Annotated in this window: 47 protein-coding genes and 1 pseudogene; 23 read left to right on the top strand and 25 right to left on the bottom strand. The window is 58.4% G+C overall.

Annotation, left to right across the window (positions count from 1 at the left end; translation table 11 throughout):
- The first annotated feature begins 607 nt into the window (after positions 1-607).
- Positions 608-1048, top strand: coding sequence for a Ros/MucR family transcriptional regulator (locus AC07FD_RS27305; protein ID WP_478352368.1), 441 nt, complete (start codon positions 608-610; stop codon positions 1046-1048).
- A 69-nt stretch (positions 1049-1117) separates the two neighbouring features.
- Here the strand turns inward: AC07FD_RS27305 and AC07FD_RS27300 are convergent, their stop codons facing one another.
- Together AC07FD_RS27300 and AC07FD_RS27295 are read right to left on the bottom strand one after the other, a co-directional pair.
- Positions 1118-1474, bottom strand: a complete 357-nt coding sequence (locus AC07FD_RS27300; protein WP_478352367.1) for a DUF2958 domain-containing protein — start codon at positions 1472-1474, stop codon at positions 1118-1120.
- A 9-nt stretch (positions 1475-1483) separates the two neighbouring features.
- Positions 1484-1693 (bottom strand): hypothetical protein, encoded by a 210-nt coding sequence (locus tag AC07FD_RS27295; protein WP_478352366.1) that lies wholly within the window; start codon positions 1691-1693, stop codon positions 1484-1486.
- Between the two features lie 396 nt (positions 1694-2089).
- Between AC07FD_RS27295 and AC07FD_RS27290 the strand changes: the two genes are divergently transcribed.
- The gene (locus AC07FD_RS27290; protein ID WP_143748914.1) at positions 2090-2287 is read left to right on the top strand and encodes a hypothetical protein; all 198 of its coding nucleotides are present in this window, start codon (positions 2090-2092) and stop codon (positions 2285-2287) included.
- Positions 2288-2358: 71 nt separating this feature from the next.
- On the opposite strand, the gene AC07FD_RS27285 is transcribed toward AC07FD_RS27290, so the two are convergent.
- Entirely contained in the window at positions 2359-2907 is a 549-nt protein-coding gene (locus AC07FD_RS27285) for a hypothetical protein (RefSeq protein ID WP_478352365.1), read from the bottom strand.
- 93 nt (positions 2908-3000) lie between these two features.
- Positions 3001-3129: a hypothetical protein gene (locus AC07FD_RS27280; RefSeq protein WP_478352364.1), complete on the bottom strand. Its 129-nt coding sequence runs from the start codon at positions 3127-3129 to the stop codon at positions 3001-3003.
- Positions 3130-3672: 543 nt separating this feature from the next.
- Here AC07FD_RS27280 and AC07FD_RS27275 point away from each other — a divergent pair.
- Entirely contained in the window at positions 3673-5670 is a 1998-nt protein-coding gene (locus tag AC07FD_RS27275; RefSeq protein WP_478352363.1) for a phospholipase D-like domain-containing protein, read from the top strand.
- A gap of 293 nt (positions 5671-5963) precedes the next feature.
- On the opposite strand, the gene AC07FD_RS27270 is transcribed toward AC07FD_RS27275, so the two are convergent.
- From AC07FD_RS27270 to tnpB (AC07FD_RS27260), 3 genes are all read right to left on the bottom strand, one after another.
- Positions 5964-6188 carry a hypothetical protein gene (locus tag AC07FD_RS27270; RefSeq protein WP_095204419.1) on the bottom strand — a complete coding sequence of 75 codons (225 nt, stop codon included), beginning with the start codon at positions 6186-6188 and terminating at the stop codon, positions 5964-5966.
- Between the two features lie 2 nt (positions 6189-6190).
- Entirely contained in the window at positions 6191-7816 is a 1626-nt protein-coding gene (gene tnpC, locus AC07FD_RS27265) for an IS66 family transposase (protein WP_478352362.1), read from the bottom strand.
- Positions 7817-7887: 71 nt separating this feature from the next.
- Entirely contained in the window at positions 7888-8061 is a 174-nt protein-coding gene (tnpB, locus tag AC07FD_RS27260) for an IS66 family insertion sequence element accessory protein TnpB (protein WP_478352361.1), read from the bottom strand.
- A gap of 17 nt (positions 8062-8078) precedes the next feature.
- On the opposite strand from tnpB (AC07FD_RS27260), the gene AC07FD_RS27255 reads away from it, so the two are divergent.
- From AC07FD_RS27255 to AC07FD_RS27245, 3 genes are all read left to right on the top strand, one after another.
- Entirely contained in the window at positions 8079-8414 is a 336-nt protein-coding gene (locus AC07FD_RS27255) for a DUF5372 family protein (protein ID WP_378976694.1), read from the top strand.
- A 117-nt stretch (positions 8415-8531) separates the two neighbouring features.
- Positions 8532-8996, top strand: coding sequence for a helix-turn-helix domain-containing protein (locus AC07FD_RS27250; protein WP_379020971.1), 465 nt, complete (start codon positions 8532-8534; stop codon positions 8994-8996).
- Between the two features lie 304 nt (positions 8997-9300).
- On the top strand, positions 9301-11418 hold the full coding sequence (locus AC07FD_RS27245) for a recombinase family protein (RefSeq protein ID WP_478352360.1): 2118 nt from the start codon (positions 9301-9303) through the stop codon (positions 11416-11418).
- A gap of 6 nt (positions 11419-11424) precedes the next feature.
- On the opposite strand, the gene tnpB (AC07FD_RS27240) is transcribed toward AC07FD_RS27245, so the two are convergent.
- The 11 genes from tnpB (AC07FD_RS27240) to AC07FD_RS27190 form a co-directional block, all read right to left on the bottom strand.
- Positions 11425-11628: an IS66 family insertion sequence element accessory protein TnpB gene (gene tnpB / locus AC07FD_RS27240; protein ID WP_352694668.1), complete on the bottom strand. Its 204-nt coding sequence runs from the start codon at positions 11626-11628 to the stop codon at positions 11425-11427.
- The gene (gene tnpA, locus AC07FD_RS27235; protein ID WP_195180462.1) at positions 11625-11969 is read right to left on the bottom strand and encodes an IS66-like element accessory protein TnpA; all 345 of its coding nucleotides are present in this window, start codon (positions 11967-11969) and stop codon (positions 11625-11627) included. The genes tnpB (AC07FD_RS27240) and tnpA overlap by 4 nt, the downstream gene beginning before the upstream one ends.
- A 232-nt stretch (positions 11970-12201) precedes the next feature.
- Complete coding sequence (locus AC07FD_RS27230; RefSeq protein ID WP_478352359.1) at positions 12202-13788, bottom strand: GMC oxidoreductase; 1587 nt, start codon at positions 13786-13788, stop codon at positions 12202-12204.
- A gap of 25 nt (positions 13789-13813) precedes the next feature.
- Positions 13814-15055 (bottom strand): MFS transporter, encoded by a 1242-nt coding sequence (locus AC07FD_RS27225; RefSeq protein ID WP_478352358.1) that lies wholly within the window; start codon positions 15053-15055, stop codon positions 13814-13816.
- Between the two features lie 69 nt (positions 15056-15124).
- A complete protein-coding gene (locus AC07FD_RS27220; protein ID WP_478352357.1) occupies positions 15125-16135 on the bottom strand; it encodes a phosphotransferase family protein in 1011 nt (336 codons plus the stop codon).
- 79 nt (positions 16136-16214) lie between these two features.
- Positions 16215-17093, bottom strand: a complete 879-nt coding sequence (locus AC07FD_RS27215) for a TIGR01459 family HAD-type hydrolase (protein WP_478352356.1) — start codon at positions 17091-17093, stop codon at positions 16215-16217.
- Between the two features lie 149 nt (positions 17094-17242).
- Positions 17243-18298 (bottom strand): hypothetical protein, encoded by a 1056-nt coding sequence (locus tag AC07FD_RS27210; protein WP_478352355.1) that lies wholly within the window; start codon positions 18296-18298, stop codon positions 17243-17245.
- A gap of 80 nt (positions 18299-18378) precedes the next feature.
- Positions 18379-19338: an NAD-dependent epimerase/dehydratase family protein gene (locus AC07FD_RS27205; RefSeq protein ID WP_478352354.1), complete on the bottom strand. Its 960-nt coding sequence runs from the start codon at positions 19336-19338 to the stop codon at positions 18379-18381.
- Positions 19338-20198 (bottom strand): 2OG-Fe(II) oxygenase family protein, encoded by an 861-nt coding sequence (locus AC07FD_RS27200; RefSeq protein ID WP_478352353.1) that lies wholly within the window; start codon positions 20196-20198, stop codon positions 19338-19340. Before AC07FD_RS27200 ends, AC07FD_RS27205 begins: the two co-directional genes overlap by 1 nt.
- Before the next feature lie 600 nt (positions 20199-20798).
- A complete protein-coding gene (locus AC07FD_RS27195; protein WP_478352352.1) occupies positions 20799-20909 on the bottom strand; it encodes a DUF2958 domain-containing protein in 111 nt (36 codons plus the stop codon).
- 21 nt (positions 20910-20930) lie between these two features.
- Positions 20931-21512: a recombinase family protein gene (locus tag AC07FD_RS27190; protein ID WP_478352351.1), complete on the bottom strand. Its 582-nt coding sequence runs from the start codon at positions 21510-21512 to the stop codon at positions 20931-20933.
- Between the two features lie 214 nt (positions 21513-21726).
- Between AC07FD_RS27190 and AC07FD_RS27185 the strand changes: the two genes are divergently transcribed.
- The 7 genes from AC07FD_RS27185 (at position 21727) to AC07FD_RS27155 (ending at position 25371) form a co-directional block, all read left to right on the top strand.
- On the top strand, positions 21727-22485 hold the full coding sequence (locus AC07FD_RS27185) for a hypothetical protein (protein ID WP_478352350.1): 759 nt from the start codon (positions 21727-21729) through the stop codon (positions 22483-22485).
- A 31-nt stretch (positions 22486-22516) separates the two neighbouring features.
- Positions 22517-22921, top strand: coding sequence for a hypothetical protein (locus AC07FD_RS27180; RefSeq protein WP_478352349.1), 405 nt, complete (start codon positions 22517-22519; stop codon positions 22919-22921).
- A 160-nt stretch (positions 22922-23081) separates the two neighbouring features.
- The gene (locus AC07FD_RS27175) at positions 23082-23303 is read left to right on the top strand and encodes a hypothetical protein (protein WP_478352348.1); all 222 of its coding nucleotides are present in this window, start codon (positions 23082-23084) and stop codon (positions 23301-23303) included.
- A 123-nt stretch (positions 23304-23426) separates the two neighbouring features.
- Complete coding sequence (locus tag AC07FD_RS27170; protein WP_478352347.1) at positions 23427-24020, top strand: hypothetical protein; 594 nt, start codon at positions 23427-23429, stop codon at positions 24018-24020.
- Between the two features lie 216 nt (positions 24021-24236).
- Positions 24237-24500, top strand: a complete 264-nt coding sequence (locus AC07FD_RS27165; protein WP_478352346.1) for a type II toxin-antitoxin system ParD family antitoxin — start codon at positions 24237-24239, stop codon at positions 24498-24500.
- Positions 24497-24796: a type II toxin-antitoxin system RelE/ParE family toxin gene (locus AC07FD_RS27160; RefSeq protein WP_095090635.1), complete on the top strand. Its 300-nt coding sequence runs from the start codon at positions 24497-24499 to the stop codon at positions 24794-24796. The genes AC07FD_RS27165 and AC07FD_RS27160 overlap by 4 nt, the downstream gene beginning before the upstream one ends.
- Positions 24797-25092: 296 nt before the next feature.
- Positions 25093-25371 (top strand): DUF2285 domain-containing protein, encoded by a 279-nt coding sequence (locus AC07FD_RS27155; RefSeq protein WP_478352345.1) that lies wholly within the window; start codon positions 25093-25095, stop codon positions 25369-25371.
- Positions 25372-25526: 155 nt separating this feature from the next.
- Here AC07FD_RS27155 and AC07FD_RS27150 read toward each other — a convergent pair whose 3' ends face one another.
- The gene (locus AC07FD_RS27150; RefSeq protein WP_478352344.1) at positions 25527-27467 is read right to left on the bottom strand and encodes a ParB/RepB/Spo0J family partition protein; all 1941 of its coding nucleotides are present in this window, start codon (positions 27465-27467) and stop codon (positions 25527-25529) included.
- 668 nt (positions 27468-28135) lie between these two features.
- Positions 28136-28870, bottom strand: a complete 735-nt coding sequence (locus AC07FD_RS27145) for a hypothetical protein (RefSeq protein WP_478352343.1) — start codon at positions 28868-28870, stop codon at positions 28136-28138.
- A 231-nt stretch (positions 28871-29101) separates the two neighbouring features.
- On the opposite strand from AC07FD_RS27145, the gene AC07FD_RS27140 reads away from it, so the two are divergent.
- A complete protein-coding gene (locus AC07FD_RS27140; RefSeq protein WP_478352342.1) occupies positions 29102-29713 on the top strand; it encodes a hypothetical protein in 612 nt (203 codons plus the stop codon).
- Positions 29714-29890: 177 nt separating this feature from the next.
- Here AC07FD_RS27140 and AC07FD_RS27135 read toward each other — a convergent pair.
- Positions 29891-30107, bottom strand: a pseudogene (locus AC07FD_RS27135) (hypothetical protein); the annotation flags it as partial.
- Between the two features lie 599 nt (positions 30108-30706).
- Here AC07FD_RS27135 and AC07FD_RS27130 point away from each other — a divergent pair.
- Both AC07FD_RS27130 and AC07FD_RS27125 read left to right on the top strand, forming a co-directional pair.
- Positions 30707-31285, top strand: coding sequence for a hypothetical protein (locus AC07FD_RS27130; protein WP_478352341.1), 579 nt, complete (start codon positions 30707-30709; stop codon positions 31283-31285).
- 96 nt (positions 31286-31381) lie between these two features.
- On the top strand, positions 31382-31891 hold the full coding sequence (locus AC07FD_RS27125; protein ID WP_478352340.1) for a hypothetical protein: 510 nt from the start codon (positions 31382-31384) through the stop codon (positions 31889-31891).
- A gap of 83 nt (positions 31892-31974) precedes the next feature.
- Here the strand turns inward: AC07FD_RS27125 and AC07FD_RS27120 are convergent, their stop codons facing one another.
- Positions 31975-37215 (bottom strand): hypothetical protein, encoded by a 5241-nt coding sequence (locus AC07FD_RS27120; RefSeq protein WP_478352339.1) that lies wholly within the window; start codon positions 37213-37215, stop codon positions 31975-31977.
- 420 nt (positions 37216-37635) lie between these two features.
- On the opposite strand from AC07FD_RS27120, the gene AC07FD_RS27115 reads away from it, so the two are divergent.
- From AC07FD_RS27115 to AC07FD_RS27105, 3 genes are all read left to right on the top strand, one after another.
- Positions 37636-37920 (top strand): hypothetical protein, encoded by a 285-nt coding sequence (locus AC07FD_RS27115; protein ID WP_478352338.1) that lies wholly within the window; start codon positions 37636-37638, stop codon positions 37918-37920.
- Positions 37920-38819: a TIR domain-containing protein gene (locus AC07FD_RS27110; RefSeq protein WP_478352337.1), complete on the top strand. Its 900-nt coding sequence runs from the start codon at positions 37920-37922 to the stop codon at positions 38817-38819. Before AC07FD_RS27115 ends, AC07FD_RS27110 begins: the two co-directional genes overlap by 1 nt.
- Positions 38820-38914: 95 nt before the next feature.
- Positions 38915-40651, top strand: a complete 1737-nt coding sequence (locus AC07FD_RS27105; RefSeq protein WP_478352336.1) for a hypothetical protein — start codon at positions 38915-38917, stop codon at positions 40649-40651.
- Positions 40652-40734: 83 nt separating this feature from the next.
- Here AC07FD_RS27105 and AC07FD_RS27100 read toward each other — a convergent pair whose 3' ends face one another.
- The gene (locus tag AC07FD_RS27100) at positions 40735-41091 is read right to left on the bottom strand and encodes a DUF2958 domain-containing protein (RefSeq protein ID WP_478352335.1); all 357 of its coding nucleotides are present in this window, start codon (positions 41089-41091) and stop codon (positions 40735-40737) included.
- Positions 41092-41100: 9 nt separating this feature from the next.
- Positions 41101-41322, bottom strand: a complete 222-nt coding sequence (locus tag AC07FD_RS27095) for a hypothetical protein (RefSeq protein WP_478352334.1) — start codon at positions 41320-41322, stop codon at positions 41101-41103.
- Positions 41323-42249: 927 nt separating this feature from the next.
- Between AC07FD_RS27095 and AC07FD_RS27090 the strand changes: the two genes are divergently transcribed.
- Both AC07FD_RS27090 and AC07FD_RS27085 read left to right on the top strand, forming a co-directional pair.
- Complete coding sequence (locus AC07FD_RS27090) at positions 42250-43122, top strand: phage integrase N-terminal domain-containing protein (RefSeq protein WP_478352333.1); 873 nt, start codon at positions 42250-42252, stop codon at positions 43120-43122.
- Entirely contained in the window at positions 43122-43424 is a 303-nt protein-coding gene (locus AC07FD_RS27085) for a hypothetical protein (RefSeq protein WP_478352332.1), read from the top strand. Before AC07FD_RS27090 ends, AC07FD_RS27085 begins: the two co-directional genes overlap by 1 nt.
- Positions 43425-43919: 495 nt before the next feature.
- Here AC07FD_RS27085 and AC07FD_RS27080 read toward each other — a convergent pair whose 3' ends face one another.
- Complete coding sequence (locus AC07FD_RS27080) at positions 43920-44180, bottom strand: hypothetical protein (RefSeq protein WP_478352331.1); 261 nt, start codon at positions 44178-44180, stop codon at positions 43920-43922.
- An 817-nt stretch (positions 44181-44997) separates the two neighbouring features.
- Here AC07FD_RS27080 and AC07FD_RS27075 point away from each other — a divergent pair.
- Complete coding sequence (locus AC07FD_RS27075) at positions 44998-46716, top strand: type IV secretory system conjugative DNA transfer family protein (RefSeq protein ID WP_478352330.1); 1719 nt, start codon at positions 44998-45000, stop codon at positions 46714-46716.
- Positions 46713-49298, top strand: coding sequence for a M48 family metalloprotease (locus AC07FD_RS27070; protein WP_478352329.1), 2586 nt, complete (start codon positions 46713-46715; stop codon positions 49296-49298). Before AC07FD_RS27075 ends, AC07FD_RS27070 begins: the two co-directional genes overlap by 4 nt.
- Positions 49299-49326: the final 28 nt, after the last annotated feature.

The raw sequence follows: 49326 nt of genomic DNA, 5'->3' as shown, positions 1-49326 counted from the left end.
CCTGGAGAAGCTCGAGGAATGCATGGGCGAACTATCGGAGAGCTCTGGACGATAGCGGAAGCTTCACCGCTCTTGAGTCGCCGGCCTCGCATTTGGTCGATCAACTGGCAAAGAATTCGTACCGATTCTATAGGCACTTTTGCGGCAAGGATTTGAAAAGCTCCTTGGATCCCGTAGTCGACAGCCACACCACTCGATTGGCTTCGTCGAACCACGCTTCCAGGAGCTTCAAATAGATGGGCTGATGCTCTCTATCATAAGCAGTTAGGTGGTCCGCCCTAGGGACTAGGTAGCAACAGCAGAAGCTCTATTGGGAATTTTCGATCGATACTCCCGTGATATCTCGCGTTGTATAACCAAGACCCCGCCTTTGATCCCTATAGACTATCGTCAATTGAGGCAACTGCAACATTCTTTGGTCCCGCACTAACCGGGAGGTGGGTTTGGCGTGGCTACGCTTTGCCACCAAACGAAAGTTCGCTTTTCCCCTGCGTCATACAGAAATGCCAAATATCCGACTTGATTGGAGAAAGTCCAAATGGCATAGGTTGGGCGCATATCGTCTCTTTGACGGATATGAGAATATGGTGATTGAAGGAGCACGTCGATGCCCGGGGAACCAATCAATAATATGATTGAACTTACTGCCGATATCGTTGCCGCCTATGTCCAAAGGAACGCTGTTCCAGTGTCCGGATTACCGGATTTGATCGCGAGCGTGAATTCGGCATTGTCGAATATTAGCCCACCATCTCCCATAGTAGAACCCCCGCCCAAGCCGGCAGTTAACCCCAAAAGGTCGGTGTTTCCGGACTACATCATCAGCCTCGAGGACGGTAAGAAATACAAGTCGCTTAAGCGCCATCTTGCGACCAGTCATGGGCTGACGCCTGATGAATACCGGGCGAAATGGGGGTTGGCGAAGGACTATCCCATGGTGGCGCCGAGTTATTCGGCGACCCGTTCGGCTTTGGCAAAGTCGCTAGGCTTGGGAAGGAAGCCAGCTCTAGCCAAGAAACCTGCGACGAAACGCAAGGCCAGGGCCTGAGGTCTGGCCGCTATCGCCTTCGGCACTCAACGCCACCCGTAAGGATGGCGTTGAGCATGGTGACGAACGTTACGCCCGAATCCGACCATGGCGACGAGCCTCGCGGGCATAGCCCGATAGGGCTCTGTCCGGCTTAAAGTGCCGGTCGCGTTCCACGGGTAGACCAAGGCGGCCTCGAACGGCAGCTAGTTCCGAGAGGCTCACGTTCCCGATCTCGGGACAACCAAGCCCAAGGTCACAGAGACCGAAGGCGATATCCGGGTCTTCTGGATCGATCTCGGTCAGGAGCCAGGTCGCGCCGGCATCCGGCGTGAACAGTTTGACGACGGGGACGAAGTCGATTTCGCTGCCGGTGCCGCGGAGAGGCTGCTGCTGGCGACCATTCGCCAGCAGCTTCTCCCGCAGGTCTTGGGTTAAGATCTGCATGGCGGCCTCCTATTCGTCAGCCTTAGGGGTGCGGAGGACGACCCGCCCATCGATGGGCAGCGCGTCAAGGAGGAGCGTTCCGCCCTCGCCGTCGTCGTGGGCGAAGAAGGAGCCGATGCGGGTCCAGAAGCCCTTCTGGCCGTCCTTGCCGTCGCGCACGGTGTAGGCGTGGTAGATCGGCGATTTCGCCTCGGACTTGGTGTTGCGGTTGTAGGTCATGGTCTTTTCCTTTGGTTGATGGTTTCTGTCCCGGAGGACGGTTCCAAAGGTGACGGCGCTCAAAGCGGGCTTGTCCCCAACACGGGAGCGCAGCGAATGGAGCGGGCAGGATCGGGACAAGACGGATGCGCCGGCTAGAAGGGAACGTCATCGGCTCCGGGCGGACCAGCAACGGAAAAGGCAACGCCCAACCGCATAGCACCGAGCGTGATGGCCAGGTTCGCCTCACAATCATTCCCGTGGTGACGGGCGATATGGTCTGTTTGACGGACCCACATTCGTTCGACTCGCGCAACGCGCAGTAAGGCGTATGATCCCCAAATCGCCCGTACCGAATAAAGGGCAATTGCGGACGGTTGGAAGTTGGAGCTTCCGCCTATGTCCGGGAGCCTGACAATGTCACGCGCCAAGGTGTCTGCATTCGATTGCGAAATCCTGCGAAGCGCCATCCGCCGGGCGATCATCGAAGGGGAAATCCCGGAAAGCCAGTCCCGAGAATACGCCGCCCAAATGATCCGAGATCTCACCGGCGACGAGCAGGTTGACCCGGACATACTGGATTGGATAGTGCGGGAGCAGCCAGGCGCGTCTTAAAAGACGGCTCTGCGAGCCGCGATTTGACGGCATCAGGACTGGAGCGGTCGCGGCTCTTCATGCCATCTGTATCAGAACAATTTCCCATCACCGTCGAGAAGCCCTTGGCTCTGACGCGAGAATGACCACACGTCTGCGCCATCGTTCTGCAACACCCAGATGCTGTCGAAATCCTCGTCCGGCCAAGATTCCGGAGCGATACCCGCGCCACCGACGAGGGCAGCTGCCAGATCAGGAATAGATTCGTGCTGCCAGCTTACCAACACAGGTGTTGGGGCTGTGCGGATGGCTTCGGCCGCCAGCGCCTCTTGGCCCTTCGAATAAGTGACGTCAGGTTGAAGACCGAGGCGTCTTGCCAGTGGCGTGATTGTTTGGCTAGGCCGTTTGCTCCGGGTTCCGGACCCATCTTTTTTGACTGTGCCCGACGCAACAATCGATGCCGGCTTTTCCATAGGTACAGGCGGCCTGGAAAAGAATGAGCAAAGCCCACCCGCGCGTTGCCAGCCACGCACGGTCAATGAGGCGGGATCACTTTCGCCTTGTTCCGTCACTCCAAGATCGGCGCCATCGAGAACCGGCTTCTCGGCATGCCGAAGGATCATGACAAGCCTATTTGGCATCGTCCGCCTCCATATTTCCGTACCAACACTCCTGGCGCCGTCCGCGCCGCATGATGCATCGCCAAACGTGCAGCGCCGTGGGTATCTTGGCAGCTAGGTTGAAAACAGCTTCTTGTATCCCTTATCCATAAACCAAAGCACTCGTTTGAGATGACTGCGAACAGCATTGCGGGCGCGGACTGGCACCCTCACCGGATCGATACCCATGATGTCCTGCGCCATCTCTTCTTCGCTGGCACATCGGCACATGCGTCCATGAGGTCCAAATAGATCGTGAGATGCTTGTTGTCATTAGCGGTTAGGTGGTCCGCCCAAGGGACTTCTGTTGCAATAGTCGGATCAGGCGTTGGGCGGGATCTGTTTTTCATCCATATGCCGCTTCAGTCATGAGCCTGTGACCGGCTCTACGATAGCGTCCCATGGGCACTTTGAACAAGCCTACATGAGCCAAACCGGCGCCGATCGGCGCCGCGATTGCCCTGTTAACATGGCCGCTATCCAGCTCGATTGGATCATGGAGCGGCTCTCGCACTTTGAGCGCCAAAACGCAATATCAACATAAAATAATTGTACGAACAAGACTTTACTTTGGCGATTTATTCTGGAATGTAACAACATTTCCTGTGAAGAAGGTCGGGTATGAAGGCTTCAGCCTTCTTTATACATTTAGCCGTCTTATAAAATCGAGCCGGCTGGATGGCAGTATGATTGGCGGTAGGTCAGGTCGCTTGGGATCAGGCCGTTGTTCTTCTAGGTGAGGATGAGATGGTGCAGATCGTTAAAGCTACTGCAATCGTCAACAATGAAGTTGCGTTTCTTGCATGGCAGACTAACCCCGACCCGATTCCTGATTGCCTGGGCTTCCACATTGTTCGCGAATATCTCGATGCCAGCGGTCTGGTAACCGCCGAGCGCGCGCTTGCCGCCTATGTCGCCTTTGAAGGGCAGTCGAATCCGGACTGGCAGGCGCAGAACACCACCGTATGGCCGGTGCAGAAGTTTAACTGGCGCGACCTCACGCTGCGGCGACACCGCGACAAGTTGGGTCTCCGGCCCGAAAATGAGCGGCTGCGATACCGCATCCGCCCGGTAGGTCGCCTGCGCGATGGGCTCGAGGAAGTGGTGCCCATCCCCGAAAGCCATTGGGACGCAAAAACCAAACAGCGCGTCCAGCATCATTATCAGGGTGGACCTATCCGGCTTGGTTATCTGGCACCTCCGGCATTCACCAACATCGTTGAGGCCACCCGCCGCTTGGGACCGTTCATCTCCACCTTCACCAACGGCATTCTATCGAGCCAGTTCCTGATCCGCATGCTCGAAGAGAATGATGGCAAAGTTGGGCGCAACGAACTTGAAGTTCGTCTGCGCGAACCAAATGACTCACTGCGACGCTACCTGGCCGGCGACGTCCCGACGACGATGACCGAGTTCCTGAGCCGAGCGGGCGGGCAATTTCATGCGGCCCTTTACGAGCTTGAGGATCGGCAGTTACTCGACCTCCTTGTCGCCGCGGCACCCCGGATGCAGTTGATCCTGTCAGACGCAGGGTCCCAAGACACCAAGGACAAGATTACCAAGAAGGTCATTCATACCGACTACGATACGAGAAACAAAGAAGCGCGCGCGACCCTGCGCGCGATAGCGGATGCGCCTGGCGCGACTTTCCGTATGCAGGACCGGCTGTTCAACGGCAGCGGCCACATCGGCCACAACAAATTCGTCGTTTGGTCGGACAACCAGGGCGCCCCCCAAGCGGTGCTTACCGGTTCGACCAACTGGACGTGGAGTGGCATCTCCGGCCAGAGCAACAATTGCATTGTCATCGAAGACGCGAACGTAGCGCGCGCATATCTCGACTACTGGCAACGCCTGCTCGATCACCCCCTGCCGCAGCCTGCGCAAACGGCGGATGCCAACACCGGCGCCGACCAGGGCGATGTCGTAAAAGACGCCGACCGCACTCCGGTGACCGGCAATCTCGCTAACGGTGCTGCATTCGAATGTTGGTTCTCGCCCAACGTTCCTGGCGCCGAACAGCCCCCTTCGGCGCGCGCCAAGCATCAACCGCCACCTCCCCCGGACATGGACCGTCTCTTCTCCCTGATGCGCCGTGCACACCGCATGATTTTGTTCGCGGTGTTTTTGCCGTCCAAGGGGGGAGTTCACTCGATCATCTCGCAGGCGATCGACCTCGGCCTGGCGGATACCAGCCTGGAGGTGGTCGGTGCGGTCTCCGACCCGCTGGCCTGGGGTTACCAGCCCTCAGGCACCGGCCCAGATGGCAAACCTTTGGTGCCGAGTTCGCCCTTCATTATCCAGCAAGGCGGTGTCAATGTCGTGCGCGCGACCGCGCTCACCGACAAAGATATCGGCCGCGAACTCGGCAATTTCGTCAACAATGAAATTTTGAGCGCGGGCAAGGCGATCATCCACGACAAGATCCTGGTGATAGACCCGCTTGACCCGGAGAATTGCGTGGTCGCATTTGGCAGCCACAACCTCGGTTATAAGGCGTCCTACTCCAACGACGAAAACCTGGTAATCGTGCAGCGCGATCCCGCGCTTGCCCAAGCGTATGCAACGCATGTCCTCGACGTATTCGATCATTACCGCTTCCGTGCAGCCGAGGCCGAGAAGTCGGCCGAACTGAAGCGGGCGGGCGTCGCCGCGTCCTCAAGCCCGACCGATGGCTTCCTTTGTATTGACGACACTTGGCAGACCAAGGCAGATCGGCGGATTTCTGCTTATTTTGCGAAATAGGTCTTGCAGGCCGATAGAAAACTTTGCTGGGGGCAGCAACATGTTTCGGATCGTGGCAGGCTTGGTGGTCGTCGGCGTTTTGATTCCGGCGCAACCCGGGTCGACCATCAAACGACCGGAGGCGCCCATACCCGCCTCATCTGATCTGCTCCTGCTCGTCAGGCACATCCATATTGGGGCGCCGTGCCTCATCAGAGGCCGCAACCATAAAGGACGGCGGAAGTGCTAAAAATATCCGCCATTGAGACCAAGTTAGTTCGGACGTATCCCTCCGGTGAGGGACGCGGACGAACCTATTTGTTTCCGTCGCGATGGATGGCGATGAGGTTTTGAAGGCTTTCGATGCCGAATTCGGAGAAGGCCATGACGCCGTCTTCGTGGTCTGGCCCGTAGACCCAGATCAGACCGTCCTCGGGTTCCATTTCGATAGCGATTTGGCCGAGCCAGTCCTCATCTTCGCCGAGGTCCCGGGCGACGAGCGCGATGGTTCGCACGGAATGGATTTTGTTGATGTGCATTGTCAGGCTGCGATTGCGGCGGGCTTGGACCGCCAGTTCCACGGCAGCAACTCGTCGAGGCGATTGGCGGGGTGCCCGGCAATGCGGTGAAGCACATCGGTAAGCCAGGCTTGCGGATCGACATTGTTGAGCTTGGCGGTGCCAATGAGGGCGTAGATGACTGCAGCGCGCTGGCCTCCACGATCGGAGCCACAGAACAGCCAGGCCTTGCGACCGAGCGGGACGCAGCGCAAGGCCCGTTCAGCCGCATTGTTCGTAATGCAGATCCTGCCATCGTCGAGGAAGCGGGTAAACGCCGGCCATCGGCGCAGCATGTAGTTGATGGCCTTGGCGAGATCGTGGTTGCGTGAGAGCTGGGCAAGCTGGGCGATCAGCCAGACGTGAAGGTCCTCCATCAGTGGAGCGCTGCGCTCCTGGCGGGCGCAAGCACGCGCTTCAGCGCTCAATCCGTTGATCTCGCGCTCGATATCGAACAGTGCATCCAGGCGCTGCACCGCCTCCAGTGCGATCGGGTAGATCGCCGCCCCTGTCCGTTCGCCGCGGCTCTTCTTGCGCGCTGATCCCTCGACGTCGGCGAGTTCGAAGAACTTGCGGCGCGCATGGGCAAAGCAGCCCGCTTCGAGCACAGGCCCTGGGCGACGATCGGCTGCGTAGAGTTCGCCATAGCCGCCATAGGCGTCTGCCTGCAGGATCCCGGACCAGCTGTCGAGATGCGCTCGCGGATGTTCGCCACGGCGGTCGCGCGAATAGTGGAACAGCGCGGCGGGCGGATCGGCGCCGCCGAATGGCCGGTCGTCGCGGACATAGACCCACAGCCTGCCGATATCGGTCTTGCCCTTGGCGAGGACCGGCACCGTTGTGTCGTCGCCGTGCAATCGGTCGGCGGCGAGAACATGAGCCTCGATCCGGCGATAGAGGGGCATGAGCGCGAAAGTGGCCGCGCCAACCTGGTCGGCGAGCGTCGACAGGCTCAGTGGCACGCCCTCGCGAGCGAAACGTTCAGCCTGGCGGTTCAAGGGTTGATGCTGGCCGTACTTGTCGAACAGCAGCATGGCGAGCAAGCCAGGACCTGCCCAGCCACGCGGCACGACATGGAACGGCGCCGGCGGCTGGGTGATCGTCTCACAGTTCCGGCACGAGAACTTCTCGCGCACCGTCTGGATGACCTTCCACTGACGCGGGATCACCTCCAGCGTCTCGGTCACGTCCTCGCCGAGCTTCGAAAGCCGCGTCCCGCCGCAAGTCGGGCACGAACATGGCGCGGGGATGACGATGCGCTCACGCGGCAGATGCTCGGGAAACGGCTTCTTCACTGGCCGTTTGCGCTCGAAGGCGGTGACACTGGTCGTCCTGGTCGCCGCCGCCTCGGCGGCAAGGTCATCTTCGCTGGCTGTGGCCTCGAGTTCCTCGAGTTGCAACTCCAGTTGGTCCAGGAGCCGGCGGCTGCGCTCGGCGCTGGGGCCATACTGCTCGCGCCTGAGCTTGGCGATCTGCAGCTTGAGGTGCCCGATCAGAGCTTCCGTGGCCGACGCCTTAGCCCTCGCAGCGGCAAGTTCGGCGCCCATCGAAACAACCAGCGCCTTCAGCGCTTCGACATCGTCCGGCAGGGGCGAAACGGCGGCTTCCATGGCCGAAATGAATCAGCACCTGTCTCTCGGTGCAACCGAAAAATGCCGCTTTGGCTGAGGAAATCCGCGTCCTATCCCGCGCTCGCCGGACGCCAGCTGTATTGCGGGTTGCGCCAGTCAATCCCGTCGAGCAAACACGCCAGCTGAGCGCTCGTCAGCGACACTGCACCGTCCTTCGCCTGGGGCCAAATGAAGCGGCCCTTCTCGAGCCGCTTGTAACTCACTTGGAAATGCAGGCGGTTCATCGTCCCCGTCGCAGTTTGTGACAGTGACTCACCCCTTTCATCCGTATTCCGGGCAGCGAGGTGCCTGCGTTGGGAAGCGCGGTAACCGAGGGGGCAAGCTATTGCTGCTGCGCTTTGACGATGGCCGGATTTGCACTGTTCCGCCGCAATGGACCGATGCAGCAGGCCCCAGCCTTGAGGTTATCGCGGGAAACGGGCGCGCACTGTGCAGCCTCACCGACCTACTGGAACTCAGCGGTCTCGTAGAGCGCCTCATATCGCAAGGGAGATGCGCAACGCCGCAAGATTGTAAGGGAAATTTTGCCGATGTTGCAAGGAAAATAACGCCGCAAAACCCATGGGAGCTTCGCTGAATGTGCCGTATTAGCAGAGATTATACTCGATTTGTTGACAGATATCCGCTTGACGGTTTAGCCATACGCGACATATTTATAATTACGTCAATTGAGTCGGCATCGGGGGCGGCGCAGGTGTCGGACAGCGTCAAACACAGGCAATCGAAAGGCAGCGCTTTGGCCGAGGATGGCACGCTCAATCCAGCCCCGGAAAAAATCGGCGATCAGAAGTTCCGGGAGGACGGCTTCTTCGATCCGCGCGACATCGTGCAGGTGAAGTACGAGATGCTGCGGCGCGTATCGGTCGACAAAATGTCGGTAACGGAGGTGTCCGACGAATATGGCGTCTCCCGGCCGACCTTCTACCAGGCCAAAGCCGACTTCGAGGACGCGGGTCTGGCCGGCCTAGTACCGAGGAAGCGCGGCCCGCACGGCCCGCACAAGATCCAGAGCGAAGTGCTGGCCTTCCTCAGGGCCCAGGTGGTTCCGGGCGAGCCCATTCGGGCACGCGAACTGACGAACCGGCTCCGGACAGAGTTCGGACTCGATGTCCACCCCAGAACAATCGAGCGTGCGCTCGGCGAAAAAAAAACGGTGTAACCATCAGTGGCGGTGCGCAATTGCATTGCGCGATGCAGTCCCGTGCCACGGAGCGATACGAAATACTGCGCGCCGCCGCGCTTGGCGCCGCGCTCCCTCTGGAGGCACGCAGCGGTCTTACCATCCTTCTGCATCGCGGCATGTGGGCCTGGGTTAGCGCGATCTTGCGTATGCCGGGCTGGTCCCCACCCGCGGCTTTGCCGCCAGTCGCCAGGCTGCCGATCGCAGACGAAACGTCCGAGCGACGCACAATCATCCACTTGCTCGCCACCATCGTGATGGCGGCCCCTGAACGGAGAACAGCATGAACGAAAAGCTCAAGGTCCAATCGCATCATCTCGAGCGTGGCGCCTACCTCTACATCCGACAGTCATCGATGCGACAGGTCATGGAGAACGTCGAAAGCACCAAGCGTCAATACGATCTTCGTGGTCGCGCGATCGGGCTTGGATGGCGCGACGACCAGATCACCGTCATCGACAGCGACCAGGGCGAATCCGGCGCTTCAGCGGCGTGGCGCGAAGGCTTCCAGCACTTGGTGTCCGATGTCGGCATGGGGCGCGCGGGGATCGTCATGGGGCTGGAAGTATCCCGCCTCGCCAGAAACAATGCGGACTGGCATCGGCTGCTGGAGATCTGCGCTTTGGCCGACACACTCATCCTCGACGAAGATGGCGTGTACGACCCGGCCAACTTCAATGACCGGCTTCTGCTGGGCCTCAAGGGCACGATGAGCGAGGCCGAGTTGCACGTTATCAAAGCCCGGTTGCGTGGTGGCATTCTCAACAAAGCACGCCGCGGTGAATATCGTTGCCCCCTTCCGACCGGCTTCATCTATAATGAGGTTGGCGATGTGGTCCTCGATCCAGACGCTCAGATCCGGGAGATGATCACCCACTTCTTCGAGACGTTCTCGCGGGTCGGGTCGGCTACGCAGACCGTCAAGGCGTTTGCCAGCGAAGGTCTGCTCTTCCCATCCCGGTTCCGCAACAGCAAGCGGGTGGTCTTCCAACCCCTGACCACATCGACAGCCTTACGCACGCTGCACAATCCTCGCTTCGCGGGCGTCTATGCCTATGGCCAGCGTCTTTACCGCAGGACCGTCGACGGAAAGAAACAGGTCCGTAAACGTGAGCCCAATGAATGGCTCGCATGCATCCCGGACGCCCATCCCGGCTATATCAGTTGGGAGCAGTTCCAGCACAACCTGAAGGCGCTCGAGGCCAATGGCCAAGGCTACCAGACCGCGCGGGTCTCGCCACCGCGCGAAGGCGCGGCTTTGTTGCAGGGGCGCGTCATATGCGGGCGGTGTGGCTGCCACATGAGGGCCCGTTACGTCACCCGGCGCGGTCAGGTGGACACTTGGTACGTCTGCAGCCGCGCCTACGTCTCTCGGGGTGAGCCTCACTGCCAGTCGATCGCAGGCTGGCCCGTCGACGCGGCGATCGGTGAACTGATCGCCGCGGAAATGACGCCCGCCGCCGTGGAATTAGCTCTGGAGATCCGAAAAGAGATCGAAGCGCGCTATGACGAAGCGGACAAACTCCGGCTCCGCGCCGTCGAACGCGCCCAAATCGATGCCGATCTTGCACAGCGGCGGTTTATGCTGGTCGATCCGAACAACCGCCTGGTTGCCGACACCCTTGAACGCGAATGGAACGACAAACTGCGCATGCTGGCTGATCTACGAGAAGAAAGAGCGCGCGCTCTACGCGAAGACCGAGCGACACTCGACGATGCAATCCGTGATCGATTGATCGCCATGACGGCCGACTTCAAAACGGTCTGGTGCGACCCCACCTTGCCGAACCGAGAACGCAAGCGACTCCTTGCCTATCTTGTCGAAGACGTCACATTGCTCAAGTTCCAGGCCGAGGGAGAGACCCGGATCCACATCCGCTTCAGAGGCGGAAGGACCGAAACATTGACCACTCAGAACCCGAAATCCTCCGCACAGCAGGTAAGGACCCGGCCCGAGGTGGTCGAATTGGTCGACAAGCTTCTCGACGATCATATCTGCGCTGAAATCGCTGACATCCTGAATGCAAGGGGAATCCGTCCCGGCGGCTCAGCGCGGCGCGGCAAGGCTGACGCCCAGTTCACCGACTTGCGCGTCATCTATCTTGTCAAGCAATATGGTCTGCGCTCGCGCTACGACCGGCTGCGCGAGCGGGGAATGCTGACAAAAGCAGAAGCCTGCGCAAAACTCGGGATCACCGAATGTACCCTGGTCAGATGGGCGAAATACGGCATCGTGAAAAGACATGCCTACAACGGCTATATCGGCCTCTATGAGCTGCCAGGACCGCACGTCCCAGCCAAGCAGTGCAGCCGATGGAACCAGCTTGCCCATCGGGCAGAAGCCATCCGCCGACTCAACTCCTCAAAATGCTCCGATCTCAAGGAAAGGGCTGTAGTATGAAGCCAGTTAGTTGGCATAAAGCGACATGCCGATCCCGTCATGCCAGATGATCTTTACCAGCGATCCGGCGCGTCCGCGGAAAACGTAGAGATCACCACCGTGGGGATCGCGCTTCAGGTGCTGCTGCACCAGCAAAGCCAGGCCCTGCATGCCCTTCCTCATATCGGTGTGGCCCATCGACAGCCACACCCGCGCGCCCGACGGGATCACCGCAGTGCCTTTACCACTGCCGTAACCAGCGTGGGCGTCGCTCCCGCGAAGATGCTCACCCGGCCGCCCGTTACCAGCTCCACGACAATAGCCGGCCGGTGCTCCAGCGGATGGCCGACGTCTTCATCCACAACCACCGCCTCTGTAAGGCACGGGTCCGGGACGTGTTCGCACAGCTTGCGACGCCATGTGTAGATCAGCGCCGTCGAAACGTCATGCCGCTGCGCCACCTGCGTCACACAGGCTCCGGGCGAAAACGCCTCCTCCAAAATCTGGCGCCGTTCCTCCTCGTTCCACCGCCGCCGACGTTCGGGGCCTGTGAGCAACGTGATCTGACCCATCAACTGCTCCTAAGTGCGCTCATAAGAGCACGCTTAAGACCACTCGTTCATCACCCGAACAAGGCGCGACACGCCGGATGGATACGTTCGGACTGACCGCTCCTAGCGAGGGGTGCCGTTGAGTGGCACGGCATAGCTCACAGCGAAGCGGTGGAACAGAGCCCGACCTTGCCCGGATCCAAGACCCTTGGCCGCGACGTAGGCACTATTTACGCTAGTCTGCTGGCGTTCGCTATCTGATTGCCGAAGAAATATGATGGGCCACACGCAGAGCGTTGGCCATTATCGTAAGGGATGAGTTGCTTGCCCCGGATGTCGGCATAAAACTGCCGTCCACTACGAACAAGCCATTCAAGCGGTGATGCTCGCAGTTTATGTCAATCACACTGTAGCGTTGGTTTGTTCCAAAGATGGCACCTCCGTGCTGATGTGCGCTGAGCCACAGTTGCTCGTCAGGTGCCAAATGCCCCAGGACACAACCGCCGGGCAAAGACCTCGCAATGCTCGCAAAGATGCCTTCCGTAGCTGCCATCAACGCAAGGTCATGGGCGTGCGGCTCATATCTTATCGACACCGTATTTCGGTTGGATTGGGAACCCCTATCCGCCTGAATGTACTTTTTACGCCACGGAATCGATTCTCCCTTGAAGCTCACCTTAAGGAGATAGTGTTGTTCAGCATCGTCCATAATCGCGTCGCTTTCATTAGTAATTTTTGAAAGACGCGAGCGTGTTTTCGTTGACCCATCAAACGCTATCGCATCATAAATTGCTAGCTTTCCACCTTTGACGAGACCACCAGCGGGGCCGACGTAGTAATCCTTACTCGAAACGTTTGAAAAGGAGCCAGTAAGGATGTCGACAGGGCTTCTAGACCGTCGGATCTTCGTCTGAATATAACCGACGGACTGTGTGCTGAACGTAAATCTACGGCCTAGCATTTCGTTGCCCTGGTCGACAGAGGAAAGGATTCTTACCGTTTGGATTGGTCCGCATCCGAGAATCACCAATGGCGCGAAATGTTCACCCGGTTCATTCGAGCGCTGGCAGCTAGTGCGGACCCCGCGAACGCGCGTTTCATCTACGATTAGCGAGGTCGCTTCAGTGGAGTAGAGTACTTTCGATTGAGTGTTCCTTTTTAGCGCACTACGCGAAAGCGAATAATAGTTTGGGCGATACGCCAAACATCCTTTGCCTGAAAGCTTCCGCATTGTAAGCGGATCAACGGGCTCTCTGTCCCACATCGGGCCACCAAGGCATGTGAATCCGATATAAGGGGTGAGCTCTGATGCCTGCAGAAACTGCAGCAATGATTTTTCGAGGTGAGACAGGGATTGTCGGCGGCGGTAGAACGAACACTCGTTAAGGCTAAGGCCGTGTTGATCGGGCGGTCCATAGGGAAGTAGGCGTTGCTCTACGAGATCATAGTAGGGTGCTAACTCTGCAAGCCCGACGGGCCAGTCGGATAATTCGGCATCGTTCACCCCTTGACCTTGGGATTTAGCTAACGTCGCCGCGCAAAAATCTGATTCCGAGAATCGTGACAACTGACCATACCACAAGGCTGATCCGCCACCCGCAAGGTTAGTTGTCCACCACGGCCTAATGGTTGTATGATCAGCTGGGCCGCCGACAAAATCGACGGGCTCTTGCCTAGTTGGCCTGAAGCGAGGTGCATCACGGTTTGCATCTGGATCCCAATCGTCACCTTTCTCTATCACGAGGATGCGAATCTGGCGACCGTCCTCCGCTAGATGCTCGATAACTGGGCCCGCGGAAATACCCATTCCAACTACTATTACATCGTATTCGCTTCTCATCGGACCCCTCATGGCACGGGTCACGTCAATTGGTCCGTTTCCGGATTGCTCTCATTAGGTACGTCATGGCAACGGCCGCGCCAACGGTAGCCGCAAAGGCCACCCACAACGCCGAGATAGGGCCGCTTTCGTCGATTACGAAAGCCAAAACCATGGGGGCAAAACCAGATACCAGATTGTAAGGTAGGCTTAGCCGACCTGAATAATTTCCATAAGATTTGCTGCCAAACAGCCACAATGGAATAGATGCTCGCGCTATCGTCATTACTCCGGCCGAAACTCCAAAACAACCGACCAAGATTGCAGCACTCGCAGCGGACGCGCCCAGGACGAAAAATACGAGAAATCCTAGCAGCAGTATAATCAGTGCTCCAAGGCTGCTGACTACCGGAGAGTAGCGGCTGCCAAAGACGAAATCCGTTCCGCGAGCGGATACCTGCGTTATGCCATTGAGCGAAGCCACCGTAACCGCGGTGGTCGCTGGAATACCGAGGCTCTTGAACAGCTCGATAAAATGAAGTGCGAGCCCAGAGCTCACGAGTCCATAGAATGAGAATGCAACGGCTGTGAGCGCAAGGCCATTCGCATGTCTGTTCGCCGGCAATACACCTGGGATCATCGGTTCGACGCGACTGCCTCCTGTTTGCATGGTCATACGCCGCTTGGGCAAAATCAGAAGATGGATCGGCAGACAGCCGCAAAAATGTATCGCTGCAAACGCAACAAACATACCTCTCCATCCCGCCTTTTCAGAAATTACTTCAACCAGTGGCCAGCAAATAGTCGATGATAATCCGGTGAAGAGCGTTAGGATGGTGATGATTCGGCGCGCATCGCCACCCATAGTCTGTGTAATAGTTGTATAAGCGGCCAAGCCAAGGCACATCGGCATTGCTACGCCCAAGAGGAGCCAGCTGATAGCATAGACAGAAACACTTTGCGACTGGGAGATCAGAAGCAGGGCAGATGCGGCGATGATTGATCCCAAGCACATGGCGCTCCGTGTGCCATCTCTATCAAGGCGGCGCCCTACGTATGGAGAGAGTACCGCACTTACAATCATCATTAGAGTAAGCCCTGCATAGACAGTTTCACGCGCCAGAAGTAGATCCCGGCTCATCGCGGCACCTATCGCTGCTATTGGATAAAACATTGTCGTCCAGCCGACAATTTGCGTGATGGTAAGACCAGAGACCAATAATATCTTTTTCCTTCGTGACATTACCTCACGACGGACCGGAGCATCTGGCGAAACGAGAACTGACAATGGACTATCTCTTAAATGGGTTGGGTTTTGCTGGCATTATAAGGGGCGACGATTTTTAGCGTCGCAGTCCTATTCCTTTCGGTTAAAATCTCGCGCCCGAAAGTCAGCAAGAAGAAGAGACTGGAATGCCCCGATGTGCTCCTCGGCGGCTCCAAAATAGCTTCCTTCGGCGAACGAAAACTGGCGTTGAAAAAGCCCGATTCTTATATGCCAAAATGCTTCGCAAATACGGATTGCCGTTTCGAGTTCGGATTCCCTTATCGCGATGCTGCCAGCCTCAATGTAGGCGCTCAATAAGTGACCCCACCCGATTGGATCGCCCCGCAAATTGCAATATCGGATCTGGCAGAAATCATAGAGAGCCATTCGAAAGCGACTTGCCTCCCAGTCGAGCAGGAAAAGCTCGTCGCTCCGATCCACAATTATGTTGCGGCCATGGATATCGCCATGGACAAGACAGGGATCTCCAAGCGCGGCGGGCAACGCGTCAAATACGTCCAGCCAATCGGCTGAGGTAGTTCGGTAGTCGGCCGCCATAGAGGGCGAAAGATCGACCAACCGTCGATATTCATTTTCGAACAATTGGCTCCAAAAATTTCGTCTTTCCGTACGGCTGAACATGACCCTGGTGAGCGTGCCAAACCCGGGACCGCGGACCTGATGAATTCGCGCCATGAGCGCCCCTAGGCTTTCAAGCAGTTTGCGCCGCTTTTCTGCTGACATGCCGTTTCGTTCATCGAGCAACTGGTCGAGTGTCGGTCCTGGAATGTATTCAAAAACAGCAAAAGGATACCGATGGGTGGTCTTGGTGGAATTGACGTAATAAAGCTGAGGCACCTTAACGGCGCGATCAGAGAGAAGGTTGTACGCGTAGCGCTCCGCAGCAAATTCCTGACCGTATTCGGCATCTTCAAAATGTCGGATTCGAACAATGAACGGCTTCGGGTGGCCAGAAATAGTGACCTTCTTCACGTGATTTAGCATTCCGATCGCGATGTCTTCAATGCACCTGATATCGCCAGGGATTTTTGCTTCGGACAGCATCGCTTCGATTTCTGCCTTCGTAATCGAGATCGCCATTTTGCTCATCACATTAATTAGAAAGCGCCGAAGCGATTAGGTCAGAGGCTAACACTTGGGCCGGCAGCGAGTCCGTGCGTTAGCGGAGACTGGGAAGCACCCAATCCGGGCCGTGTGTTTTGGGTTCACTTGCCTCAAATGTCGCCGCTGCTAACTGTGCCAACGATAGCCCGGGAAATGCCCGTTCCGTGGCACCAGTCGCAACCAGAGCGGCATGATACCTTCGTCGCTTTGCACCGACGATGTCGGATCCCAGTTGATCGCCGATAGCCAGTACGCGCTTTGGCGGAATGCCATTCAACAATTGCTCACACCGCTCATAAACGTAGGCCTCTGGTTTGCCCGCATTTATAACCTGACCGCCCCTAGTCCGATATTCTCGCACGACCGACTCCAACCCCTCCACGATTCCTATCAGGCTTACGGACAAGGAATCTGCGCTCGGGCACAGTAAGGGTAACCCGCGATCGATCGCAGAGCTTATCCACTCTCGGTGCTCCCTTTGCGTTTGGCCTGGCGCAATGCTTAGCAGGAGAACGAAGTCCGCGTCGGACACAGGTGCTGGGCTAAGCTCTGTTCCATTGATGATATCTCCATCACCCACGTCAGCAACAACAAAGGCCCGCCGCCCCAACGCGTTCCAAGGCTTGTCGATTTTATCTCTGACGAACTCCATAAGTAAGTCGGCCGAGCTAACAAGGTAGGTATAGTGAGCCTCATCAATACCAAATCTATCTTTTAGCCTCGTTATGTTTGCCGCATTTGTCTTACTTGAGTTCGTAAGAATAATAACCGTCTTTCCAGCATTTTTCATACGACGCAGCGCGCTAGCAGCGCCCAGATATACCGACACGCCGTCATGGATAACACCCCACTGGTCGATGATAAACCCGTCGTAAAGCGAGAGAATGTTCTCCGTATTATCAATGCAAACCGGAGTGGTAATATTCATCGACATGCATCTTTTCCTATGTGTGTATTGCACAGCATTGATCAGCCAGTTGCTGTCGTGTTCTGAAATTGGAAAGAACCCCCGACGTCTGAAAAAGCGGAGACGTCACATCGGGGCTCAAGGCCCGATCAGAAAACTTGGTTTGAAACGCCACCCTATGACGCAATAACAGCCACTGCGCACTGCGCTTCTCTACGACGGATGTTTTCAAGCGTTGTCAATTCCGATTCAAAATCGATGGCCTTCAGCCATGCCAGGCCATCAGGAAGCGGATGCAGCCTCTGGGCGAGGTCTGGAATTTGCCCTTGGAGGCCAAGGTCGACGAACATGTCGGGCAAATTCAACCCAGCCTTTGCAAGAAAAAAGATCGAACTATAAAAGCGGCTTGCCTGAATTTCGGTGGGGTTGGGAATGCCGTCGCAATCGTAGGTTAAATCCACCGCCACAATTCCATGCGGCTCATATGGAACTGCGTGAATGGCCTCCAGCGCGATCTTGTGAACGAGTGGATCACTGGTCGTTGTTTGCGCGCCGGTGATACCAGTTACTCCAGAGGGAGATAGAGCCCCATACTCCCAATGTAATCGGTCGCGGCCTTGGCAGACCACGAGGTTGCCCCTGTGCCAGAGACCAATCCAGGTCGACATTCGCTTGCTCAACATCGCGGCGGCGGTAAAATTGCCCCACCCGTTGTGACGGTCAATCCAGGCTTTTGCCAATACTGGGTCGGTGGTCGGCATGGAACCACTGCCCCCGCTCCCTCGGATTGCCCGCAGCCAGATTTCACCGTGACGATCTAGGGCTTGATCGATATCGGAGGGGGTCTCTACCAGAGTAGTGTGGGGGACAACTATCCCTGCCTTTTCAAAGAATTGATAAGATTGCCATTTATTCTCATATATCTCCACGGCTGCTTGGCTCGGAAGGAATAATGGAACAGAAATTTCGGCTCTTCGCGCCGACAGAATTTCAAGCTCCATGTTGCTATCGGCTGCGTAGATGAAATCTGGCTTGCTTTCTCGGATTAGGGTTTGCAGGGTAGTCCAATAGGATGGACCATAAGCGGTGGGCAAAAGGTGAAACTCATCGGCCGTGGCGTAATGCAGTCGGTAGATATTCGTCTCCACGCCAATTATATGGTATTTATTTTTGCACAACTTTAATGACTTGCAAAAATTTATTCCGGCGGCATCGCCGGAGCTCAAAACCATTATTCGTATACTCATGGTGTCCTGCTTTGCGACTATTCGTTACGTTCGATAGCGTTTGGAGCGCGGATCTCCGCACTCGACTAATGTTGCGAAATTCTCGCCAGAATTCGGTTCTCAATTTCGGCATCCATGACCCGGTTCGCCAGATACGTGAGGTCTTGCTTTTCAAATGTTTGCCGAAATCCCTCGCGAAGATTGTAACTTGGGCGCCAATCAAGGCGGCGCGGCAGAAGGCCGACGTCTAAGCAGCATGGGTAATCGCGGAACGGAAAGTACTGACGCGGTGTATGGTCATCAGCATTGTTCAGGGCACGAATGCCGGGATCGGCAAAGCCGCCCACGTTCGCCACCAAACGCACCCACTCTTTCAGGCTTACGACCTCGGCACTCGCTACGTTGAATACGTGAGCGCCAGAGGCATCTGCGCCACATGCTCGTACTATGGCGCTAGCAAGGTCCTCGGCGTGCAGAAATTGAATAGGAGTTTCACCGTCACCTGGGACGATTACAGGCCGATGTTGCAGGCAGCGGGCCCACACGAATGTTTCTCGGTCGTTGTCATTACCCGGCCCATACAGATATGGGGGACGAAAGATCGTAACAGGGGTCTCGCCACCATGTTGCAGCAGAAACGCGTCGGCTGCGGATTTCCCTACCCCATATTCGGCCCATATCGCCCCACCGCCAATCGGATCGCTCTCCATAGGACAACGTCGCGGTGTCTCCTTATACACCGCGGCGCTGCTCAGGTGGATCCATTGATGGGTCATGCTGGAGAACGCATGCCAAGCAATTCTGGTATTCTCCGCATGATAGGATGACGTATCGACGATGACGTCGAAGCCATTCGTAGCTTGCGCGATCTGTGCTAGCTGATCAGTACTCGTGCGATCTGCAGTCAATTGCTCTACGTTTGGTGTTACCCTGCTCCCACGGTTGAGCACGCTCACATCAAAGCCGTGATTTAGCAGGGCAGGCACCAAATGGCTGCCGACAAAACCGGATCCGCCAATCACTAAGGCGCGCTTGGTCGCATTCATCAGAGGATTCCGCTTTGCCAGGTGTGGGCCGCTGGATTTGCTGCCTCAATGGAGGCCAAGCCAAAATTCGCCGAATTTGCAATTGCCGTATTGCGCACGCTGATGCCGACGTTGGAGGAATTTTCCAGCCAAGGGCGGGTTTCGGCGTCCAGTGTGGGATTGGCAAAAAACATAAGGGATTGACGAACTTCTGCAGTCCGATTGTTGCGTACACGGTGCAGTAAAGGCGAGATGCGCCCCCCCGTGACGATGGTGAGCAAACTGCCGGGCATCAACAAAAACTCGTCCGGCGCAATTGCCACGCTGGTGTAGTTTTCGCCTATGTTGATTTCAGCTCCGGGTGCGGTGGGACGCAGCAGTGTAATTAAGTGGCCGTCTTCGTGAGGATCTTGCAACGTATCGCGCTCAAATTGAGATGGCTGATAGTAATTTATTTGTAGGTAAGAAACATCTGAGGCTGTTATGGCGTCGCCTTGTGGATTAATCTCAGCCCTCAGTTCTTCAAGAAGAGCGTTTGTAATGCTTGTATATAAGGGTAAGGCACGTGAGATGGCCTGATGCAGTGGATTTTCTTGAGTCCAAGCTTTTACGCTCGGAAGATCGGAATTTCGCCCCCAAACGGCAAAGCCCTCGCACAAATCTGGTCGATCTGGTGTTTGCGAAAACTCGGTCCCTAAAGGCATATATCCCTCGAGCAGTTCTCTGTTCGATGCGGCAAGCTTTTCTGACAAGGGACGACGAAAAAACTTCGGACCAGCATCAAATACCTTATGGACTAGTGGCATAAGCGACCCGTCATCCTTAAGTAATGCATACCCATCCTCCAAAATAGAATTTGCGGCCTTTTTTATAGAATTCACCTAAATACTCCAATCTTATAACTATGTCTTAATCTGACGCAGACATACTAGACTTTAGTGATTCTTGCATACGTCATATGCCGGTAGTATATGACAGCAAGATGACAGAGTGTGTGACAACACAACACGAACGGACATTGGGAGATATACCCGGAGACGGATTTCCGGACATGTGACCGAGAGGGCTCGCAAGTAACCAGGCCGCAACGCGATCGCCGTCCCACCACAAAGCGTGAAGATGATGGGCGTAGCATTCGATTCTGGCGCACAACATACGCTGGTCATGTGTCGCCCGCCGCACAGGTCTCCGACTGGCCCTGCGTTTCTTGTACGTGATGTCGCGCTACGGAGGTGTTCCGGTTTGTCGTGCAGCATGTGGCACTATCGCCACCCCACCCTACCCTGCTCGACCGACGATCGAAAGAAAGCGGGCACGAGGATCTCCAGGAGGGGACCAACCTGGGCTCCTCGCTGGCGCCTCGGGCTGCTCGATACCGCCAAGGCGACAATCCCGGCGGCCTATGACGCCGAAGCCTTGGCGGCTGTCGGATTTAAAAAAATGCCCGGAGCCAACAGCTCCGGACTACAATGGTCTGCGGCCTACGCTCGAATACGGCCGAGCCTGCGTGGGTCGTCTGCGTAAGTGGATAGCTTCTTGGTAGCCATCCAGTGGATATCACGCTCGATGCCGAGCCCGTAAGGGCCGCGCACTGAGCCCACTGGTTGCGTTGTTCAGATCTGCGGCTCGGAGTCCTCTCTGTCCGCCTCGACCGCCTGCAATCGGGAAATCGTGCTGCCGCTGACCTTGAATGAGCTTGCAACGTCATGCCTGGCCTCCCCGGCGGCTAGCCTGGCAAGCGCTTCAAGACGCTGCTGCAGCGACAGTTTCGGCTTGCGACCAAATTTGACGCCTTTCGCCCTTGCCCGGGCGCGGCCATTCGCGGTGTTTTCGAGAATTCGACGGCGCTGCCATTTGGCTGCCCAGCCCAGGAGGAAGAGCATCAGGTCGGACATCTCCGATGTCGTGTCGATGAAAGGTTCGTCAAGAAGGCGCAGGCCGGCGCCAGCAGCCGTGACCGTTCTGAGAATATCCAGCATATCAACGGGGTCGCGGGCAATCCGGTCGCTGACGACCGCGTGAACCAAGTCGCCAGGTTTCAGGGCTTTCAACAGCCTCTGCAATTGGCGTCGGTTCGCGTCTTTGCCGCTGCGTTTCTCGAAAAATATCTTCTCGCAGCCAGCCTCCTGCAAACGCTCGACCTGTATAGTCAAGTCTTGAGCCTCGGTGGAGACCCTTGCGTATCCGTATTTCATTTGCGCGGCCTCCTTTGCTCTTCAAAAATCACGACATATGCAACATCAATGCCCTGACATTTTTGACGATATTTTCGGTGCTGGTCACGACTGTTTGCCTAAATTTTGCGCATAAAAGCCAATGCCGCGTTAGTTAGCGTGGGCTTATATTCGAACTCAAATCTCGTGATTTCTGCGTAAACGTCTCGTCTCTCCACCACCAACAGGTGCACCCTTGAGACGCAGCGCAGGCCTGTCTTTCGTCAAGATTAGACTCCTTTTGACGTGCAGCCTGCTGGCGATCGCCGTCATCCCTGTTTGCGCTCAGGAAGGGCTCTCTCTTCAAGTAACCGTACCTGCGGTCACCCCACAGTCAGAGCTGTTCCGTCCCAATGGCCAGCCAGCCGACTTCGTCGGCGTGGGCCTGACCCAGACGATCGGCGACATACGAAAGATCTTGACCGGCCAGGGCTTTTCCGACGCAGATTCGGCAACCCTGTTCCTGCTCGATGAGGAGTATTTCACCGTCGAGATTGTGGCTACCGGCGCCAATCGATACCCCACCTACGCCATTTGGTCCGGACCGGAAGACGCTACCGCCAGCCAAAGCGTGAGGGTGGAATTCGCCTCGCCGCTGACAGGCCAGCGCTCGACGGACGTGCGCCGCTTCGTCAGCTACAAGGATGGGCGGGGGCCGCTGCTGGAAACGCTCCGCTCGGCGATCATCGCGAAATACGGCGCCCCGAGCGTCGATAACGAAACACAGATGACGTGGTTCTGGAACCACGGCCAGCTCGTCAAGTCCGGTGCCCATGACAAGCAGATGACGATCGGCATGGAGACCGCCAGCGATTATGTGAAACGAGTGGCCTACAGCCTGGCCGACATCGCGGCGAGCAAGGCTGATAGGGATGCGGTCAATGGGTTCCGGGAATCCGTCGAGCAGCGCGCCAAGGCAGTTCGCGACGCGCACGCCACCACCCCCAAACTTTAGAAGTAAGTTCCACAACCAACGGAGGAAGATTGTGAATAGGATTTCGTGCGCCCGGACTCTTCGGATCACGGCTCTCGCCGCCAGCCTGACGGCTGCGGTGTTGCCGGCCGCGGCCAAGGACATTGTCGGCTTCATCGATCAAGAGATGGCGCAGGCCACCCCAAAACATTTTCTCATTCTCCACAACAAGCAGGGTTGGACGGCCAATACCATCGACACCATGAGAGCCAAGCTGGACGCCAAGGCCTTCAAATACGATTTTCAGACCTACAATGATGGCGACCGGCCGAAGGACATAGCCCGGCCCTTCAACTGGCCCGACTACGGGGCGGTGTTCTGTTTCGGGGAGCACCTCGATTGCGAACTGGTAAGATCGCAAGCGCTGCAAAAAGGCTTCGAAGGTGACTATTTCGACGCCGGGCTGGACAAGCGATAGGGATCACTGAGGCCTGTACACTTACCCGCCGCCAAGAGCGTCTATCTATCAGATGCAACAGGCGGGTGAGCTGTGCAAGACAGGCACCCTCGAAATCGCGGCCACCGGCGCTAACCGGTTCTTCAGTTAAGTCCAAATCATTTTCAGGAGGGAGCAATTCATGAACAACGCCATAGGTCTCGGCATCGTGGGGGCAATCGTTGGGGCGGGCGTCGGATTCTTGACGAAACCGCAGCCCGCACTGTCGATGCTCGCGACCGCCGACCCCGACGCCACCTACCAGTCAGCGATCGTCAGCCACATCGCCACGTTTGCGGTTGTGGGCCTGGTCGCGGGCGCGGTCCTCGGGGCGCTTACGCTCCTGGCCAGAAAAAGCAAGTGACGTCGCACAACAGGCGATTTCCATGAAACGGAAGATGTGCCTCGTGGCGAACATTCGTCGCGAGCACGGCCTTCCGAAATTCCTTTTTAAGCAACCGAACTGATGTCTCTGGGGATCATCACCATGAAAACGAAATTGCTTGCAGCGGGCTTTGCCGCGTCTGTTCTATCGGCTTGCTCAAGCTCAGCCGGGCCTTTCGACGGCAAATCCCAGGAGGAGGTTGCCACGTTCATCCTGTCGGGACTTGAAAACGGATTCGTGCACTCGGATCAGAAAGGCTTCAGTCTAAAAGTCACCTCTTCGTCGGCCAAGCCGTTTGTGCTCGATGTGGTTGGGTCGAATGGTCAGCAGAGCCGCACCATGTTTCAGGTCAGCGTCACGCATGATGGCGGGTGTTCGTTCACGTATCAGATGAAAGATTTAACGCCGCAACAGGATGTTGCGTCCATTGGCTCCTATACGCTCAAGGCTGACCTGTCGAACGTGACACATGCCACGCAGACGGGCGATAACAAACCGACAATTTTCGAGGGGGCAAAGTTCCAGTGCGTTGCCGGGGGCAAGTATTACTGCCAGTATCGACAGCCTGAGATGGATAAGGGCGAATGGCCTCGGATTGGCCCGCTTGACGATTCCCACAGGGAAAAAGGCGACGCAGCGGAAAACCGGCTGAACGATGCTATCAAATACATGAAGTCCAACTTCTGCAAAATCTGACCGGGCTATCTTCACGAGATGTCCTGGTTGGCAGAAGACGAGGCGGACAGGCCCGGTCCTGCTTGACCGCTGAAGAACGTCGAACCCGTTGACGAGCAGCCGGCGGTTGAGGTCGCCAGGGCGCTGGTCATGATACCGGGTCGCCGACTTCACCCAGGGTCAGGATTGTTGATAACAGTTATCACGCTGTGCTATAAGGAGGTAAGGAGGTGCATCATGCCCAGCAGTGCGAATCTCGGACGCCACCTTGAGCAGTACGTGTCCGATTTGTTGAAAGACGGCCGCTATCAATCCCGCAGCGAAGTCCTGCGCGAGGGGGTGCGGCTGGTCGAGGAACGCGAAAAGCGACTTGCTGCCTTGGACGCGGCCATCGCCAGGGGGCTTGCTGATGCCGATGCCGGTCGCGTGACGCCGCTGGAAACAGTCGCGAAGCGTTTGCGGAACAAGTACCAGCAAATGGCGAAAGCACCCGGTGCGTGAATGTCGTCATAACGGATGAGGCCCTGACCGATCTCGAACACATCGGCGACTATATCGCCCAGGATAACCCCAAACGCGCCGACAGCTTCATTGCCGAACTCGTGGATCACTGTTTCAAGCTGGCTGACATGCCCCGCGCGTTTCCGCTCGTGCCGCGGTACGAGCATACGGACGTGCGCCGTTTGCCGCACGGGAACTACCTCATTTTCTACCGTATCGGCGCCGATCGGATTGATATCCTGCACATCCTGAATGGGGCGCAGGACTATGAAGCCGTTCTCTTTCCTTCCGAATAGTACTCGGGGCGGGAGGAGCGCGAGGAGGGGAAGCCATTGGGCTCCTCGCTGGCGTCGCGGGCGGCTCGATGCCGCCAGGGCGACATTCCGCCGGGCCTGCCGGGGTCGATGCAGCTTCCGGCACGGCCTCATCGTCCCCTTCGGCATCCGCAGCTCCATGCGGATGCCGCAATCACCGCACATCAGCAGCGCGGCGGGCTTCGCCCACCCGCCGCATGAAGTGTCTGCTTATCAGACGCGGCACCATACTAACGGGACGTTTTGCTTTGGCGGCGGACCCTCGCTAAAATGCTGGAATGCCCAAGCCGCTTCTTGATCCAGATGTTGCCGATGACGCACCGACGTCTCCGATCCTTACCGGATATGATGAAGAGCGCTTGCTGACCTACATCCGCCTGCTCGACGCGGCCGCCGAAGACGCCGATTGGCGGGAAGTTGCCAAGATCGTTCTGCACATCGACCCCGCGACCGAGCCCGAACGTGCGTTCCGGGCTTGGGAAACGCATCTTGCGCGTGCCCGGTGGATGACGACGAACGGTTTCAAATATCTGCTGACACGTGGCGCGCCGCATTAGACCTTGCACAGAAGCACGGTTGGGTGGGCGGGGAGCGCGAGGGGCGGGCCAGGGGCGCCCTCGCCTGGCCTCGGCCGGTTCGATACCGGCTGAGGGCCATTCGGACGCAAAAAAGCCGGGGCGTCTCTGCCCCGGCCTTAGGTGATGCACCGTGCCTACTCGGCGGCGACCGCCAAGCTTTCGCTCTCGACCTTGAAGGGAGCCCGCAGCGCTGCCGGAAGCCAGCCCTTGCCGTCCAGTTCTTTTTCGGCCTGCAAGACCCCTTCGGACTTCGGGGCACGTTCAACCGCTTTTGCCGCATCGTCCGTGCACCCGGCCTCACGCATCACACCCGCGATGTCGGCTTTCGACAGTCGCGACAGGAACGCTGCGTCCGGCGTCCACCACAGGGGCATGTCCAGCCCGACCGCCACTGCCATCAAGTCGGCATGGGCGATGCGCGTCTTGCCGGGTTCGTGGCGGGCGACCACGGCGTTGAGGTTGGCGGCAGTGACCACAGCCAAGAGGTCAAGCAGCACATCCTGTGGCTGCGTCACCAGCCATGACCAAAGGTCGGCAGGGTCGCCGGGCAACCGATGGCCCCAGCCCTCCAAAACCTCATTCCAGCCGGTCAGGGCGCGGCAGGCATCCGGCTCCTTGATAGACGGAACCAGATTACGGCGTTGGCCGGAGACCTCCACCGCAGGCTCGATGCGCCCATGGTGATAGTCATAGAACACACGGCTCACCAGCGCATGCAGGATGGCGACCAAGGCCACTTCGGGACGGTTCGACAGTTCCACGCGCAAGGCTGCGGTGCGAACTGCTGTTAGTTCCTCGATGAGGGCCGCCGACATGCCGGTGGCCTCGACTTCGGGTGTTTCCTCATGACCCGCTTCGTCGGCCTCGTCTTGGTCATTGCTTTCGTTGCCACCCTGTAAAACGGCATGGGCCTTGCGGTCTTCGGCCTTCACTAGCCCCGGCGTGACCTGCAACATGCCATCGTACGAAATCGACACGAGACAACCCGCCAGCGCCATCTCTTGCGGGTCAAAGGCTTCCGCCGCGTTCTGGATGGCCTCGATGCGACTTTCCAGCGCGTGCAGCTTGGCCTCGTCGGCCTCAATTTGCGGGTCGCCCTCGGCATGGGCATCGATAGCCTCTGCCAATTCGTCGTATTGCGCGCCCAGCGCTGACAGTTCTGTCTGCTCGCCTTCGGTGAGGTCGCGCCGCACCGCATGAATACGCCCGAACCCGCCACTGTGGATGAAAGTGCCGTCGAGGCTGATTTCAGCCCATTTCCAACCCAGCGGACGCAACTCGTCGGCCACCGCCTCAAGCCGCTCACTCGCAAGCTTCACCAGCAAAGGCCGATCGGTCAGGAACGTCAGTTCATCCGCTGCGAACAGGTCACGCAGCACCCCGCCCCCCGCCCCTTCATAGTTTTCAACACCGACAAAGCGGGCCAGCCGGTCATTGCCGCGCACGTGGGCGCTGGTCAGGAACGAGCGTATACTGCCCGGATTGCGGCTCCAACCATCCTGCTCGAACCAAGCCGCCTCCTGTGCCGCATGGTCGTCGCTCACGGCCAGCGCCTTGGCCTGCTCAAGGGTAACTTCATCGGCGCGCATGGCATCGAGGACGCGTGGCGACAGGGTCGCCAGTTTGAGCCGCTGGCGCACCGTCACAACGGACTTGCCAAAGCGCGCGGCAATGTCCTCCGCCGCCATGCCCTGTTCGACAAGGTCGCGGTAGGCAATGACTTCATCCACCGGGTGCATCGGTTCACGCTGGTCGTTCTCGGCCAGCGAAATCTCGGTATCGCTGCCTTCGTCACGCATGATGGCCCTGACCGGATAGTCCTTGGTTACGGCCACGCCCTGCACGGTGCGGCCTTCATCTAAGAGCAGACGCAACGCCCCCAGACGCCGCCCCCCGGCGACGACTTCAAACTTGGCTCCCTTCGGGGCCTTGCGGGTCACAAGGTTATGGATGAGGCCGTGGGCCTCAATGCTGGCGGCCAATTCGGCCCTGCCTGCCTCGGAATTGACGCGGCGGACGTTGGCCTTGCTCGGCACCAGCTGGCCGAGCGGGATGGTGATTTCAGCGGTATTCATGGACTTGCTCCTTTGATTGTCGTTTCAGGCATTCCCGTTCCCTAAGGGTTCAGGTCACCTGAACCCCTGCCTCGCGGCGAGTAGCGGGGAGCGAGGGGGGCAAGTCCCGGGGGCGGAGGGGTCTCCCCGGTCTGCACAAGGCGAAGCCGCGGAAGATGGGGGAAACCGCCTGCGGCGGCTTGCTGGGGAGAGAGGGCCGCGCGCCTCTCTTCCCGTCACTCAGGAACCCGTGCCGCAGGCACATCCATGCCGGCGTAAGCCGCGCCGCGAACGCGGCCACCACCAAAAACGGCGTACAAAGTGGAGGCGATGAAATGTCCGTAAGTCGGACAATTTCATTTCATTGCCGGAGCCGGTTCGTGACTCCGAGACCGGTTTAACAGGGCGGCCTAAGGAGGGTCAGCATCGCGCCGCTGCAGGCGGGACCCGGGACTGACCGCCCCCGGCGAGGGGTGCTCTTTGAACGTAACGCGATTTATGCGGGCTTGAGTACAGCAGAAAGAACATTATTTTATATAGAGTGACCTCCCAGCAGGAGGTTTTCGATTTCAGCAATTCCCTGCCAAATAGCCAGTGAATGATTTCCACCACATTCTGGACACGGCGCCGGCGGCAAACAATCCCATGCGGACCCTTTCCGGGTCGGAAATGCCCATCACATCAGACTCTCAACCAAGAGGATCCTGGCTGTCTTGTTCATCGCCAAACACGGGACGCACGGCCGACTCGCCGTCGATGATCCTGTCGAAATACCGGACAGTCGGAACGTACAGCGCTCTGTGCAGTCGTGATGCAACATGCCCTATTCGGATTTGCCATGTTTGCTCTCCGAACTTCACGTCCCAAAGGCCGAGCCCGCTCATTGTTATCAAGGCTTTCTGGCGAACCGCCTCAAAGGCGGCATGCCCATTACCATGCCCATACGGGATGAACAAATCATTTAGCTTTAAATGGTTCCGCATGTTGAGAAGGTCCCATCGAACAAGCGTTCTATGGATATCAAACTCTGCTGCATTGTTGCAGAGCGCTATCCAGCTAATCGCATCTCTGGGGAGAGCATCACGTGACTTGTTGAGAAGTATACCGGTCGCTTCCTCGAACACTAGCGCGCGCAGCTGTTGCTTGCGCAGATCTAGAACAGCCCAGTTCTTTGTCTTGGAAATGTTTCTTAGATCAAACCACGGATGAGGATTATCCGGACTGCCCCTGTCGGTTGTTCTTGTCGTATTATCAATCAAGTAATTGAAGGAATCCGGAAGACGTGACTCGATGTGATCCCTGACATCCTGCCTAGCAAACCATGCGGAAAAGCTAGCGGTCAGCTGTTGGGTTGCTTGTGCATTGAGTCGGCGGTCGGCGGGGATCGTCGGGCGATCGGGAACGGCTGCAAACTCATCTGGCATCGGTCGCGCCTCCTGTGTGACATGAAAGCTTAAATTGCTTGCGCCTCTGACGCAACAAAGCCCCGGCGACTCCCGGAATCCGACACTGGAAATTCTACACCCACATAACCGCACAATAAAAATCGGTGACACCCAAGTATTTGACAGCCAAGTGATAATACGAAATTCTTTAAGCGCGGCGATAGCCAATCAGGCCTATACGCGACGCAAGTGTAGACTTAGGAGAACACGATGAATAACTATCTTGTGACTACCGCAATTGTGGCGATGGTAAGCGCAATGGCGGGTACGACGCTCGCAGCGTCGGACCGCAAGGCGCCGGACCAGCATGTGCCCCCGATCACGCTGGAAAAGGGTCCCGACGGACAGGCGAACGCCAACGTCCAGGGCGACGCGCATCAGGGCGTCACCGGCGTCGGTGCAGGTGGCTCGACAGACGGCGCAGGCGCCGGCGCATCGATTGATCGGAGCGGCAACTTGACGGTGTCCGGACAGGATGGGCACTTCTCGGGCCAGGTGACCACGGGCCCAGGTGGGACCAGCGGCTACGTGCAGTACAACAATGCGCCCCCGCCCACCAAGACGGCCGAACCGGCGCTGAAGATGCCGACTGTCGGCGAGCCCGCCCCGGCGCCGCAGGTGATTCCGGGGATCAATGATCCGGCGCTTGCTCCCGCACCGCCTCCGCCGGACGTCGTGCCGACACCCGCCCCGGACGTCATCCTGGCGCCTGCCCCTGCGCCGGACGTCGTGCCGACACCCGCCCCGGACGTCGTCCCGGCGCCTGCCCCGGACCTCACTCCGGAGCCTCCGGCGCCCGAGCCCGAGCCCGAAATGGACTAGCCTTGGAGCCGGTAGGTCCTCCAATAAGCGGGGCCGGCAATTCTGCCGGCCCCTTTTTCCACGCTGCGCCGGATTAAAGATTACCTACGCTCAAGGTCAGAATTCGTTGCAGTCGGAGAATACCGTTGGCGAATGCCTTAACGCAGGATTCCGCCCCCTCCCGCAAACGGCCCCTTTCTAGACGATCTGATATTTTAGCCGACGCTTGACGAAGGCCGGCTGGGAACCTTCGAGCACCAGAACAATGCGGTCGTTAATCACGGGGGCTTCAATAGCGCCACTTTCGTAGGAGAACTTGTAGTTCTGCGCCTTGTCGAGATGCACATAGATAATCTGCTCGGCGTCAGCCCCGCACAGCGAGGTTCGGGTTATGCGTCACCAAAATCACCTGCCTCCTGCCTGAGCAATTATTTTTTCGTGTTGCATAGGCTTAAATAGTGTCTGGCACCCGAGACTTAGCAGCGATAGCCTAATGAATTGAGTTAGCGGCATAGGGGAATCGCAGATCGCTTGGCTTTCTCTTCACGAGAGACAGGAGGGGCCAAGGGCGCTGGCCCTCCCTAACGCTACGCTTGTTCGCCAGCACCACCCGCATACCGAAAAGCCCGCCAGCGGGACCAAGTCAGTTGAGCGCTGGAGAAAGTTCGTGGCCCTGAGACCGGTTCAACAGCGCGGCCCTAGCAGCATCAGCATAGCGCCGCCGTCAGGCGGGATGCGGGACCGACTGCCCCCGGCGAAGGGCGCCGTATGATCCATCGCGAAGAAATGCAGCTCCGCGGCTGGTGAGGCAGCAAGTGGCACACTTTACGTTGCCAAAGGCTGCCCGGGGCCTCGCCCGCCAAACCTGCCCCAGTGGAAAGTTACAGGACGTTGCTACCTGTACGGCTTAGCAGCTGTTCCGCGTACCATTGAGGACAACCCTGAGTGTCCTAGCTTGCACCACCTCTATTTTGAGCCATATAACAGGGACAGATTCAGATTGAGGATTCTCGTTTGAAAACGAAATCAGCTCACGCCAACCCCAAAAAGAAGTCCCGGCTGAACATCGATGATGGCTTGGTCATACAAGCTATCATCGAGGGAAATAAGCTCGTGGATCAGTCAGGTAAGATTGTCGGACGGCTTGGGGGCCGTAGAGGCGATATTGTGAAAGGCTTCGGCGGCCAAATTACTAGTAAAAAAGGCTCCCTTATTATCACTGACGCCCGTGGAAAGAAGTTGTCTGAAACAGTAATCCAAGGAAATAAAGTAATTGCTCATCCTTATGAGCTGAGCTACGGTAAAGTTGTTACTCGTAAGAAGGGCCGACGCTTCGGCTTTTCAGAGGGTCGCCTCGTTGTGCCCGACAAACCTGAAAGGGCAACGAAAGTGCAACCCGATACCGTTTCGCCACCCGACGCTATGCCCTCGCATGACCTTGATATGGCGTCTCTTTTTGCTCAAATTGACAAGGTCAATTCGCCGAAAAAGCTCAAACAGCTCGCCGCCAAGACGGTAGAGAAGTTTGATAAGGAGTGGGGTCTAAAGCCCGATCCAGAGGAAGAGTTCGTTACGTTTCGTAAATCTAGGTAGCCCTTCGGGGCTACTTTCGTCTTTGGGGGGGACTTTTTGGAGGGTCGTTACATTACGGCCTATCACGGCACGACGTCGGATAGGGCAAGCGCCATCATGGCCGGTGATTTCCAACTGATTCCTAGGGAAGGATCTTGGTTGGGAACCGGGTTCTACCTGTTTTATCGCGCTCCCGGACGCGCAGCCGAGTGGGCTCGAACAGTAGCCGACCGTCGCCGCAAAAAGGTTCCTAGCGTCGCTCCGGCCGTTATCGAATGTGAAGTCGACCTCGCGGACACCATCAATCTGCTAGACAGTACCGACCGTCACTGGGAAGCGCTAAAGCGGCTGGCGGCCGGCGCCATCGGTACGCCGCGCCAACTGGGGCCATGGTCAATGGTTTCGGATCCGTCCAACCCCCAGCTTTACCGGAACTACGACGATAATGATCTCGTCAACGCCTATGTCGAGCTCCTGCGTCAGCAGAGACCGGTTTCCAGTATCATGGCTTCGTTTATGGAAGGCGCTCCAGTCTTTGAAACGTCGTGGCTCTACGATCATTCCCACCTTTGCATCTCGGTGCTCACTAAGGATGCAATCCGAAGCCGCAAACTCCTTGAGCTCTGAGTTCCGTAGATCGCCGGGCGCCCAGTAGGCGCTGCTCCGATTGAGAATGTCGGGCATCCTGAACGAATATCGAAATATCAGGACTATGGCGCAGGGGTAAGTCCATTTGCGCGGCCTATCACCGCCGCTTGTCCGGCATACAGCGTGTTGCCCCCGGCCATCACTTCTTCGATCTCACGTGCCGAAGTTACCCCTGCCCGGACCAGCACATCGAGATGATCGAGCAAGGCTTTTGCTTGAGTAGGATCTAGCAATCCTTGTCCACCGTCCGTTAGAACATCCTTCAGCCAGCGGCATGCACGGCCTCCGATGTCGTGGCTGACCCAGAAGCTCGTATCCGGCCCATAGGCCGAGCACCACGCTCCCAGAGCCTCTACCAAATAGGGCAATAGAGCCTGACGCCGCGATGTCTCGATGAGGTCGAGAAACAATATGGCCAGGTAGCCTGAACTGGCAGCGCCTGTGACCAAGCCCGTCAGCGTCGGCATGACCGCTTCGAGACCATCCCAGTTATCTGGAACGCTGGGGCGACGAGACGGAAGAATGCCTGATCGCTGGAAGAACATGGCCGTCAGCGCATCGGCGGCATGGCTCTCGGTGGAAAATTCCTTCCTCCAGTTCAAACGCTGATAATTCCGCGTGTTCTTCAGCCGCTCGGCCAATGCAACACGCATGGCCGCCGGATCGGCTGGCTTTGTCGCATTGGAGGACAGCACGGCCCGATCGAAGCCCCTGAGAAGGCTGGCCATTCCATCATGAAATGCCTCATCGCCGAGTTCGGTGAGGGGCTGGACAAAGCTCTTGATAACCTTTTCGTGCGGCAGAGCCGCACACAGGATCCCAAGGTAATCATAGAACTGCGCGTTCCACGTAAATGGCCGGCCCTCCGGCTCTCGCTCTTCATCTTCGGACACGTTGGCCGCAAGGGTCCATGCCATGAAATGCTCCGTCAGCGGCACGAGCCAGCCGGGAAACGTGCCTACGGTCAATGGAACTAAGTGGGATACGATTTCGCCCAATCGCTGCTCGCTGGCGTAGGCGTCAGGCGCCTCTGCACGCCGTTTTCGGGGTCTCTCTGCTGCAAACCCGGGCAATTGGAGATAACGTTTGGGGCGAGTGAGCCACGGGGGAAGCGTCGGCCAACCTGGTTCCTCGCCTTGGCCGGAAAGCCAAGCGCGCTCGGCGGCAACAGCCTTTTCAATCCTTTGCGCATGCGCCTGCTCAACTGCCTGTTTGTCCGACTCCGTATCGCGGCGACGCGGGTAGCTCGAACTGGCCAGCATGATGCGGACGATTGCAGGCAGGACCTTGTCAGTCTTCCAATCCACAAATGCGTCGCCGAGAGCATTCGTAACCGGGAGGCTGGGATTGGCGGCCAAGGCCAGCAATTTATCCCGGACAGCGACGGTCGGATTCTCGCGATAAATGGAGATCAGCCCGAGAGCCGCGATTGCGACCTTGTCGTAAATGATCAGGTTGTTCCCATGGCTCCCGCGGGAAGGGCCCTTGACGGCTCGATCCAGAATACCCTCCGCCCATACAAGCACTTCGGCACGATCGCATTCTCGGTAATCGCGCGCGGCAAGCGCTGCGGCCATCACAATTGCGCGCCGGTCCAATTCTGCGTCAAACTCATCGCGGTCGGTATCTTCGGAAATCGAGGCGAGGTCGTCGGGCTGTTGCTTCGCCCACGTAATGCCATCCGCGACAATCTCCGGGGTGGAGCGTCCCGGATCGGTCAAGGCGAGCTCAATACCGGCACGGATGTTGAAATGCCGAGTGCTTGCCGCCACCTCTGCGTTCTTTTCGGCGATCAGCCGCTGTTCGTCCGGCTCCGGCACATATTGGAGAAACTCTGCCGTAGAACCATCTTCATTTTCATAGCTTCCGGATTGCCAGTTGTCCGGATCCATCATGCGCACGGCGCGATTTGCTAACGCATGCAACCCTTGGATCGGATCCTCGCCGTCCGGCGGACGCTGCCAGATTTCGTTCCTGGCCTGCTCCAGCAACTTGCGAAGCGCCTCGCCCAGTTCGGGTTTGGCGTCGAACACGTAATAGGGAAACCCCATCACTAGCCGAGTTCTGCGGGAGGGGCGTGCGTCAAGATCGGCACGTTTCACTTTCGCGGTCGCCGGCTCCCGCTCAGACGCGAGGAAGCGGTCGACGCCAGTGATATCCCGAACGTGGCGATGCTCATCGAGATTGAGAAGTTCGGGGGCTGATGCCAGTGGCCAGGCCACCTCGCGGAAAATCGGCCAGTGCGACAAAACGAGGTCGACGGCCACCGCCAGGAAGGCAAAGCTCGAACCATCCGGCCCCAAAACATCGTCGAGTACTTGGCTTGGAGCCCCTCCCGCCTCGATCCGGCTATGGCCCCACGCCTCCAGTGCCATCAAAGCCGACGTGATCATGCAGCTCGGAACAGGGACCCTTGGCCAACCATAAACGCTGGCATCGCCCTCGAATGATTTTGAGCCTTCCGGAAAGGCGATCATGATCCGGGGGAACGGCACGCGTTCCTTGGCATAATGCCTGCGAAGCCAGTCGGTCGCATGTTCGACGATGCGGCGAACCAGCCGCAAACCTTCATCGGGGGTCTGTTCGAGGATTTCGAGGAACGGACCTTGGCTTGGCGAGGCTGGCATAAACAAATGCTCATGAATGCCGAATGGCCTCAAATCCCGAGAACTGCTGTAAAAGTCCCGCCGTTTGGGCTTCTCAATCACGCCGCCAAGGAAGAAATCCACGAACTCGGCCGGCGCAGCCTTGGCAAGGGCGCCACGGCCCTTCAGCAGAGCCTCGAACTCTCGGTGAATTGTCTCGCCGGCATTCAGGGTCGCAAGGTATTTTCTTGCGGCCGCCGGATTGACCAGTGCAAAGGCACAAGCCGTCATTCGGACGAGCGCATGCGCATCGGTGATGTGCGGGATTGTGACGAGTGGCGGGATCTCCTCTCCTTCCCGAAACATGCGCGGTCGCACGGCCTCGTCGATCAGGGCGAGCCATTCGAACAGGATGGCAACAACCTCGGCATTTATGGGAAGCTGGAGCGTATGGGTCGCCATCAGCCAGGCTCTGAAGGCGGTGGCGACTTCCGGGATCGTAGGCTGCGGAAGCGATCGGGCATTGAGCGCAAGCCACGCAATCAGGGCTACCCATCCACGCCCCGTCGGATACACGAATTCTCTGGCTCCGGGCGGAACGGGCTGACCTGGTTGCGCCTTTGCAAACACTTCGGCGTAAGTCTCTGTCTCGGCAATGATGATCAGCCGGACCACATCACGCAGCACGCGGCCGTCATCCGAAAGCAGTACCCTAATCATTGACTGCAAATATTGCGCAAAACGCTCTGAGCGCGGCAGGGCGAGCAGGACTGGCCGCCGCCAACTGCCGTGCGCGGTGTCCCCCGACACCAATTGGAGAAGGTTCTGCCACCGAACCCCGGTTTCATCGCCCTCCAGAGCAACGCGGGCGGCCATTTCCAGGCCACGGGACAAGGCCGCTGGCAAAGGGGCATCCTTGGCCAACGCCTCAATCCGTTTTGAATCCTCGTCCAGCATGAAACCGAGTGTCCAATCCCGCAGGACATCGTGCCGGAACGCGACTTCCGCGCCGCGGATTTCTTCGCGGATGGCATCAAGGCGCAGCAGTTCCGCCACCACGGCGGAATCGAGGCTGTCAGCCTTCGAGGCGACAAGCGTCGGCTCCGCCAGAAGATCGGCTCCCATCCCGCGCAGCGCCCTCAAGCGCGCCCACCGGCCTGAATCTTCACCGCGACCGCCGCCGTAATTCCACCAGAGACGGGCCAGGTCAATTTCAGACGAAATCTCGGCCAGCTGTCCGGCGCTCAACGCAACCATGCGCGAGAGGTAGAACAGGTTTCTGGCAATGCTCTTGGCCGGATGGTCTTTCTCCAAGAGAACGGCGAATGCCGCGTTCTGCTCCGACAGTTGCTCGGCCTCGTCGTCTGAGATGTCCGGGACCTTTAGCACCGCCACATCCGGCAGCAGTGCCGGCGGAAGCACCGTCTTCCAATCCGAACTTACTTCATTGCTGGTTACGACCGCGTGCCAGCCTGGGTATTTCGCGACGACGGCCAACAGGTCGGTGACGGTCGCCCGCTCCTTCTCGTCGTCGACCTGGTCGATATTGTCGATGAACAGCGTGGTACCACCGCCCGCTCCAAGTTCATTGAAGAATTGATCCGAAGGAACGGTGCAGCCGATTTCATGGGCCATCCGCGGCCAACCACCCGGCACGATGCGCCCGTTCCGTAGGACGATGATGCGTCCCTCTGGTCGCAGAAGTTCGGCCAAGTGCTTCAAAACATACGACTTACCGGCGCCGGGAGCACCTACGATGTTAAGAACGCGCGTCCGTCCCAGCGCCTCACAGGCTTCTTCAATCAGCGCCGTCCGGGCGAGCCGCACACCGCCGACCTCGTTGCCGATCTCGCCGAGCGCCAACTGGGCGCTATCGGCCAGGAGGGCCATCATCCATTTTAAATCGGCGGCATCGCCAAACCGGAACCCCGCTTCGGCTGACAGTTTGCTGATGACGTCGGTGCGCGTGCGCGATCCGCTTCCCCTAGCCGACGATTCTGCGTCAACGATCAGCTGGGACCAAAGATCGACCGCGCGGCTGGCCTGATCAGATGCCAGCACAAACCGACACCGTTCCCGAGCCCGGTGCTCATAGTCAGACCCGACAGCTTCAAAATCGAAAGCGAGCACCTGAAACCGGCGCAGCAAACGCCACACCGTTTCATCGTCAGTTGGCGCCCCATGCCGTTGGAGATTATCGGTGAAGACTTTGACGAAGCTGCGCATCGGGTCGGAGGCGAAGCCTTTCCGCCTGATATTTCCCATAAAGGAGGCGGCGTCAGGTCGTTGCCGTGCCCAGTGCAGGACCTCCTGGACCGCTTGCTCAATTCGCGTGGTCGTGCGCGCGATAGCCACTGCCGTCTCATAGCGTTCGGCCTCGAACGCTGGCTTCAGCGATGCTTGCCAGACCTGTCCGACAACGTCGACGAACTCGTCGTCGCTTGCGGTGAACGCCAGTGTCCGCTTGGCCTGGATTTCGAGCGTCGCCTGCGAACCATCCGCATTCGTTGCATGTATGACGATGTCATCAAGCGGATGCCCGGCGAGCCTTTGCTGCAGAGCGACCGACTGCACCGTCGCGCCGACAAGACCACGCGGCTCACCGCCGGCCAGCATGCACAGGGTGTAAAACGCCCCTACCCGCACCTCAAACTGCCCGCCAGCGTTGGCGCTGGCGGCGGGAGCAGCGATCGGCGACTCTTTTTCGATATCAGACACAGGTCATTCTGTTCTTGATCTGTTCGAGACGCAAGGGATGGTGTAGCCTGCCCTGTGGAAACGTCCTCATCGCCATGGAATCTGCGTCGATAGTGGCGCGCCGTCGAACGACAGGTTCTATGGCAGGCTGATTTAGCGACCACGCTCACTTCAGGCGCCCAATCATCGAACAATAAAACCGTTAAAACGACCTCATTGCACTTGCCAAATCAGTCTTCCTACACGGATAATAAGTCATTTGTTCGCTGCCGAAAGCAGCGAAACACCAACGACTGAGCCAAATCATCGAACAATAAAACCGTTAAGACGACCTCATTGCACTTGCCAAATCAGTCTTCCTACACGGATAATAAGTCATTTGTTCGCTGCCGAAAGCAGCGAAACACCAACGACTGAGCCAAATCAAGAAAGGATATTACCTTGAAAATCCAAGGGCTCGATGCGCTAACTAAACAATTTGACGACGCCCAAAAAGCGATTGCAGAGCTAGATGGCGAGTTGGGGGTGGTCAACTTTAACCCGCAGGATCCCAGCAGTATTGAGGCTGCAATAAAGGAGATCGAGGCGATCATCGACGCCAAAGTTCAACCCTATGCATCCAATCCAATCGTAGCGACGATGGTTGAAGGTATGAAGGAACAATACCGACAGGGCATAATCGACCGTGCTGCAGCCGCACGACTGGGTGAAGGTTCAAACGACTGATGGCGACCGACCTTTTTGCGCAGATCAACAACGCAGTGCTGGACCTACAGGGTGCCGAATATCAGTCTTTCGAGCGGCCGCTGAAAGTGCTGGGACGTTTATTGAACCACGCCGATTTGGAGAGTGCCAACAAGAAGCTGACAAAGGGGCTGGATCTTGACGCATTTCTAGACAAACAAGAACGCAATGGCGGCATGGTCGGAAGCGATAAAATTTTGTGGCCCGACGATGTGGAGCAAGGCCTAGGTCTCACCTTCTTGCTCATTGGACGTTTTGCCGAGAAGCCCGATTTCCTTATGGATTTCGGGCATACATTCTATTACTCCGGTAATAACCTTAGCTCATCGATCCATGCAGTAACCCGTCAACTCATCATTCCCTTTGTAAGAGACTACAAGGCCTATATCCTGAACAATGAGAGCCTTAAAACAGAGCTTGTTGTTCCGGACTCCAACAAGGTGTTCATCGTTCACGGCCACGATGAGGCGGCCCTTCAGAGTTTGGCCCGGTTTCTGGAGAAGCTGGGACTTGAAGCCATCGTGCTCAAGGAGCAGCCCAACCAAGGCCGTACCATTGTGGAAAAGTTCGAAGCCTTTGCGACCGAGGTTGGCTTTGCCGTTGTGTTGCTCACACCAGACGATGTAGGCGCCGCCGTTTCCACCGCCGAGCAGGCATCAAGAGCACGTCAGAACGTCATATTCGAGCTTGGCTTCTTCGCCGGCAAATTGGGCCGCGGCCGTGTCTGCCTTCTCCAGAAAGGCCACATCGAAATTCCTTCAGACCTCTCGGGGGTCATTTATACCGAGCTCGACAGCGCGGAAGGATGGAAGGCGAAACTGGTGGCAGAAATGAAAGCGGCAAAGCTCGATTTCGAGGCAAACCGGCTTTGGCGGGATTAATCCATCGGTCCCAGCGGAATGAACGCTAGCTCGCAATCTGCCTTGGTCGACGGCGTCCGCGTCGCGGCCGACCAAGCACATCAAAAGGAATGCTGATGCTACAGATCGTCAGCGGTAAATTCTACACGGATGAGACGCGCCGGCGGAACATCATGCGCGGCACACTCTACAGCAATATGCGAGCACCATGGCGTTGCGAGCACATCGAAACGGCTGCGGGTTCCTTGCAACCTTCCACTGCTTTCCGTGGCCTGCGCACCCTCTCCTACGAAATCGTCGAAGAGTATGAAGGCGCCGAAGGCACTGGCGTTCTTGTCTCCATTGGGGTCGATCCATTCCTGAAGGATTTCGCCTCAATCGCGTCCTTCGCTCTCAACGTGATCTGCACGCCGGATCCCGACCTTTTGCGGCGCCTGGTCGGCGACCAGCCGTTGTCGCCAAGCACAATATCGCCGCCCCGGACGTATGTTGCCCGCGTCTTCGACAGCGAGGTCAATATCAGCGAAGCGGACCTCGATCAGCTCAAGGGTTTCATCCAGGAATTGATGGCGCTGAAGCGGAGCGACTACCTTGCAGCGGTAGGAGCGATCCGGACCTATGTGACCGGTCTCCATCGGATCGGCGATGACATTGACCTAGCCTACACGCTGCTGGTCGCGTCAATTGAGTCTCTGGCCCAGAATTTCAAAGGACCGGATGCACAATGGGACGACTATGATGAACGTAAACGTACGGCCGTGGACAAGGCCCTGAAGGGGGCAGTTGAAGAGACTGGGGACCGAGTTCGCAAGGCATTGCTCAAGGTCGAGCATATCGGCTTGGCTCGTCGGTTTCGGTCATTTGCCCTTGAGAACCTCTCTCCCTCGTACTTCAGACAGGAGGCGGAAGGCCAAGTGCGCCCGGTAGGTAAAGCAGATCTGGTCGAGGCAATCTCGCAAGCCTACACGATCCGGTCCAAATACATACACACCTTGGCTCCGCTTCCAAAACAGATCAGTAATGTCTGGGATTTAGGGGAAACAGCGAGCCACGACCGCCGACCTGTTTTGACCTTGAATGGATTGGCGCGCATGGCCCGCCACCTCATTTTTGCCTACGTGCGCAATGGCCCGAAGGTCGAAAAGGAAAGCTATCGCTACCAAAGCGATTTCCCAAACATCGTCGAACTCGAAATGGCCCCCCAATATTGGGTTTGGAAGCACGAAGGATTCCGGCCTGACATCGCACGTCAGAAGCTGGGCGGGTTCCTGAGCCTGATCGCCTCTGTCCAACAGAAGGTTCCCGACGCGACACTAGTGGATATTCGGGACCTGCTTCGCAAATACGAACTTCTGATCCCTCGGGCGAAGGTCGCCCACCGACTGCCCATGGTCGCACTTTATGGACTTTTCCATGTCCTCGTCAGGCAGGAAGACCGGCTTCCTGACAGCGCAAAACTAGTCGAACGCTATGACAAGCTCCTTGAGCCGCCATCCCTTGAAAGCCTTGCCGTGCGGTTCGCGCTGTCCCGAGACGTCGAATGGCCTGCTGATGAAATCGCGTCGCTATACGACGGATACTACAAACAAAAATATCAGAAGGGTGGCCTAAAACTGCCGGATCTTTATGAGACGGCATTCGCGCTGACGCTGGCCCAGGCGCACCGAGAGGACGGCAACATATCCGCTGCCACCAAAACTCTTCACGGTGCAATTGATAATCAGCCAAAAGCCAAAGCGCTCCAAGTCGCCCTCGAGGCTCTGGCATCCGAAGCGGACGCTCCGATATTGTGGCGGGCGTTGCTTCTACCGGATGCGGCAGCGCGCGACCCCGCCCCGCCCGCACCAGACTAGCAGAGGCTTCGGCAGTCGCCCTCAAGAGCCGACGGTAACCGACACAACGCCAACGCCACTCGAGGCGGCGTTGGCAATCGTTCTCAGCCTTGGATGCGGCCAAGTCGTCGAGCCTCCTCGGCATAGGTCGACAACTCTCTGTCCGGCTTAAAATGCCGGTCGAGTTCCACCGGCAGGCCAAGGCGGCCACGGACCGACGCGAGTTCCGCGAGGCTGACGCTGCCGAGTTCCGGACAGCCAAGCCCAAGGTCACATAGACCAAAGGCGATATCCGGGTCTTCCGGATCGATCTCAGTGAGGAGCCAGGTCGCGGCGGCATCCGGCGTGAACAGTTTAACAACGGGAACGAAATCGATTTCGCCGCCGGTGCCACGGAGAGGAAGCTGCTGGCGACCATTCGCCAGCAGCTTGTTCCGCAGGTCTTGGGTCAAGAGCTGCATGGCGGCCTCCTACTCGTCGTCTTCGACTTTGGGAGAGCGAAGGACAATCCGTCCGTCGAGCGGCAGCGCGTCGAGGAGAAGCGTGCCGCCTTCGCCGTCATCGTGGGCGAAGAAGGCGCCGATGCGGGTCCAGAAGCCCTTCTGGCCGTCCTTGCCGTCGCGCACGGTGTAGGCGTGGTAGATCGGTGACTTGGGCTCGGGCTTCGGCTGGGTGTTGCGTTTGAGGGTCATGGTCTTTTCCTTTGGTGGATGGTTTCTGTCCCGGAGGACGGTTCCAAAGGAGACGGCGTGCAGAGGCGGCTTGTCCCCAACACGGGAGCGTAGCGAAGGAGCGGGCAGGAACGGGACAAGGCGGCCGCGCCGGCTAAAAGAACAGGCATCACTCCGGACAGTCCATCAACGGAAGAGCCATGGCCAACGCGACACCGGACGTGGCGAGACGAACCCGGCAACCCGGCAACACGACGACGCTGCAACGGCTGGGGCATCCCGAGTGGATGCTTCCGGCCCCCGGCTGCCTGCCACAGGGCGGAGGCGGTCGAAAACAATCAAGCCTTCGGCCCTGACGCAGGGCCACCGCTTGCCGTGCCGACGCCAATCCGGGATCCGGGCCAACAGCGTTGGCCAGGAACGCGGAAAGGCGTGACGAGCATGGTCGGGCATGGAATGTCCGACGATGCGGGCGGCCGGCGGGCTGTCACTCGCCAATGTATTGGGGAGTGACAGACCGCCCCCAAACCCACGGTGGATGACGGGTTAGTGCAAACGCCGCCACATGACGCCCAAATGACGCTGCGCTTCGGCGATCATTTCTGATGCAACGCGCTGGCCATCAGCAGGCGACACCATCACTGTCTCGCCGGGCAACCAAAGCCTGATCCATCTCACCCGACCTTTTCCCCAACCAAAGGAGAGCAGAATGCCTGCTTATCTCATTCGTGCGCCGCCGCGGCGGCCACACCTCCGGTTTCGACCTCTCGGCAACCGGATGCCCAACAGGGCAAACCATATCGGCCAGCCACCCGGCTGGCTCGGGAGGCTCGTACCGTAAGGAAGACTACGCATTCCGGCCATACCGCGAATGACCTTCACGGGGTGCCACGATCTACGGACGTGCATCGGCCATCAACACTCAGCCAACAAAAAGAAGCGAGCAAGATGGACGATTTAACCATGGACCTGGTGCGGCTGTGCCACCGCAACCGGGATGGCTCTTACGGCACTCAAAACAACCGCCGGCGCGGCCTGTCCGCAATGGCAAATGACCTCGTGGACCTCGGCTACAAGCTGCCGTCCGCGACCTCCCTCAAACCCAAGCACGTCGAGGCCCTTGTCGAACGATGGCTCGATTCCGACACCTCGGACGCCAGTGTCCGCAACCGCCTCACCTGGCTGCGCTGGTGGGCGGAGAAGATCAACAAAGTTAATGTCGTCAACCGCGACAACGCCGCGTACGGCGTCGCCGAACGTGGCGAAGTCGCGCGCAACCGCGCCCAGACTCTCGACCATGCCAAGCATGGGGGGATCGAGTGCCCGCATATCAAGGCCTCGGTTCTCCTCCAGGTGGCGTTTGGACTGCGACGCGAAGAAGCCATGAAGTTCCAACCGCAGGCGGCCGTCAGGGCCGACCATATCGCCCTCCAGGCGAGCTGGACGAAAGGTGGCCGGGCCCGGACCGTCCCCGTTATCACGCTTGAACAGCGACAAGTGCTCGAGCACGTCATGCGCCTTGTTCCCGGCCGAGGGTCTCTGATCCCGGCGCATATGAGCTATGTCGAACAGCTCAAGCGGTTCGAGTACCAGACGCTCAAGGCGGGGCTCCGCAACACCCACGGATTTCGCCATGCGTATGCGCAGCAACGCTATGCGACGCTGACCGGCCAATCCTGCCCGCTGGCAGGCGGCAAGCGCTGGGCTGACATGAACGGGAATGAACGTGGTGCCGATCGGGCGGCGCGCCACAAAATCTCGGCCGAGCTGGGCCATGGCCGGCTAAAAATCACCGACACCTATCTCGGGAGTGCATTCTGATGAAACGCGCAGAAGGCAATGTGCTCATGGCCTCCACCATGAGGACGAAATACGCCGAGAGGCTGTACAAACCGGCGACGATCGCCGCCGCCATCGACGACGCGGCCATGCAGGGCCATCGCCGCTACCGTATTGTGCAGGAGTTCCCGTTCGATCTGTCCGACACGGAAGGCGCCAAGGCGCTTGAGAAATGGCTCGATTCCGAGCAGTTTGAATACGTCTGGCGTCCTACCCGTCTCGAACAGGATGCGTATAGGCCGTCGATCTTGGCGGAATACCCTGAACTGGAGATTTCGTGGTAATGCGCCGAAGGAGAAGGTAACCACAAGTACTTGAGAATCAAGGCGTCCGTCCGGACAAGTGATAGGGGATGTTCATCCCCTTTTTGCTTTTTTGCCTCCGCTTCCGGAGTACTTAAGGCCAGCAGTTCTGCTGTCCCGTTAAAAGGAATGTGTTCAACACCTGGCGCGATAGGAGGCAGTGTCTTTCGTTTCGAGCCATTATGGCTGCTCCCCAGTGCTCAACCTCCGGGAGGTCGAGCACGCGCGAAGGCAATGGGCAAATCTGGCGGCGCCCTTGCCGCTCAAGCGATACCGTCCTGAGAAACGCGAGCTTCTCGCCATCGCGACGCCCATCGAGCCGCTGGTCGAAATCGACTTCGTCCGCTATGCGAAGGCAACCGGTGACGTTCCGAGCCTGCTGACTGAATTCCCCGTGCAGGTGACCGCTCTGGTCATGATGATATCGCATGTTAGGAACGCGAACCGTTGGGATTGCCGGTGTTCCGAAGACGCGTCTCAGCTCGGCTTACGGCCGGGCATATTTTTGCTTTCACAAGGTTCCAGTTTTGCCCGGATCTTGCCGATCGCCTTCATGATGGTGTCGGCGGCTTGCCGGTCCAGCGCGATATCGAGGAGGCCTTCAGCTGTGTGGATCGACAGAATCCCAAAGGTGCCTTTCTCGTCCGTGACCGTGCCGACATGGATTTCGGTCGGCACGAAGGGCCGTAACTTTTCCACACGTTTCATGGGTTGCTCGCGTCGCTGGGCTTCCGACAATCGCGCACCAAAGCGCTGTGTTCAAGCTCAAGCTTATGTTTACACAAGCCCCGTTTCACGTCTAGGAACGTCACGTCCTTGCCGTAATTTGCCGAACCGTCTTCAATGACGTCTGGCGCAGCGTCCGCACTCGCCAAAAAAAGTCTCGACCGGCACTCATTGGTGCGCGTGCGAAAGCCCGCTGAGGTCAGGAAGGCATCAAAGCCGGCAAGGTGCCATCGATGATGGCTGCAACGGACCCCGCCAACACCCGCCGCGTATCAAATAGAGGCGGCCACCGCTTCCGTCGATACCAGCCACCGTAAGGCAACGGCAATAGCCGTTGCACATCGGCCGGCCAGAACTGTCGTGAGCCGCAAGATCTTGGGCCGCGCTGTCGATTTGATGGTCTATGTCATCGATCGATTGTTCCAGGGGCTGGGTGTGTTGCTGGAGACGTTCCAGATCGTCTTTCTTACCCAACGTGCTCTCCGAAAGAGTTAGTGCTCATCGTGGTAGGCGGGCAAGTGCTCCGGCTGGTCCTGCTGCTCAACCATCAGAAAAGCCCTGAGTTTCTCGCCAGAATTCACGAGCGCCTGGGTACAGGCATGAACGCACCCTGGCGCAGTTCTCTGGGGATACCAGGAATGGTTTCCGCTTGCGTCTTGCCCAGGGTCCAGTAGGCGAGGCGCTTACGGCGTCGGATGAGATCCTTTTTCTAGCCATTCCAGTTCCTTACGCGTTTTCTCGCGTTGTTCCTTCGTGACTGTCGGGCCTTGTCGACTATTGCATTCCTTGCCTTGCTTGTTACTGTCCCGGCAAGGGTTGGGGCTGAACTATGGGCGATTTTAAATTTGATCCCTTGGGCGATTTGTCCCGGGACATTTCCACCGGCGTGAAGTGGGGCCAGTACGGCCTGAAGATCGGCCGTCATTTGCGGGGGAAACGGGCGCGAAAGCAGTTCGATGACCTCTATGGACCTGAGGTGGGTGACGCCGTGGAAGCGGCGATCCGCTCCGGCCGGGACCCCGGGCCGATCATTGAGCGCGCCAAACGCGAGCTTGAGGCGCGCGAAGAACGCGAGCAGCAGTTGGCAAATCCGCCGCCGCTCTACGGCTCGGCACGCTGGGCCACATCCGCTGACCTGCGCGCCATCCCGAGTGGCAAAATGTTCCTGGCCGGACGGTCGGCGTTTGACAACCCGTCCTCGATACTGCTGGGCGCCTATTCCGACGACGACAGCGGCGGCGAGCCTCAGTTCGTGCATTGGGACGACGACGGTCACCTGTTGACCATTGCCCCGACGCGATCGGGCAAGGCGGTGACTTCGATTGTACCGAACCTGCTGCGGTATCGGGGCAGTTGCGTGGTGCTCGACCCCAAGGGCGAGCATTTCGAAAAAACGTCGCAATGGCGTAAATCCATCGGTCACGAAATCTATCGCATTGCCCCGTTCGACCACGGCTCGGGCTGGGTCCGGCATCGCTACAATCCCATGGCCCAGGTGCGCACCGAATCGGATGCGCGCTCCCTTGCGGAGCAGATGTTTCCCCGTGATCCCAAATCATCGGAATTCTTCACTGACGACGCGACCGGGTTTCTCACCGCAGCCATGATGTACGTTAAGTACAACGCGCCGTCCCATCGGCGTACCCTGGCAACCGTCTGCCAACTGGCCTCCCAGAAAGGCCGGGATCTCCTCAACGTTGCCCAGAAAATCGCCGAGTTCGCGCCGACTGCCGACGCCGGCAAGGCGGTGCTTGAAAAGACGCGCGATCGCGGCCTGAAGACGCTCGAAGCGACGCTGGAGAGTAAACTCGCCCTGTGGCGTGACCCAGATATCCAGACCAGCCTGAGCGGAACGGACTTCTCCTTTGAGGATCTGAAGGACCGGCCGATGACGGTCTACATTGATATCCCGTTCGGCAAAATGGAGCCGTATGCGCCTTGGTTGCGCGTCCTGCTCAAAGGCGCCCTTGATGCCATGGAGAGCAATCGCCGCAAACCGGATATCCCGGTGCTGTTCGTCCTCGATGAATTCTTGAACCTCGGACCTTTTCCGGAATTCCGCGCGGCCATCCGTACCCACGCCAGCGCGGGCGTTCGCCTGTGGTTCTTCCTTCAGGATGTCATGTCCCTCCAGGAGCATTATCCGGGCGACAGCTGGCAGCCGTTTCTCAACTGCTCCGTCAAACAGTTCTTCGGTATCGACGATCCCATCACCGGGGAGCTGATCGGCAAGTACCTGGGCCACGAAACGCTCGCTTATCTGAGCAGCTCCAGCGGCCACAGCGGGTCTTCCCAGTTGGAACGCTGGTACGGGGACGCCTCGGTGAACACCGGCACCTCCGGCAACGAAACCGTCCAGTTCCTAGGGCGGCCGCTGATGACGCCGGATGAAATCATGGAACTGCTCTCCGGCTGGCAGCGTAACGGCTGGCGCTGGAGTATCAACTACGCACGCGGCGCGCGCCCCTTCAAAACACGGCTGGTGTCCTACACCGAGAGCGAGACGTGCCGGAACCGGATCGGCACCATGGCGGAGCCTCAACCATGACGCTGGCAACTTCGATTTTTGGCATGGAAACAAGGTTGCGGCCGCTGCTCAAGGCGGTCCTTGTGGTCACGGTTTTGCGCGTCGCATGGATCGCGCTCAGCATCTACGAAATCAACATGGTGTCACTCGCGTGGGCTTTGGTGCCGTGGCCGCGGTGGACCTATTCATGGACCGCGTGGACCGCCGAGCTTGCGCTGATCTTCTACCAGCTCCGTGCCTATATCCGGCTGGGTCGCCTGCTCCTCCTGCGTTTCGCCCCGCACGTAGCCGCATTCCTTGGATTCTCGGACCGTTCCGCCGACCCGGGCGTGCACCTCAAACCCCGCAACCGCTCATGGTGGCCGACAGCATTGCTGCTATGCGGCATCCTGGTCCTGACTTGCCAGGTGATAACGTGGCTGGCCTTGATGCTGTGGTACAGGGGATGGGCGCCGTTCGACTGGTATCTGAGAACCGAGTACGCCCACTATCCGATGCTCGTTGGAATGGCCCTGTCCGTCCTGGGCCTGATGTTTGGCGGTCGCTACATCGCCCGCGCCTCCGGTGATGTCAGCACCAGCTTCGGGGTGGTTCCCGTGGCGGATGACCACTGGCTGGCCGTGCGGGTGCATGCCTTCTCGGACCGGCTCAACCTTCCGAGGCCTGCCGTCGGGATCACGAACGTCATGAACGCCTTTGCGATGGGTGCAAGACAGAAGTCGTCCATGGTGGTTATCGGCAAACCGCTGTTCGATTTTGACAAGGACGAGCTGGACGCGATTATCGGGCATGAACTGGGTCACATCCTGCACAAAGACATAGCGCGGATGCAGTTTGCCGAGGGCTTCCAGCGCATGCTGGTCGGCGTGGTGAACATCCTGACCGTGTTTGGGATGGTCATGGCCGCATCCGCCTCGAAGAAACGGGCCAACGCGCGACTGAACGCGCATCTCGCGTGGGGGACCGGCGTCGTTGTTCGCAAAACCGTGTTCGTCGCGTCAGAGCTTGTCGCCAAGGGGATTTCCCGCAACCGCGAGTTCCATGCCGATGCGGTCGGAGCACACGTGACATCGACCGAGGCTATGGCCGGCGCCCTCCGGCGCATCCATGGAATGACGGCCAAGCCGACGGCGCAGGAGCACCACTACGGCTACCTGATGTTCCGGGGCGCGGCGTTCGGCAACCTCTTTTCCACCCACCCCACGCTCCAGGCACGGCTCAAGGCCTTGGATGCGCGTGCATCCGAACCCGCAAAGCCGGCGCACCTGGAACCGGCCGGTGATGCCGAAGTCAGCGGCCCCGTTGCACGCTCCCGCAGCTTGGGGTTTTCAGACCCCTTAGCTGGAAATGCACCGCCATCACCGCTGTGGTTAAAACTGGGTGCCGTAACGTCACGCTCCCTTCGCGCAACACGGCGGGCGGGCGCGAAGCTCGGCGCGAAAGTGAACATGCGGCGCGTCGGAATGGCAGGCACCGCGTGCGTGGTCCTGCTGCTGGTGGCACCCGCGATTGTCAATTTTTACGCGCTCGATCGCCGGTTCAATGACGCCACGACGTCGGCAGGGCATGCGCTGTCATTGTCCTGGACCTGGGTGGCCGACACGACCGGGGCATTGATGGATCACGCTGAAGACAAGGCCCGTCTCACACAACTGGAGCAGCGCGAGCAGGCTCTCACAGTAGCCGAGGCGCGGCTGAGCGCGGACCGCCAAGCCCTCGTAACCGATCGCGAGGCCCTCGCAAATGAGGTGGCGCGCACGCAAACGGCCTCGCCGGTCGTCACCGACCCGTTCGCTGATTCGCTGCAGGCGCAGATTGGACCGTTGAACCGGAAGGTGGCGGCCCTCACGTCAGAGAGGGACGATCTGCGCAATACGATTCTTGACCTCAAGCGCCAGTTGGTCCAGCAGACCGGCCCCACCCCCGCCAACACCAACAATCTGCTGTTGCAGCTGGATGCGGCCAACGCCGACCGCGCAAGGCTAACAACGCTGCTTGCGCAGCAGCAAAACCCGGCCCCCCAGCCGGGCCAGGTCGCGTCGCTCACCAACCAATCGGCCGAAATGACGGCCGCTCGCGACGAGATGAAGCTCGAAAACGATAGCTTGGAGAGGGTGATCGACGACCTGAAGACGCAGATTGCCGTCCGGGATTCAGCCGAGGTAGGCCTCAACAAGCGCATCCAGGACTTTCAGAACCAGATCGCAGGCTTGGCTGCGAGCCAAACCACAAGTCAGGTGCAATCCAACCTGCTCGGCATTGCCGAGCCAACGCCGCAGGGTGCTTTCGGCGCCATCGCGGTGGCAAGGAACGGCGTCGTGATCCTGACCGAGGGCGGTTACGCGAGTTATGAGCTCGCGAGTGACGCTGCCATGGCGGAATGTCGCCGCTTCAGCAACGGAACCCGGTGCAACGTTGCGCAGGTCTTCCGCGATACTTGTGCCGCCGTGGCCCGTGTCAAACCGGTCAGCAAAGCGTCCCGCTATCAACTGGAATTCGGCGACACGCTGGAGGACGCGTCGCAGGCCGCACTTGATGCCTGCTCAGGAAGTTTCGGCGGGGCGTGCCAGACGACACGTCATACCAACGGTCTCGGGTGCTGACTCTTTTGTGATTTTGGAGCATCTCCGA

It is taken from the genome of Mesorhizobium waitakense (genome assembly GCF_056431085.1).
The sequence above is the reverse complement of the archived record's forward strand: the minus strand, read 5'-3'. Positions and strand labels throughout refer to the sequence as shown.

Excerpts from the sequence above, each read along its gene's own strand:
- AC07FD_RS27270 (WP_095204419.1), bottom strand. The coding sequence starts at position 6,188 with ATGCACATCAACAAAATCCATTCCGTGCGAACCATCGCGCTCGTCGCC.
- AC07FD_RS27110 (WP_478352337.1), top strand. The coding sequence starts at position 37,920 with ATGGCGACCGACCTTTTTGCGCAGATCAACAACGCAGTGCTGGACCTA.
- AC07FD_RS27300 (WP_478352367.1), bottom strand. The coding sequence starts at position 1,474 with ATGCAGATCTTAACCCAAGACCTGCGGGAGAAGCTGCTGGCGAATGGT.
- tnpB (WP_478352361.1), bottom strand. The coding sequence starts at position 8,061 with ATGAACCGCCTGCATTTCCAAGTGAGTTACAAGCGGCTCGAGAAGGGC.
- AC07FD_RS27290 (WP_143748914.1), top strand. The coding sequence starts at position 2,090 with ATGTCACGCGCCAAGGTGTCTGCATTCGATTGCGAAATCCTGCGAAGC.
- AC07FD_RS27280 (WP_478352364.1), bottom strand. The coding sequence starts at position 3,129 with ATGGCGCAGGACATCATGGGTATCGATCCGGTGAGGGTGCCAGTCCGC.
- AC07FD_RS27305 (WP_478352368.1), top strand. The coding sequence starts at position 608 with ATGCCCGGGGAACCAATCAATAATATGATTGAACTTACTGCCGATATC.
- AC07FD_RS27125 (WP_478352340.1), top strand. The coding sequence starts at position 31,382 with ATGGCCGGTGATTTCCAACTGATTCCTAGGGAAGGATCTTGGTTGGGA.
- AC07FD_RS27075 (WP_478352330.1), top strand. The coding sequence starts at position 44,998 with ATGGGCGATTTTAAATTTGATCCCTTGGGCGATTTGTCCCGGGACATT.
- AC07FD_RS27220 (WP_478352357.1), bottom strand. The coding sequence starts at position 16,135 with ATGGCGATCTCGATTACGAAGGCAGAAATCGAAGCGATGCTGTCCGAA.
- AC07FD_RS27230 (WP_478352359.1), bottom strand. The coding sequence starts at position 13,788 with ATGAGAAGCGAATACGATGTAATAGTAGTTGGAATGGGTATTTCCGCG.
- AC07FD_RS27165 (WP_478352346.1), top strand. The coding sequence starts at position 24,237 with ATGCCCAGCAGTGCGAATCTCGGACGCCACCTTGAGCAGTACGTGTCC.
- AC07FD_RS27100 (WP_478352335.1), bottom strand. The coding sequence starts at position 41,091 with ATGCAGCTCTTGACCCAAGACCTGCGGAACAAGCTGCTGGCGAATGGT.
- AC07FD_RS27245 (WP_478352360.1), top strand. The coding sequence starts at position 9,301 with ATGAACGAAAAGCTCAAGGTCCAATCGCATCATCTCGAGCGTGGCGCC.
- AC07FD_RS27150 (WP_478352344.1), bottom strand. The coding sequence starts at position 27,467 with ATGAATACCGCTGAAATCACCATCCCGCTCGGCCAGCTGGTGCCGAGC.
- AC07FD_RS27210 (WP_478352355.1), bottom strand. The coding sequence starts at position 18,298 with ATGGTTTTGAGCTCCGGCGATGCCGCCGGAATAAATTTTTGCAAGTCA.
- AC07FD_RS27215 (WP_478352356.1), bottom strand. The coding sequence starts at position 17,093 with ATGTCGATGAATATTACCACTCCGGTTTGCATTGATAATACGGAGAAC.
- AC07FD_RS27105 (WP_478352336.1), top strand. The coding sequence starts at position 38,915 with ATGCTACAGATCGTCAGCGGTAAATTCTACACGGATGAGACGCGCCGG.
- tnpA (WP_195180462.1), bottom strand. The coding sequence starts at position 11,969 with ATGGGTCAGATCACGTTGCTCACAGGCCCCGAACGTCGGCGGCGGTGG.
- AC07FD_RS27095 (WP_478352334.1), bottom strand. The coding sequence starts at position 41,322 with ATGACCCTCAAACGCAACACCCAGCCGAAGCCCGAGCCCAAGTCACCG.
- AC07FD_RS27090 (WP_478352333.1), top strand. The coding sequence starts at position 42,250 with ATGGACGATTTAACCATGGACCTGGTGCGGCTGTGCCACCGCAACCGG.
- AC07FD_RS27170 (WP_478352347.1), top strand. The coding sequence starts at position 23,427 with ATGAAAACGAAATTGCTTGCAGCGGGCTTTGCCGCGTCTGTTCTATCG.
- AC07FD_RS27145 (WP_478352343.1), bottom strand. The coding sequence starts at position 28,870 with ATGCCAGATGAGTTTGCAGCCGTTCCCGATCGCCCGACGATCCCCGCC.
- AC07FD_RS27285 (WP_478352365.1), bottom strand. The coding sequence starts at position 2,907 with ATGCCAAATAGGCTTGTCATGATCCTTCGGCATGCCGAGAAGCCGGTT.
- AC07FD_RS27295 (WP_478352366.1), bottom strand. The coding sequence starts at position 1,693 with ATGACCTACAACCGCAACACCAAGTCCGAGGCGAAATCGCCGATCTAC.
- AC07FD_RS27070 (WP_478352329.1), top strand. The coding sequence starts at position 46,713 with ATGACGCTGGCAACTTCGATTTTTGGCATGGAAACAAGGTTGCGGCCG.
- tnpC (WP_478352362.1), bottom strand. The coding sequence starts at position 7,816 with ATGGAAGCCGCCGTTTCGCCCCTGCCGGACGATGTCGAAGCGCTGAAG.
- AC07FD_RS27190 (WP_478352351.1), bottom strand. The coding sequence starts at position 21,512 with ATGAAATACGGATACGCAAGGGTCTCCACCGAGGCTCAAGACTTGACT.
- AC07FD_RS27155 (WP_478352345.1), top strand. The coding sequence starts at position 25,093 with ATGCCCAAGCCGCTTCTTGATCCAGATGTTGCCGATGACGCACCGACG.
- AC07FD_RS27205 (WP_478352354.1), bottom strand. The coding sequence starts at position 19,338 with ATGAATGCGACCAAGCGCGCCTTAGTGATTGGCGGATCCGGTTTTGTC.
- AC07FD_RS27275 (WP_478352363.1), top strand. The coding sequence starts at position 3,673 with ATGGTGCAGATCGTTAAAGCTACTGCAATCGTCAACAATGAAGTTGCG.
- AC07FD_RS27140 (WP_478352342.1), top strand. The coding sequence starts at position 29,102 with ATGAATAACTATCTTGTGACTACCGCAATTGTGGCGATGGTAAGCGCA.
- AC07FD_RS27175 (WP_478352348.1), top strand. The coding sequence starts at position 23,082 with ATGAACAACGCCATAGGTCTCGGCATCGTGGGGGCAATCGTTGGGGCG.
- AC07FD_RS27085 (WP_478352332.1), top strand. The coding sequence starts at position 43,122 with ATGAAACGCGCAGAAGGCAATGTGCTCATGGCCTCCACCATGAGGACG.